The organism is Janthinobacterium sp. Mn2066 (genome assembly GCF_049319705.1).
In the GTDB taxonomy this organism is placed as follows: Bacteria; Pseudomonadota; Gammaproteobacteria; order Burkholderiales; family Burkholderiaceae_D; genus Janthinobacterium.
The window spans coordinates 1-57,671 of sequence record NZ_JBMOUF010000021.1; the positions used below are offsets into that span (position 1 = coordinate 1).

General features: G+C 61.9%; 46 protein-coding genes and 3 tRNA genes (1 of these 49 running past the window's edge). 28 read left to right on the plus strand and 21 right to left on the minus strand.

Annotated elements, in window-relative coordinates:
* The first annotated feature begins 6 nt into the window (after positions 1-6).
* The 3 genes from ACL9RI_RS27055 (at position 7) to ACL9RI_RS27065 (ending at position 2,066) form a co-directional block, all read left to right on the plus strand.
* Positions 7-82 (plus strand) — tRNA-Glu (locus ACL9RI_RS27055).
* 96 nt (positions 83-178) lie between these two features.
* Positions 179-1,354: an elongation factor P maturation arginine rhamnosyltransferase EarP gene (gene earP / locus ACL9RI_RS27060; RefSeq protein WP_422729549.1), complete on the plus strand. Its 1,176-nt coding sequence runs from the start codon at positions 179-181 to the stop codon at positions 1,352-1,354.
* A gap of 136 nt (positions 1,355-1,490) precedes the next feature.
* Positions 1,491-2,066, plus strand: coding sequence for an elongation factor P (locus ACL9RI_RS27065; RefSeq protein WP_183677015.1), 576 nt, complete (start codon positions 1,491-1,493; stop codon positions 2,064-2,066).
* 80 nt (positions 2,067-2,146) lie between these two features.
* Here the strand turns inward: ACL9RI_RS27065 and ACL9RI_RS27070 are convergent, their stop codons facing one another.
* Positions 2,147-3,115, minus strand: a complete 969-nt coding sequence (locus ACL9RI_RS27070) for an IS1595 family transposase (RefSeq protein WP_422729550.1) — start codon at positions 3,113-3,115, stop codon at positions 2,147-2,149.
* 192 nt (positions 3,116-3,307) lie between these two features.
* On the opposite strand from ACL9RI_RS27070, the gene ACL9RI_RS27075 reads away from it, so the two are divergent.
* The 3 genes from ACL9RI_RS27075 to aqpZ all read left to right on the plus strand — a co-directional run bounded on the left by ACL9RI_RS27075 (position 3,308) and on the right by aqpZ (position 5,871).
* A complete protein-coding gene (locus ACL9RI_RS27075) occupies positions 3,308-4,447 on the plus strand; it encodes an amidase family protein (RefSeq protein ID WP_422729551.1) in 1,140 nt (379 codons plus the stop codon).
* A 40-nt stretch (positions 4,448-4,487) separates the two neighbouring features.
* Positions 4,488-4,898 (plus strand): hypothetical protein, encoded by a 411-nt coding sequence (locus ACL9RI_RS27080; RefSeq protein ID WP_422729552.1) that lies wholly within the window; start codon positions 4,488-4,490, stop codon positions 4,896-4,898.
* A gap of 271 nt (positions 4,899-5,169) precedes the next feature.
* Entirely contained in the window at positions 5,170-5,871 is a 702-nt protein-coding gene (gene aqpZ, locus ACL9RI_RS27085) for an aquaporin Z (RefSeq protein ID WP_422729593.1), read from the plus strand.
* 27 nt (positions 5,872-5,898) lie between these two features.
* Here aqpZ and ACL9RI_RS27090 read toward each other — a convergent pair whose 3' ends face one another.
* Both ACL9RI_RS27090 and ACL9RI_RS27095 read right to left on the minus strand, forming a co-directional pair.
* Positions 5,899-7,614 (minus strand): DUF4157 domain-containing protein, encoded by a 1,716-nt coding sequence (locus ACL9RI_RS27090; protein ID WP_422729553.1) that lies wholly within the window; start codon positions 7,612-7,614, stop codon positions 5,899-5,901.
* A 101-nt stretch (positions 7,615-7,715) separates the two neighbouring features.
* Positions 7,716-8,540 (minus strand): AraC family transcriptional regulator, encoded by an 825-nt coding sequence (locus ACL9RI_RS27095; protein ID WP_422729554.1) that lies wholly within the window; start codon positions 8,538-8,540, stop codon positions 7,716-7,718.
* Between the two features lie 209 nt (positions 8,541-8,749).
* Here ACL9RI_RS27095 and ACL9RI_RS27100 point away from each other — a divergent pair, with 209 nt between their 5' ends.
* Positions 8,750-9,904 carry an MFS transporter gene (locus ACL9RI_RS27100; protein ID WP_422729594.1) on the plus strand — a complete coding sequence of 385 codons (1,155 nt, stop codon included), beginning with the start codon at positions 8,750-8,752 and terminating at the stop codon, positions 9,902-9,904.
* Positions 9,905-10,152: 248 nt separating this feature from the next.
* Positions 10,153-11,532 carry a cysteine--tRNA ligase gene (gene cysS / locus ACL9RI_RS27105; protein ID WP_422729555.1) on the plus strand — a complete coding sequence of 460 codons (1,380 nt, stop codon included), beginning with the start codon at positions 10,153-10,155 and terminating at the stop codon, positions 11,530-11,532.
* Positions 11,533-11,625: 93 nt separating this feature from the next.
* Here the strand turns inward: cysS and dbpA are convergent, their stop codons facing one another.
* The 6 genes from dbpA to ACL9RI_RS27135 form a co-directional block, all read right to left on the minus strand.
* A complete protein-coding gene (dbpA, locus tag ACL9RI_RS27110; protein ID WP_422729556.1) occupies positions 11,626-13,041 on the minus strand; it encodes an ATP-dependent RNA helicase DbpA in 1,416 nt (471 codons plus the stop codon).
* Between the two features lie 118 nt (positions 13,042-13,159).
* Complete coding sequence (locus ACL9RI_RS27115; RefSeq protein WP_422729557.1) at positions 13,160-13,399, minus strand: hypothetical protein; 240 nt, start codon at positions 13,397-13,399, stop codon at positions 13,160-13,162.
* Positions 13,400-13,621: 222 nt separating this feature from the next.
* Positions 13,622-15,286, minus strand: coding sequence for an acid phosphatase (locus ACL9RI_RS27120; RefSeq protein WP_422729558.1), 1,665 nt, complete (start codon positions 15,284-15,286; stop codon positions 13,622-13,624).
* Between the two features lie 132 nt (positions 15,287-15,418).
* Positions 15,419-17,908 carry a TonB-dependent siderophore receptor gene (locus tag ACL9RI_RS27125; protein WP_422729559.1) on the minus strand — a complete coding sequence of 830 codons (2,490 nt, stop codon included), beginning with the start codon at positions 17,906-17,908 and terminating at the stop codon, positions 15,419-15,421.
* 77 nt (positions 17,909-17,985) lie between these two features.
* Positions 17,986-19,008 (minus strand): FecR domain-containing protein, encoded by a 1,023-nt coding sequence (locus ACL9RI_RS27130; RefSeq protein ID WP_422729560.1) that lies wholly within the window; start codon positions 19,006-19,008, stop codon positions 17,986-17,988.
* A gap of 4 nt (positions 19,009-19,012) precedes the next feature.
* The gene (locus ACL9RI_RS27135) at positions 19,013-19,531 is read right to left on the minus strand and encodes a sigma-70 family RNA polymerase sigma factor (protein WP_422729561.1); all 519 of its coding nucleotides are present in this window, start codon (positions 19,529-19,531) and stop codon (positions 19,013-19,015) included.
* Between the two features lie 187 nt (positions 19,532-19,718).
* Here ACL9RI_RS27135 and ACL9RI_RS27140 point away from each other — a divergent pair, with 187 nt between their 5' ends.
* Both ACL9RI_RS27140 and ACL9RI_RS27145 read left to right on the plus strand, forming a co-directional pair.
* Complete coding sequence (locus tag ACL9RI_RS27140; protein WP_422729562.1) at positions 19,719-20,402, plus strand: hypothetical protein; 684 nt, start codon at positions 19,719-19,721, stop codon at positions 20,400-20,402.
* A gap of 45 nt (positions 20,403-20,447) precedes the next feature.
* Entirely contained in the window at positions 20,448-20,909 is a 462-nt protein-coding gene (locus ACL9RI_RS27145; RefSeq protein ID WP_422729563.1) for a hypothetical protein, read from the plus strand.
* 247 nt (positions 20,910-21,156) lie between these two features.
* Here the strand turns inward: ACL9RI_RS27145 and ACL9RI_RS27150 are convergent.
* The 6 genes from ACL9RI_RS27150 to ACL9RI_RS27175 form a co-directional block, all read right to left on the minus strand.
* Positions 21,157-21,233: transfer RNA gene (locus ACL9RI_RS27150), tRNA-Met, on the minus strand.
* A 63-nt stretch (positions 21,234-21,296) separates the two neighbouring features.
* Positions 21,297-21,788, minus strand: coding sequence for a hypothetical protein (locus tag ACL9RI_RS27155; protein ID WP_422729564.1), 492 nt, complete (start codon positions 21,786-21,788; stop codon positions 21,297-21,299).
* Between the two features lie 108 nt (positions 21,789-21,896).
* Positions 21,897-21,973 (minus strand) — tRNA-Met (locus tag ACL9RI_RS27160).
* Positions 21,974-22,036: 63 nt separating this feature from the next.
* A complete protein-coding gene (locus ACL9RI_RS27165; protein WP_422729565.1) occupies positions 22,037-23,215 on the minus strand; it encodes a methyltransferase in 1,179 nt (392 codons plus the stop codon).
* Positions 23,216-23,298: 83 nt separating this feature from the next.
* On the minus strand, positions 23,299-24,156 hold the full coding sequence (locus ACL9RI_RS27170; RefSeq protein ID WP_422729566.1) for a hypothetical protein: 858 nt from the start codon (positions 24,154-24,156) through the stop codon (positions 23,299-23,301).
* A 60-nt stretch (positions 24,157-24,216) separates the two neighbouring features.
* On the minus strand, positions 24,217-24,429 hold the full coding sequence (locus ACL9RI_RS27175; protein WP_183677032.1) for a hypothetical protein: 213 nt from the start codon (positions 24,427-24,429) through the stop codon (positions 24,217-24,219).
* Positions 24,430-24,619: 190 nt separating this feature from the next.
* Between ACL9RI_RS27175 and ACL9RI_RS27180 the strand changes: the two genes are divergently transcribed.
* Positions 24,620-24,772 (plus strand): hypothetical protein, encoded by a 153-nt coding sequence (locus tag ACL9RI_RS27180; RefSeq protein ID WP_183677033.1) that lies wholly within the window; start codon positions 24,620-24,622, stop codon positions 24,770-24,772.
* 33 nt (positions 24,773-24,805) lie between these two features.
* On the opposite strand, the gene ACL9RI_RS27185 is transcribed toward ACL9RI_RS27180, so the two are convergent.
* The 3 genes from ACL9RI_RS27185 to ACL9RI_RS27195 form a co-directional block, all read right to left on the minus strand.
* Positions 24,806-28,564, minus strand: a complete 3,759-nt coding sequence (locus tag ACL9RI_RS27185; RefSeq protein ID WP_422729567.1) for an AAA family ATPase — start codon at positions 28,562-28,564, stop codon at positions 24,806-24,808.
* 25 nt (positions 28,565-28,589) lie between these two features.
* A complete protein-coding gene (locus ACL9RI_RS27190) occupies positions 28,590-29,816 on the minus strand; it encodes an exonuclease SbcCD subunit D C-terminal domain-containing protein (protein ID WP_422729568.1) in 1,227 nt (408 codons plus the stop codon).
* A gap of 67 nt (positions 29,817-29,883) precedes the next feature.
* Positions 29,884-32,904, minus strand: a complete 3,021-nt coding sequence (locus ACL9RI_RS27195) for a PAS domain S-box protein (protein WP_422729569.1) — start codon at positions 32,902-32,904, stop codon at positions 29,884-29,886.
* A 262-nt stretch (positions 32,905-33,166) separates the two neighbouring features.
* Between ACL9RI_RS27195 and ACL9RI_RS27200 the strand changes: the two genes are divergently transcribed.
* The 9 genes from ACL9RI_RS27200 (at position 33,167) to ACL9RI_RS27240 (ending at position 46,654) form a co-directional block, all read left to right on the plus strand.
* Positions 33,167-33,538: a YajD family HNH nuclease gene (locus ACL9RI_RS27200; protein ID WP_183677038.1), complete on the plus strand. Its 372-nt coding sequence runs from the start codon at positions 33,167-33,169 to the stop codon at positions 33,536-33,538.
* A gap of 73 nt (positions 33,539-33,611) precedes the next feature.
* Positions 33,612-34,898, plus strand: coding sequence for a winged helix-turn-helix domain-containing protein (locus ACL9RI_RS27205; RefSeq protein WP_422729570.1), 1,287 nt, complete (start codon positions 33,612-33,614; stop codon positions 34,896-34,898).
* Positions 34,895-35,887 (plus strand): DUF2804 domain-containing protein, encoded by a 993-nt coding sequence (locus tag ACL9RI_RS27210; protein WP_422729571.1) that lies wholly within the window; start codon positions 34,895-34,897, stop codon positions 35,885-35,887. Before ACL9RI_RS27205 ends, ACL9RI_RS27210 begins: the two co-directional genes overlap by 4 nt.
* A 120-nt stretch (positions 35,888-36,007) precedes the next feature.
* On the plus strand, positions 36,008-38,677 hold the full coding sequence (locus tag ACL9RI_RS27215) for a GNAT family N-acetyltransferase (RefSeq protein ID WP_422729572.1): 2,670 nt from the start codon (positions 36,008-36,010) through the stop codon (positions 38,675-38,677).
* A gap of 112 nt (positions 38,678-38,789) precedes the next feature.
* Entirely contained in the window at positions 38,790-39,422 is a 633-nt protein-coding gene (locus ACL9RI_RS27220) for a hypothetical protein (protein WP_422729573.1), read from the plus strand.
* 141 nt (positions 39,423-39,563) lie between these two features.
* Positions 39,564-42,131 (plus strand): DUF349 domain-containing protein, encoded by a 2,568-nt coding sequence (locus ACL9RI_RS27225; RefSeq protein WP_422729574.1) that lies wholly within the window; start codon positions 39,564-39,566, stop codon positions 42,129-42,131.
* On the plus strand, positions 42,128-42,607 hold the full coding sequence (locus ACL9RI_RS27230) for a molybdenum cofactor biosynthesis protein MoaE (RefSeq protein ID WP_422729575.1): 480 nt from the start codon (positions 42,128-42,130) through the stop codon (positions 42,605-42,607). Before ACL9RI_RS27225 ends, ACL9RI_RS27230 begins: the two co-directional genes overlap by 4 nt.
* Positions 42,608-42,735: 128 nt before the next feature.
* Positions 42,736-45,342 (plus strand): ATP-dependent chaperone ClpB, encoded by a 2,607-nt coding sequence (gene clpB / locus ACL9RI_RS27235; protein ID WP_422729576.1) that lies wholly within the window; start codon positions 42,736-42,738, stop codon positions 45,340-45,342.
* A 184-nt stretch (positions 45,343-45,526) separates the two neighbouring features.
* Complete coding sequence (locus ACL9RI_RS27240) at positions 45,527-46,654, plus strand: polyamine ABC transporter substrate-binding protein (protein ID WP_422729577.1); 1,128 nt, start codon at positions 45,527-45,529, stop codon at positions 46,652-46,654.
* A gap of 227 nt (positions 46,655-46,881) precedes the next feature.
* On the opposite strand, the gene ACL9RI_RS27245 is transcribed toward ACL9RI_RS27240, so the two are convergent.
* The 3 genes from ACL9RI_RS27245 to ppk1 all read right to left on the minus strand — a co-directional run bounded on the left by ACL9RI_RS27245 (position 46,882) and on the right by ppk1 (position 50,035).
* Positions 46,882-47,013, minus strand: a complete 132-nt coding sequence (locus tag ACL9RI_RS27245; RefSeq protein WP_260174053.1) for a hypothetical protein — start codon at positions 47,011-47,013, stop codon at positions 46,882-46,884.
* Between the two features lie 439 nt (positions 47,014-47,452).
* Positions 47,453-47,911: a phosphohistidine phosphatase SixA gene (gene sixA, locus ACL9RI_RS27250; protein WP_422729578.1), complete on the minus strand. Its 459-nt coding sequence runs from the start codon at positions 47,909-47,911 to the stop codon at positions 47,453-47,455.
* 30 nt (positions 47,912-47,941) lie between these two features.
* A complete protein-coding gene (gene ppk1, locus ACL9RI_RS27255) occupies positions 47,942-50,035 on the minus strand; it encodes a polyphosphate kinase 1 (protein WP_422729579.1) in 2,094 nt (697 codons plus the stop codon).
* Positions 50,036-50,306: 271 nt separating this feature from the next.
* On the opposite strand from ppk1, the gene pstS reads away from it, so the two are divergent.
* From pstS to senA, 8 genes are all read left to right on the plus strand, one after another.
* Positions 50,307-51,356, plus strand: a complete 1,050-nt coding sequence (gene pstS / locus ACL9RI_RS27260; protein ID WP_422729580.1) for a phosphate ABC transporter substrate-binding protein PstS — start codon at positions 50,307-50,309, stop codon at positions 51,354-51,356.
* 242 nt (positions 51,357-51,598) lie between these two features.
* Positions 51,599-52,570, plus strand: coding sequence for a phosphate ABC transporter permease subunit PstC (gene pstC, locus ACL9RI_RS27265; RefSeq protein ID WP_422729595.1), 972 nt, complete (start codon positions 51,599-51,601; stop codon positions 52,568-52,570).
* Entirely contained in the window at positions 52,567-53,454 is an 888-nt protein-coding gene (gene pstA / locus ACL9RI_RS27270) for a phosphate ABC transporter permease PstA (RefSeq protein ID WP_422729581.1), read from the plus strand. The genes pstC and pstA overlap by 4 nt, the downstream gene beginning before the upstream one ends.
* A 52-nt stretch (positions 53,455-53,506) precedes the next feature.
* On the plus strand, positions 53,507-54,301 hold the full coding sequence (gene pstB / locus ACL9RI_RS27275; protein WP_422729582.1) for a phosphate ABC transporter ATP-binding protein PstB: 795 nt from the start codon (positions 53,507-53,509) through the stop codon (positions 54,299-54,301).
* Positions 54,302-54,346: 45 nt separating this feature from the next.
* On the plus strand, positions 54,347-55,057 hold the full coding sequence (phoU, locus tag ACL9RI_RS27280; RefSeq protein ID WP_422729583.1) for a phosphate signaling complex protein PhoU: 711 nt from the start codon (positions 54,347-54,349) through the stop codon (positions 55,055-55,057).
* A gap of 5 nt (positions 55,058-55,062) precedes the next feature.
* Positions 55,063-55,752 (plus strand): response regulator, encoded by a 690-nt coding sequence (locus tag ACL9RI_RS27285; protein ID WP_183677053.1) that lies wholly within the window; start codon positions 55,063-55,065, stop codon positions 55,750-55,752.
* A gap of 25 nt (positions 55,753-55,777) precedes the next feature.
* Positions 55,778-57,097, plus strand: coding sequence for a phosphate regulon sensor histidine kinase PhoR (gene phoR, locus ACL9RI_RS27290; RefSeq protein WP_422729584.1), 1,320 nt, complete (start codon positions 55,778-55,780; stop codon positions 57,095-57,097).
* 70 nt (positions 57,098-57,167) lie between these two features.
* Positions 57,168-57,671 carry the beginning of a selenoneine synthase SenA gene (gene senA, locus ACL9RI_RS27295; protein ID WP_422729585.1) on the plus strand. 693 nt of this gene lie beyond the right edge of the window, so 504 of the gene's 1,197 nt are visible here — the first part of the coding sequence; its start codon is at positions 57,168-57,170; its stop codon lies off the right edge, out of view.

The following is a 57,671-nucleotide window of genomic DNA, read 5'->3' on the forward strand; positions in this document are numbered from 1 at the left end:
TTTTCTGTCCCCATCGTCTAGAGGCCTAGGACATCACCCTTTCACGGTGAGTACAGGGGTTCGAATCCCCTTGGGGACGCCAGACCGGCTGATTCAGCCAACAAAAAAGCCGCCTGGTCACAGTGCGGCTTTTTTGTTATTTGCCGTCTCATAACGCTTATCCTTTGGTACTTCACCCATGTCGCTATCCGTCCAACATCCGCCATCCCTGGCTATCTTTTGCAAAGTCGTCGATAACTACGGCGATATCGGCATTTGCTGGCGTCTGGCGCGGCAGTTGCAGCGCGAGCATGGCGTCGCTGTCACCCTGTGGGTCGATGATTTGGTCAGTTTTCGGCGTATTTGCCCGGAGATCGATGTGGCGCTGGAATCGCAGCAAGCCGCCGGCGTCACCGTGCGCCATTGGTGCGACCAGGACGGCGTGTTTGCGCCGGAAGAGATTGCCGATATCGTCATCGAGTTTTTCGCCTGCGACATTCCGCCCGGCTATATTGCTGCCATGGCCCAGTGCGCGCCGCATCCCGTCTGGCTGAACCTGGAAGGCTTGACGGCGGAAGAGTGGGTGGAGGGCTGCCATACCTTGCCCTCGTCGCGCCACGGGATGCAAAAGCATTTCTTTTTCCCCGGTTTTACAGGCAAGACGGGTGGCTTGCTGCGCGAGGCGGCGCTGGAGCAGCGGCGTGCTGCCTTCCAGGGCGGCCCGGCTGCGGTGTCCGCATTTTTGAGCCAGCTTGGTGTCACGCCAGCGGAAATGGCGGCGGTCAAAGTGTCGCTGTTCTGCTACCCGCACGCACCGGTAGCGGAACTCCTTGCCGCATGGGAAGAGGGTAGCGGGCCCGTCACCTGTTTGGTGCCGGAAGGCGTGGCGTTCGATGCCGTTCAGGCCTTTATCGGCGACGATGCCGCTGCAGGAGCGTCGCGCAAGCGGGGGAATCTGACCTTGCGCGTGCTGCCTTTCGTGCCGCAAGACGATTACGACCGGCTGCTGTGGGCTTGCGATGTGAACTTTGTGCGCGGCGAAGATTCGTTTGTGCGCGCGCAATGGGCGGGCAAGCCATTTATCTGGCATATCTATCCGCAGGATGAAAACCTGCATCACGTCAAGCTGCGCGCTTTCCTGCAGCGTTACGCGGTCGATGCCGATGGGACTATCGATAGCGTAGGCGCGGCCAGTGAACACTGGAATGGCGGGCTGTCGTTTGAACCGGGCTGGGCAGGGCTGTGGCCCGCATTGCAGGCCGATATGCCGAGAATTGCCGCGCGCGCCAGCGCCTGGCAGGTCCAGATGCTGGAGAATGGTGATCTGGCAAGTAATTTGTTGGCCTTTGCACGCTCGGCAAGCAGGACAGAATAGGCGCTTGCCAGAAAATAAGGTAAAATGCCCGGTTATTTTCTAACGTATTTTTAACCGATCAAACGCAAGTCCATGGCGCTGTTGGCGCCCGGACGGCAGATGATCTTCATGCAACCCACTTTTTACGTACACTTCTATGAAACCCGCAAAAGAAATTCGTGTTGGCAACATCATTATGGTCGACAGCAAGCCAATGATCGTGTTGCGTTCTGATGTCAACGGTTCGAGCCGCACGGGCTTCACCTACAAATGGAAGATGAAAAATCTTCTGACGAACAGCCCACTGGAAAACGTTTTCCGTGGCGACGACAAGTTCGACGTCGTGGTTCTGGACAAAAAGCCAGTGACCTACTCGTACTTCGCTGACCCACTGTTCGTGTTCATGGACACCGAATACAACCAGTACGAAATCGAAGAAGAAAACCTGGGCGATGCACTGCATTACCTGAAAGACGGCATGGAATGCGAAGCTGTTTTCTATGATGGCAAAGCGATCTCGGTCGAACTGCCTACCACCATCGCCCGTCAAGTGGTGTACTCTGAACCTGCAGTCAAGGGCAATACGTCGGGCAACGTCCTGAAAGAAGCCAAAATCGAAAACGCCATCGAAGCGCACCGCCACATCGTGCAAGTGCCACTGTTCGTGGCACAAGACGACGTGATCGAAATCGACACCCGCACCAACGAATACAAGCGCGTAGTACGCAACTAATTGTTGATGATGTGCCCCTGTTGCTGTCTTCATTTGGCGACAAGACAAAAAACGCTACCTTAGGGTAGCGTTTTTTTTGGCTATGTCACCGTCAGATGTGGGAACTCTCCCAAAGTTGCCTTCAATAATGTTTCAGCAGACAGGATGCGCCTGGCATCGAGTATCCAGCGCCAGCCCAGGTAGTTGGGCAGATAACGCGTGGCCACGCCATGAAAGATGCGCAGCCATCCCCGCAAGCGGCTGTGATATGCGTTCACGTTCTGCACGTGGACCGCGCCGCGTACGCGGATGCCTGCCCGCAAGTTGACGGCTTGATGGCTGATGCCCGTTTCCCGGGCAAACGCGGCATACGCCGCATGACCATCGGTCACCAGCAAAATATCCTTGTCGATCACGGGCGGCAAGCAATGCAGGAGTTGCTTCTTCGTCAGTTGGCCCTTGCCGGTGACGAAGTCGACGGTTTGCCCGGTGCGGTCGCGCGCCACCAGGATGCAGACCTGTTCGCTGGAAATGCCGCGTTGGCGGGCGTGGCCACCACGCCGGCGTGCCGGACGCAACAAATGCCGCGCCCCTTTCTCCGATTCCAGCAGATACAGCTCATCAGCCTCGGTGATGCCATGCAGGCAGTGCGGCCGGTCGGTTTTCGCCAGCGATAAAAAACGATGGCGCCAGCGAAAGCTGGTATTGCGGTGGATGCCCAGTTGCTGTGCAGCCTTGCGCACTGAATCCGAGTTCAGCAGGCAATCGGCATACTGCAGCCACAAGGCTTTGTGACGCAGATGCGCCAGGGGCGTGCCCGTCAGCGCATTGAATGTCTTGTCGCAAGGAACACAGCGATAACGCTGCAGATCGTTGGCGCGGCCGTGCCGGTGCAGATGCCGTGAGTGGCACGCCGGGCAACATAGCCGCGCCTGGGCCGTGCGTTCGATCAGCGCGACAGCCGCTTGCTCGGGCGGCGTACCGCTCAACATTACTACGCTGTCCAGGCGTTGGCGCCGGGACAGCATAGCGAACTGCATGATGAACGCCTGCCATTGAACCTGTTGCATGGCCATCTCCCTGTTTGGCTGGTCTGATCAGTCAGACCTCAGTTTTGCAGGCAGGTTCCCCTATTTAATGAGGACAGAGCCTTTTTTTTTTGCTTAAAAAATAATTCCTTGTAACAACAATTATGTTGCAAGCGCTGCTATGCTATGGCTTGATCACTGTTGCGCCAAAAACATTGAACTTCCGGAGATAGCATGCAGCGCAGTCAATTTGTTCGAAATGGTACAGCCCGCGGCATCACGCCTGCGCTGTCCGCTTCGCCGACGCGCACCTCCCGTCCCGTGCTGGCGCGCGCCACGGCGCCTGCCAGTCCCATGGCCCATTTGCTCGATGCGGGCGTCTTGCCCCAGCAGCAGATGATGCAGGCAGGAAAGCTGAGCTCCCACGCACTGACCTCGCAGTACCTGGCGCGCATCCGTTCCTTGTGCAGCCTGGGTGCGCGGCAATATCCGGGCATCGCCATTAATCCTGACGCATTGAAAATCGCCCTGGAAATGGACCGCGAGCGCAGCCTGCACAAGGTGCGCGGGCCCTTGCACGGGATTCCCGTCGTGTTGCGCGACGATATCGCGACCGCCGACCGCATGACAACCGATGTACAGGGGACGGCCTTGTACGCCAGTTGCGACGCCTTTATCGTGGCCCGGCTGCGCGCTGCCGGCGCCGTCATCATCGGCAAGAGCAATCTGCGCCAGTGGGCCGCCGTCAGCGTGCCGCAAGCGACTGCCAGCTGGGCTGGCTTGACGATATTGGCTGTCGGCAGTGAAACAGAGGACTCCATCGTGGTGCCGGCGTCGGCGTGCGGCCTGGTGGCCATCAAGCCGACGGGACTGGCCAACGGGCCTGTCGCTTCGAGCGTGCGCGAGGCGGCATGGTTGCTGGAAGCCATTTCTGGCGAGACCAGCTTTTGCTTGCAAGCGGCCGCTTTGCCGTCTTGCCGCATCGGTGTCGTGCGCAGTCTGCTTGGCCGCTGTGCCGAGACCGACGCCGCGATGGAGCACGCCTTGCTGGCTCTGCGTGCATTGGGCGCCGAGTTGCCCGATTCGCCGCCGCTCCCCGCAGCCAGTGATGGCGCGGCCGAACAACTGCTGCAGTCGCAAGGATGGGCTGCGCTGGTCGCGCCCACATGCGAAGATATGCCGCGCCTGCTGCCAGGGTTGCCGCATATCACTGTGCCTGCTGGCGCGGCCGGTGGCGTGCCGGTGGGGCTGTCCTTCATCGGCCCCAGACACGGTGAAGCGCGCCTGCTTGCCATCGCGTATGCATATGAGCAGGCAACCATGCACCGGCGCACGCCATCCCTGCCATCGAGCATTACCGTGGCGCTGCGCTGATGCCGGTATTTTTCTTTTCCTCTAGCCAAGTCCGATACCTATGCTCGCTACCTTGCTGTTAAGTGCGGCCGTGAATGCCGCCCCTATCCCTTTCGATGCCGCGCAGCTCTCCGGCAGTTGGTCCGAAAGCGTCAATACCAGCAGCGTTTGTGAAGAGGCGCGGCATTTTTCGCGCATGCAGTTATCGGATGACCGCCAGCGCCTGGCCATCTTCAACGACCGCACCTGGAAAAGCAGCTTGGGCACGACCAACCGCTTTGCCGCGACGGTGCTGGGGGAAACGGAGCATAGCCTGACCATACGCTATGACAATGAAACCCGCCGCGATCCCAGCGGCAAACTGGTCGAATGGCAATTGGTCATCGTCGCGCCGGGCGTCTACCGCTGGCGCGAAGCAGATTGGCCGGAAGGCAAGGTCAATGGGGTGGTGGGCATCCGCTGCTCGCCTTGAATCGGCGGCCCGGCCATGCATGGAAAATGGCCACAAAGAAATAGTCAACATCGCATCTATTTTTGTTGAGAAATTATTTCTATTTTTCCAGAGTGACTATTATCATAGTTGCATAAAATGATGTTGTATTAATAATCTCCTCATGTCATTATCCGCCAGCTGCGTTTTCCTGCCGCTGGCGGCTTTCCTGTTCCGGCGTCAGGCCGGAGGCGGGGCGGCTCAGCGGCGTTGCCGCAGTACGTCTTCTCGTCCACCTTGGAAGGAAATCATGATGAAACAATACGGGGCTGAATTTCTGGGAACCTTTTGGCTGGTGCTGGGCGGCTGTGGCAGCGCGGTGCTGGCCGCCGCGTTTCCCGGCCTGGGCATCGGTTTTGCCGGCGTGGCGCTGGCGTTTGGCTTGACGGTGCTGACCATGGCGTATGCCATCGGCCATATCTCGGGCTGCCATTTGAATCCCGCCGTGTCGATCGGCTTATGGGCGGGCGGCCGCTTTCCCGCCAAACAACTATTGCCCTATATCGTGGCCCAGGTGCTGGGCGCCATCGTGGCCGGCGGCGTGCTGTACGTGGTGGCCAGCGGCCAGGCCGGTTTCGATGTCAGCAAGGGTTTCGCCTCGAACGGCTACGGCGCCCATTCGCCGGGAGGCTACTCGATGCTGTCGGCGCTGGTGATTGAAATCGTGCTGACCATGTTCTTCCTGATCGTCATCCTGGGCGCCACCGACAAGCGCGCCCCGGCCGGTTTCGCTCCCTTGTCGATCGGCCTGGCGCTGACCCTGATCCATCTGATCAGCATTCCCGTGACGAATACTTCCGTCAACCCGGCCCGCAGCACGGGCGTGGCCTTGTACGTGGGCGACTGGGCCACCAGCCAGCTGTGGTTATTCTGGCTGGCGCCCATTATTGGCGCCTTGCTGGGCGCACTCGCGTATCGTTTGATTGGCGTCGAACAGCACAAAGCCGGCACCTAGGGTGCCCGTCGCGTACGGGCCTCGGGCTTACTCGATGACGAGCTCGCCAAGCCCCAGGTCCGGGTTATCGAAGGCGGCCTGCAATGCGTCTTTGCCGCCCTCGCTCCATACCTTCACATTCCAGCTCCTGCCATTGCTGCCAACGGTGGCATAGCTCTTGACCTCGGCGATGGTATTGAGGGCGGTATCGAGCTTGGACTGGATCGCCAGTTTATGGGTTTTGTTGGGATTCTTGGAATGTTTGTCAATCACCCGCAGCGTGATAAGGTCCTTGCAGTCTTCCGCCACGGCTGGCGCCCCGGTTGTCAGGTTGTAATCGCGCCCTGTGGTGAGGTTGGTCGCGGATCCTGCGCCCCTGGGCACTGCCTCGACGCCTACGCCGCCTACGCCGATCTTGCGCAGCGCATTGCTTTCCAGCTTGGCGCTAACTTGCTTATCGGTAATGCCGAAAGTCTTGTTGAAAGTGGCAGACCAGGTTAGCCACAAGGTGTCGAATGTTACCCACACAACTTTGGCGTCCTCGAGGCGGATGAAAAACTTGCTGCTGTCGGCAAGCGCTCCCTGATGCTGCAGGACGCACCTGAAACGCGCGCCTTCGCCGGCCAGCTTGGTGGTCGAGTCGAAGGCCTGTTCGCTGGAAAGCACGGTGGCGCCCAGGGTGCTGGAGCTGGTCATCAGTCTGGCGTCGGCCAGCGCGTGGTGCCGGTTGCTGTAGCTGGGCGAGACGCCTGCCTGCGTGCCGATCTGGCCGCTGCGGTGGCCACGATTTTCCATCGCGGCAGCGGCGCCATGATCGCGGACCTTGACGACGTAGCCCATGTTAAAGCCGCCGAAATGATAATCGAGTTCCAGCGTCGCCGGGTCGGGCGCAGCGTTGTAAGTGCCACCCAGGCGGATGCGGAATGGGTCGGTCGCAGCCACGGTAGATTTGTCATAATCCGACGTCTTTTTGTTCCACTCTACTGCAGTGTGGCTATGGCCAACCGTTTCGCCTTCCTTGCTCAGCTGCTGCAGCAGCGTGGCGCGGTCAGCAGCCTGCGGCAGTGTCTTGCTGAACAAATGCCCTTTTCGGGTCAAGATATCCGATAGCCAGACATCTTCGCTCGTCATGTCCACATAAGTGGCCCCATCCGGTTGGGCTCTCTTGCGCTGAACGCGATGCGCGCCGCTTGTCGGCTGCAATACGGCTTGTACCGGAGCGCCGTGTGCAGTGAGTGCGCGCTGTCCCATGATGTCGGCTTCGTGCTCCAGGTGCTGCTCGTCGTTCAGCGGCACGCCTTTCGCCTGTGCCGTGGCATGCACGCGGCCCTGCTTTTGTTGAACGACATGCCAGGCCTCATGCGGCAAGTGGGATTCCTGCCCCGGCGCCACGTGAATCTCGTTGCCTTGGGCGTAAGCCAGGGCTTGCAGCTGCGCCGGCCTGCTGGAGTTGTAATGGACGCGGACATCGTCCAGCGCCATGCCGGACAGATTTTCGATGCCACTTTTCAGGCGATCGGGCAAGCCCGTGCGGTTGGCGCCCGGAGCGGGAGCGGCCTGCGCTTGTGCCGGCGGGCCGGACATCATGGCGCCGTGTCTCTTTTGTTGAGTCACTATCGGGCTGTCCGCCATCAATTGCGCGAGCTTGTGCAGGGCGAGCGTGGAGGCGCGCAGATCGGCAAAGGGCGCACCCGCATCGCGGGCCTGGCGGCGCGGTGATGTTAGCTGAGCCGTATCCTGCGGTGCTTGCGTGGCTTGTCTCATGCTGCGATCCTTCACACTGTTGTGTCGGGAGCGGGGAATACGTCACCGCCAAACATGCCTGGTGCAGCATGTGCTGGATTATTTTATAACATATTGCAGTCTTATAAACGCCACTCGCTCAGATAATGCTGCGGCGTGCGCCCCAGGATGCGGCGAAACATGGCGCTGAAGGCGCTGGGGCTGGCGTAGCCCAGCGCGCTGGCGATGGCGCCCACGCTTTCGCCACGGTTCAGGCGGCAAAAGGCGTCGGCCAGGTGCACTTGCTGCAGCCATTGCCGGTAGTGCATGCCGGTTTCCCGGGGGAATAAGCGGATCAGGGTGCGCGCGCTGGCGCCTGCATCGTGGGCCAGTTCTTCGATGCTGCGCCGGTTGCCGGGCGCCGCCATGATGGCCGAGCAGACGGCCAGCAGGCGCCGGTCGCGCGGCCAGGGTATCGAGATCGGCACGGTTTCGGCTGACGCCAGTTCCGACAGGATCAGGTGCGCCAGCCAGTCGCCGCGTCCGCCAAGTTCATATTCCAGCGGCTCGGTCAGCAGCGCCAGGATCAGCTCGCGCAGCAGGGTGCTCACTTCCAGTACCTTGCAATCGGGGCCGAACGCGGCCGCCGCCTGCGCCTCGATATACAGGGTGCGCATGCTCAGGTCGTTGAGCGTATGCAACTCATGCGGCATGCCCACGGGCATCAGCAGGGCGCGCCGCGGCGGCAGGATCCACACGCCGTGCTCGGTAGCGACACGCATCACGCCCTGGGTGGCATACAGCAATTGCGCCCGCACGTGGCTATGCATGGGCGTGTGGGCGCCTGCCGCATATTGCTTGGACATCGCCGCCACGGGGCGCGGCAGGTGCTGGTAATCCTGCGAATTGGTGCTGCGGCTGAAGGGCATGCCATCAGTACCGAACAGGGTGGGGGCGATCGTGTTCATGAGCGGGCGGCGAAGTTGTCACTTGGGCGACGATTATTGGAAGTTATCAATTCAACGCCCATACTATACTGCTTATCTTGCCGGGCCAGTTGTGTGGCCCGATTTCTGCGGATACAACCAAGATGATCACCTCCACTCCCGATAGCCTGACCGCGCCCATGGCGCCGTCCAAGCCGATTTCCACTTCGCAGCACCAGTCCGGCCTGGCCATGCACATCCTGGGCGCTGTTGCCTTCGTGCATATGCTCAATGACCTGGTGCAAGCCATGCTGCCATCGATTTATCCGATGCTGAAAGCCGAGTTTGCCCTGAGCTTTACCCAGGTCGGCCTGATCACGCTCACCTTCCAGTGCACGGCCTCGCTGCTGCAACCGTGGATCGGCCTGTACACGGACCGCCGTCCCTTGCCCTTCCTGCTGCCGATAGGCATGTGCTTTACCCTGGCCGGCGTGCTGATGCTGGCTGTGGTGTCGAGCTTTTCCACGCTCCTGATTGCATCGGGCCTGATCGGCGTGGGCTCCTCGACCTTCCACCCGGAAGCCTCGCGCGTGGCGCGCATGGCCTCGGGCGGCCGCTACGGCTTTGCCCAGTCGCTATTCCAGGTGGGCGGCAACGTGGGCTCGGCGCTGGGGCCGCTGCTGGCGGCCGCCGTCATCGTCGGCCGTGGACAGGGCAACATCGCCTGGTTCAGCCTGATGACCTTGCTGGCGATCGGCGTACTGTACAGCGTCAGCCGCTGGTATAGCAGCCACCTGGCCAATTTCAAGCCGAAAGCGGGCGGCCACGGCGGCCCGAATTTGTCGCGCAACAAAGTGCTGGGTGCACTGGGCGTGCTGGCCTTGCTGGTGTTTTCCAAGTACATCTACATGTCCAGCCTGTCGAGCTACTACACCTTTTACCTGATCGATAAATTCCACCTGTCGATCGGTGCGGCGCAAATGTACCTGTTCCTGTTCCTCGCCTCCGTGGCGGCCGGCACCTTCATGGGTGGCCCGATCGGCGACCGCATCGGCCGCAAGCGCGTGATCTGGATCTCGATCCTGGGCGCGGCGCCCTTTACCTTGCTGCTGCCGTATGTGGACCTGTTCTGGACGGCCGTGCTGACGGTGATCATCGGCTTCGTGATCTCGTCCGCGTTTTCCGCCATCGTCGTCTTCGCCCAGGAACTGGTGCCGGGCAAGGTGGGCATGATCGCCGGGATCTTCTTTGGCCTGATGTTTGGCGTGTCCGGCATCGCCGCCGCCGCCATCGGCCACCTGGCCGACATCTCCGGCATCGGCTATGTGTACAAACTGTGCTCCTATCTGCCGCTGCTGGGTATTTTGACGGTGCTGCTGCCGCATATCGAGCAAACGAAGAAGTAATCAAACCGCGCCAATGGGCTTGACGGCCCGTTGGCGCGCATGCGATAGTTAATCATGCTTATCGATATCCTCCATCCAGTCACTGCTTCCGGCGCTTCTGCAGCGTTGTGTCCGTGCGCCTGGCCCTGTGAGGATGCGGCCGCGCGCTGCTAAGTTTTTTTCCTCATTTCGATGGCCACAGTGTTGAAAAACCTGTGGCCATTTTCTTTTGCCGCATCGTTTTTCTCTGATCACCCTGAAAGGCCCGCATGACCCTTCATCTGTACGATACGTATGAGCGCAGCCTGCGTCCGTTTGAGCCGATACAAGCCGGAATGGCGGGCCTGTATGCCTGCGGCCCCACCGTCTACGATTACGCCCACATCGGCAACCTGCGCACCTACTTGTTTGTCGATGGCTTGCGCCGCGTGCTCGAATTTAATGGCTTGCAGGTGCGCCACGTGATGAATATCACGGACGTGGGCCACCTGACGTCCGATGCGGACAGCGGCGACGACAAGGTCGAAGCAAAGAGCGCCCGCAGCGGCAAGTCGGCCTGGGACATCGCCGCCGAATTCACTGCAGCCTTTGAAAGCGATCTGCGCCAGCTCAATATCCTGCCGCCCACCGTCTGGTGCCGCGCCACCGGCCATATCGCGGAACAGATCGCCTTTATCCGCGACCTGGAGGGCAAGGGCTATACCTACCGCACGGCAGACGGCATCTATTTCGACACCACCCGCCAGGACAGTTACGGCCGGCTGGCGCGCCTGAACCGCGACGGCCTGCAGGCGGGAAAACGGGTGGACCTGGGCGACAAGCGCGACATCTGCGACTTCGCGCTATGGAAGTTCAGCGGCCTGCCGGGCCAGCGGCAAATGGAGTGGGACAGCCCCTGGGGCCTGGGTTTTCCCGGCTGGCATATCGAATGCTCGGCCATGGCGGAAAAGCATCTGGGTGCGTATTTCGATATCCATTGCGGCGGCGAAGACCACGTGGCCGTCCACCACAGCAACGAGATCGCGCAAACGGAGGCGCGCCACGGCACGCGGCTGGCCAACTTCTGGCTGCACGGGGCTTTCCTGAAAACGCAGGACGCGAAGATGTCGAAATCGTCGGGCGACTTCCTGCGCCTGCAAAGCCTGGTCGGGCAGGGCGTCGATCCGCTGGCTTACCGCTACCTGTGCCTGGGCGCCCACTACCGCAGCAGCCTCAATTTCAGCGACCAGGCCTTGCTGGCGGCGGCCAGCGGTCTGGCGCGCCTGCGCGCCAGCGTGCATGGATTGGGCGAGGCAGGCGATGAGCCCGACGCGGCCTGGCTGGCCAGGTTTGCAGCGCAGATCAATGACGACCTGAATTTCCCGCGCGCGCTGGCCGTGGCCTGGGAACTGCTGAAAAGCGCGCTGCCCGACGGCGTAAAAAAGGCCACCATGCTGCGCTTTGATACGGCGCTGGGGCTGGATTTGCTGAATTGGCAGCCACTAGCCGTGGCAGTGCCGCAGCAAGTGCTGGCCTGGATGGAAGAGCGGGCGATTGCCCGTGCGCAGCGCCGCTGGTCCGATGCGGATGGCTTGCGTGCGCAGGCGCGCGAGGCGGGTTACGAAATCGAGGATACGCCGCAGGGGCAGCAAGCGCGTCCCATATCGTAAATCCAGGGTCAGTTCCCCTCCAGCATGTAGCGCTGATATTCATCGCGCTACCTGCCGCGGGGCCTGACCCCAGCTCTTGCTTTTGGGTTGTGCTTAAGCCTCGATAAACCGCATCTTGAAGCTGCGGCCCTTGATATTGCCAAAGTCGCGGCCCAGCGGGTTGCCCTTGTTCAGGCGGCGGAAGGCGGCGTCGGCCACCGTGCGGTCGATGGCCACGTAGGTCATGAATTCGAACACGTTGATCTTGCCCACCTGGTCCTTGGTCAGGCCGGCGTCGCCTGTCAGCGCGCCCAGCAGGTCGCCGGGACGCAGCTTGTCCTTTTTGCCGCCCATGATGCACAGGGTCAGCATCGGCGCCGGCAAGGCGGCGGCGCCGTCGTCTTCGGCGATTTCCTTGAGGTCGTGCCATTCCACGGCGCTGTTCTGGTATTGCTCGATCAGCTTGACCCATTTTTTCTCGTTCGGTGCGCACAGCGACAGGGCCAGGCCCTTCTTGCTGCCACGGCCAGTGCGGCCGATGCGGTGGATATGCACTTCCGTGTCTTTCGAGACGTCGACGTTGATCACGGCGCCCAGGTCCGAGATATCGAGGCCGCGCGCGGCCACGTCGGTGGCCACCAGCACGGAGCAGCTGCGGTTGGCGAACAGCACCAGGATTTCATCGCGCTCGCGCTGTTCCAGCTCGCCGTACAGGGCCAGCGCGGAAAAGCCTTGCTGGCGCAATTCCTCGGCCAGTTCGCGGCAGTGCACCTTGGTATTGCAGAAGGCCAGCGTCGATTCCGGCTTGAAGTGTTTCAGCAGCTTGCCGACGGCGGCATTGCGCTCGTCGAAGCCGATTTCATAGAAACGCTGCTCGATCTTTTCATTGTCGTGCTGCGCTTCGACCGTCACTTCCAGCGGGTTGACCAGGAAGGACGCGGTGGCGCGGCGGATGTCTTCCGGGTAGGTGGCCGAAAACAGCAGGGTCTGGCGGCGCGCCGGGCAGGCGCTTACGATGCCGGCGATTTCCTCGTAAAAGCCCATGTCCGTCATGCGGTCCGCTTCATCGAGCACCAGCGTCTGCACGTGGTTCAGGTTAATCGTGCCACGGCCGATATGGTCGCGCAGACGGCCTGGCGTGCCGACCACGATGTGCGCGCCGTGTTCCAGCGACGCGATTTGCGGACGCATCGGCGCGCCGCCCGTGAGGGTCAGGATCTTGATATTGCCGGCCGCGCGCGCCAGGCGGCGCAACTCATTGGCCACCTGGTCGGCCAGTTCGCGCGTCGGGCACAGCACCAGGCCCTGCACGGCAAACCAGGCCGGATTGAGCTTGTGCAGGATGCCGATGCCGAAGGCAGCCGTCTTGCCGCTGCCGGTCTTGGCTTGCGCGATCAGGTCGCGGCCATCGAGCACCGCCGGCAGGCTTTGCGCCTGGATGGTGGTCATCTCGTGGTAGCCGAGCGAATCCAGGTTGGCCAAGAAGGCAGGTGTCAGCGGCAGGCTGGAAAAAGCGGTGGTGTTGGTCATAAGAGCGCGGGTCCGGTCGAGTGGATGGGCACAGTCTACAGGCGTTCTACGCCCTTGTGCGGATGGTGGTGTGGAAGCTGGCGGCAAACGGCCGCCGGCATGGACTGATATTATTTGCTTACTTTTCAGGCGCCCAGATGGGCAGGCCGGTCAGATCGAGGCCGGCGTCGCGCGTCCAGACGGGCAAGCCGGTGGCGTCGGTCGGTTCCAGCAGTTCGAGCTGCACCTGCTTCAGCGCCACCTTGCGCGTGCGCACCCGGCGCTTCGGCTCGGGTTCTTGCTCAGGCATGACCGGCGCCGGTGGCGGCGGGCCGAAACCGGGCAAGTCGATGGTGGCGTTGTCTTTTTTATCTCTCATTTCTGACCTCTGGTCCCCGGCTGGTGTCGACCGGGGAGCGGGCAGAAATCTGTCCGCTATGTACTGGTGAATATGCTGCAATTCTGGTCCACAAAACAAAAGCCCGGCTACTGGAGTCGGGCTCATTGTGAATGTCATCGGCAGGAAAAGCGACCTGCGGATTAAAGTGCGGCACGCAGTGTATCACAGGCGTGCCGCATTGTGGGAAGCTAAACGCCTGACTTAACGGAAGCTCAGTGCGCCGGTCAGGTCGCCAGGCGGCAGTGCGCCGCGCGCCGCGAACGCTTCGTTGCGCACTTTCAGGCCTTCCAGCAGCGGCAAGTCGTGCAGGCGCGTGATCAGGCGCAGGATCGATGTCGTGTCGTAGAAGCTGTGGTCGACCGCGCCTTTTTTCGCATACGGCGAAACGACGATAGCGGGGATGCGCGTGCCCGGGCCCCAGCGATCACCTTTTGGCGGCGCCACGTGATCCCACCAGCCACCGTTTTCATCGAAGGTGATCACGATGATCATGTCTTTCCACTGCGGCGATTCCTTCAGGTGCTGGATGATATTGGCCACGTGCTGGTCGCCCGACTCGATGTCCGAGTAGCCGGCATGCAGGTTCAGGTTACCCTGCGGCTTGTAGAAGGTCACGGCCGGCAGCTTGCCCGCGACGGCAGCGGCGAGGAATTTGTTCGAGATCGGGCTGTCGCCGGTGCCGCCATCGCGCAGGTGTTCCGCGCGCGCTGCGGTGCCGGGCGCAAACTGCTTGAAGTAGTTCAGCGGCTGGTGGTGGAACTGGAAGTTCGGCTTGTTGCCGCCGCCCTTGTGGTCGAGCGCTGCTTGCCAGCCGCCGCCGTACCACGCCCAGCTGACGCCTTTGCGCGACAGCAGGTCGCCGATGGTGTCATAGGTTTGCGGCGGCAGGGTATTGCCATCGGCCGGGTCGGCGTGCAGCGGGTCGCCATCGTAGGCCGGGCGGACATAGCTGGGCTGGTAGGGCGGGGCCATGGTATTGACGGCATAGCCGTCCGGCGTCAGGGCGCCGTCGTTGACGTATTTCGGCTTGCCTTCCAGCGCCGATTTCGGCGAGTTTTCGGCGATCGCCAGGCGCACGCCTTGCGGGCCGTCGGACAGCACCGAGAGTTTTTTCTTGGCCGCCGTCTCATGCGCGTTAAAGTATTCGTTCGGCCGGCCCGTGACGAGGAACTGGTGGTTCATGTACGAGCCGCCGAAGGCCGCCATGAAGAAGTTGTCGCACAGGGTGTACTGTTCGGCGATCTGCCACATGTTCAGGTTTTTCGACGTTTCGCCGTAGTGGCCCATGACCAGGCCGCCGCTGTCGGCCCAGGCGGCGAACTGGTTGTTCTTGCCGCCGTTGATCTGCATCTGGTTGTTGTAGAAACGGTGCACCAGGTCGCGCGTGATGATGCTCTCTGGCAGGGGCTTGCCGGCAGCATCGCTCAATTTGTAGGGGGCGTTCGGCAAGCCCTGGATCTGGTCTTCCTTGATCAGGTAATCGATGCCGCCGATATTTTGCTGGTCGGGCACCAGGCCGCCCCAGATTTTCGGCAAGGTGGCCAGCGGCGTGCCGTCGCGGTCCAGCTGCTGCGCCTGTTCTGCCGTGACGGCCGACAGCGGTGCGCTGGTACCGGGGAAGTTGGCGAACAGATTATTGAAGCTGCGGTTTTCCAGGTAGATCACCACCACGTTCTTGACGTGGGCTTTCAGCTTTTCATCGAGCGAGCCCTTGACCACGGTTTTCTTGGCGGGCGCGGCGTCGGCCAGCGCCGGCAGGCTGGCGGCCAGGCCGACTGCGGAAGCAGCCTGGAAAATGCGCCGGCGCGAGGGGTTGGCTGGTTGATCGGCCGTATCGGCTGGCAGGGCGGGGGCGAGGTCCTTCACACATTCTCCTTGGGTGTCTCTATCGGCGCGGACGGCACGCCGCCCGTTTGGCGGAAGTGTATCACCAGCCTCCCTTGATGTGAACTCATGCCAAATACCTAAGGCAGCCCCCCGCCTGATCCCGGGCTACCGTCAGAACTGATACTTGACGGTCAGCGCCGCCTTGCGTGCCGGGCCATACATGCCCGAGTACCACCAGTCCGACACGGACGCCGTGTACTTCTTGTCGAACAGGTTGCTGACGTTGAGCGTGGCCGACAGCTTGTCGCTGATGTCGTAGCGCGCCATCAGGCTGGCCACCGAATAGGCCTTCTGCTCCCAATGCAGGGTGCGGTCGATTTGCCACGCATCGATATCGGAATACACGCGGCTTTGCCAGTTCACGCCGCCGCCCACCGTCAGGCGGTGCAGCTCGCCCGGCAGGCGGTAGGTGGTCCACAGTTTCACCAGGTGGCGCGGGAAGGTGGTCTGGATCGCCTTGCCATCATTGTTTTCCGTCTGGCTGTACGACCAGGCGGCCGACACGTTCCAGGCCGGCGTGACAGCGCCCGACGCTTCCACATCCAGGCCCTGTGTTTTTGCGCCCTTGATCACGCGGTAGGCGGGCAGGTCCGAGCCAGGCAGGGTGTAGCCGGGATCGGAGTCGGCCAGGTTGCTCTGGCGGATCTGGTACAGCGCGACGGTGGTGTTCAGGCGGTCATCGAGCCAGGCGCTCTTGAGACCTGCTTCATAGTTCTTGCCCGAACGGGGCGGCAGCAGCTTGCCATAACGGTCTTGTGCAGATTGCGGCTGGTAGATGGTGGAATAGCTGGCGTACAGATTATGCTGCGCGGTCAAGTTGTAGAGCAGGCCCGCGTACGGTGTAAACACGCGGCTCTCGTTTGCGTGCGACTGGCCATAGAAGTTGACTGCGGGCGCGTCCGAGATATAGTTTTCGTCATAGCGCATCACTTTTGCGCCCACGATCAGCTTCAATGGCTCGGCCAGGGTAAAGCGGCTGGCCGCATAGAGGCTGGACTGGCGGCGCGTGCTGTCATAAGTGACATAGGTGTTGCCGTAGACGGGCATCTTGCTGCCCACCGGTTGATACAGATTGACGGGAGTGCCCTGGATATTCCAGTCAAAACGGCCATCGGTGGTGCTGTTGAACTGGCTGTAGTCGGCGCCGACCACCAGTTCGTGCTGCTGGCCGAACAGCGTGAAGGGGCCGCGCACGTTGACGTCCACGCTGCTCACGCGCAGGTCATAGTCGCGATAGTTCGCTTCCAGGTCCAGTCCGTCGCCGCTGGCCTTGTCGGGAAAGCCGGCACTGACTCCCATGAACACGGAACGCTCCTGCTGCGATGATTGCAAATGCGTGGCCGAGACTTTCAGCTTCCAGTCACCAAACAGCGCCTGGTCCAGGGTGGCGAACACTTCGGTCGAGTTGCTGTTGAAGCGGTTCGATGGCGCGGCCGGGCTGAACGAGCGTGGCAGGTCGGTCATTTCGCCATTGCTGTAGAACAGGGGGAAACCCAGGTAGGACAGCGAACCTTTCGAGCGGTTGCGCTGGTAGGTGACGCCCGCCGTCAGCTTGCTGCCGGCGGCCAGGTCGGCTTCGAGCACGCCATACAGCACTTGCTTGTTGTGGTTGTAGTCGTGGATGATGCTGTCGCTGTCGTCGGCCACCGCGATGACGCGGCCGCGCACGCTGCGCGTTTCGTTCAGCGCGCCCGATACATCGACCGCGCCGCGCCGTTCATTGCGCGAGCCCAGCGCGCCTTCGGCCGATGCCTGGAAGTCTGCGGTCGGCTTCTTGCGCACCATGTTGATGGCGCCCGACGGATCGCCCGCGCCCGTCATCAGTCCCGAGGCGCCGCGCAGCACTTCGATGCGGTCGTACAGCGCCATGTCGGCCAGGCTTTGCGATGGCACAGCATTGAGGCCCAGGTTTTCCGAGTGCGTGCTGACGCCGTCGAGCTGGTAATTGGTGATGGCATAGCCGCGCGAGCTGAAGCCCACGCGCTCGCTGCCGAGGGTAAACAGGGTGATGCCCGGCGTTTGCGCCATGACCTGGCCGATGGTCGTCAAGTCCTGGTCCTGCATGCGCTGGCTGGTGATGACGCTGACCGTTTGCGGGGTCTCGCGGATGCGCAGGCCCAGCGGCGTGGCGGTGGTGATCGCCACCGGCGAGATATACGACCCCGTGCCTTCGGTGGCGTCCTGCTGCGCCATCACCGTCACGCCGGGCATGACGGACAGCGCTTCTGCATCGGCCGCGCGCAGCACATAGCTGCCGTTGGCGCTGCGCTCGGCCTTCAGGCCGGTGCCGCGCAAGACGCCGTTCAGGGCGGCCAGCACGCCCAGGCGGCCATTCAGGCCTGCTGTCGTTTTGCCGCGCGTTTGCTCGGGCGTGAAGCTGAGGATGACGCTGGACTGGCTGGCGACCTGGCGCAGTGCGGTGGCCAGGTCGCCAGCGGGCACCTGGAAGTCATAGACGGCTTGCTGGACGGTGCTGGTGTTGTCTTGCGCCTGGGCGCTGGCGTTGAGGAGCAGCGCGGAGCCGATAAAGACCAGTTGTATGGCGCGCGCCATGGTCGTCGGCCTGGTGCGCGGGCGGGTAGCAGAAATGGATGCAGACATGGTTACCTTGTGTTGAAGTCGTAGAAGAGCGTTTCAACCATGGGTCACGCGGCAAGCGAAAACGGCTACTCTTTTTTTTAATTTTTTTTGTGCGCCTCTATCTGCACCCAGTAGCGCGTGCGCAGCCGCAGCTGGACCGGCAAGGTATCGGGCAGCGACAGCAGCACGGTCTCCAGGTCGTTCAGCGGGAAGACGCCCGAGATGCGCAGGTCGGCCACGCCGTCGTCGCAACCGAGGAAGCCGTGGCGGTAGCGGCTCAGTTCATGCAGGAAGTCGCGCAAGGGCATGTCGTCGGCCAGCAGCAAGCCGCGGCGCCAGCCCCATACATCGGGTGATACGGCCTGCGCTGGCGCCACGCTTGCTGCCGTCATGCTGCTGGCCTGGCCCGCGTGGATCACGACACTGTCGCCGCCATGGTGCGGCGTGAACCGGACAGCGCCTTGTTCCACCGCCACGCTGGTGCGTTCGTCGTCCTGGCGTACCGAGTAGCGCGTGCCCAGCGCCAGCGCCTGGCCATGTGCGGTGTCGACCAGGAAGGGGCGATAGGGCCGGTCAGCTTCCTGGGCCGTGCTGATGAATATTTCTCCCTGCACCAGTTGCAGCAGGCGCTGCGTGCCGGAATAACGGATATTGACGGCGCTGCCGCTGTTGAGCGTGAGCTGGGTGCCGTCCGGCAGGGTGATATCGCGGCGCTGGCCAGTGCTTGTGACTGCATCGGCCAGCAGGGTTTGCGCCGGCTGCGAGCGCGCGCCCAGCCAGCCGGTCAGGCCAACGGCGGCCAGCCACGACAGCGCTTTCAAACTGCCGCGCCGGGAAATCGGCAAGGCGCTCGTCTTCATATTGCGCGAACGGCGCGCCAGCGCCTGGCGGCTGGCTGGTCCATCGAGTCCCTGGAAGCCGCCGCTGACTTTTTCGATATGCCGCCATGCGCGTTCGTGGTCAGGGTGCGATTGCCGCCAGTCGCTCCACGCCATTTTTTCCGACGGCGTGGCCTGCCCGCTCATCAGGGTGGTCAGCCATTCGGCGGCCTGCATGGCAATCGCCATATCGATGGGCAGGCCTTCGGCATACACCATATTGGGCGCTGCGGACGGGCGCATGTGATCAGAGCGCGGCAAAATCGGGTACGGCAAAAAAGCATAGCAGGTTGGCCTGGCTCAGATACTTCTTGATCGAATGGCTGCTCACCTGCAGTTCGGCGGCGATCTCGGCATACGTCATGCCATCAAGGTGGGCCATCAAAAAGGCGTTCCTGGCCTTGTCCGACAATTTGCCGAGCGCATGGTCGATCAGTTGCAGCGATTCGACCAGGATGGACAGCGTTTCCGGCGACGGCGCCAGCGCTGGCGGCAAGTGCGTCAACGCGTCGGTATAAGCATGTTCCAGCTCTTCGCGCCGGCAGTGGTTGGCAATCAGGCGCTTGGCGATGGTCGCCAGGAAGGGGCGCGGCGCGATGATGTCGTTGCTATTGCGGGCGACCAGTATCTTGATAAAGGTATCTTGCGCCAGATCACCGGCCAGCCCCGCATCGTGCAGGCGACGTTTCAGCCAGCCCAGCAGCCAGCTGTGGTGCTGGCTGTAAAGCGACTGGAAGTCTGGCGATGGTGGGTGGGCGGCAAGCACAAGGTCAATAATCTAAATGAGAATTGTTCTCATTGTATCGTAGTCATGTCTCGCAGACAATCCGCGTTGATCAGGCGTTGTGGAAATGCGACTGACGGGCAGGTCTCATCGACGTTTAAAGTTTCTGAAATGCAAGCATCCATGTGCGAAAATGGGCGCTGTCGATGTGGAATGCGCGGAGCGAAAAATGATGTGGATGGTTGGCGGTGCCCTGATTCTCTTGATCGCCAGATTTTTATGGATGGCTTACTTTCATCGTGTGAATGCCATGTCGCGCCAGGCCGAGCTGATGAACTGGGTCAAGATTGGCCGCATGTCCAATCCCAACGGCGGCCAGGATATTTTGCTGGCGAGAAACGAACGAGGCACCAGGATCGACTGGCGTACGGGCGAAGTGTGGCTGATTAATCCCAAGGTGGCCGACCCGTTCGAAGATTACCTGGCGGTCGAGCGCTGGCTGACCCTGAGCGAGTTGTCGGTGGCCAAAGCGCTTCCTGCCATGGATAGTGCGAAACCAGCCGGGGAAGCCGAAGCTACGGCTGAGCCTGTACTTGAGCCGGTGGTTGACCCCCTGCCAGCCTTCCAGCAAAAAGTCGATGACAGCCTGGCCAGGGCCGACGGCGGCCAGGAATTGCTCGACACCAAGCAAGCGTTTGAGGCTGGCAGCGAGGCTTATCTTGACGCCTCGACAGACTTGAGCCGTGCCGCGATCGAGAGCAGCTTGTCGCCGATGATGGTGGCCACCTTCCACATCAGCGCGTTTGCAGCCCTGTCCGACGCGGCCGGCCCCGACCGGCTGGAACGCGCGGCGGCCAGCTTGCGCGCGGCAGCCAGGCAGATACGGGCGGCGGTAAATGTGGATTGCGAATGATCAATAGCCTGAGGCAGGCTGGCTTGTCGACATATGGGAGGTACAGTGACATCGGAAGAAATGCTGCTGCTTGAGAGGCGGAAAAAGAACTTTGCGCAATTTTATGAGGAATTGTCTGCGGCGTTGGTTGATTTTATTGGAAGGCTGGGGATACAGCCGTCACACGCCGTGTTGACGCACGCTCCCCAGTTTGCGCATCATGTCTCGCAGGCCACGCAGGATTTTCAGGTCGAAAGCGAAGGCGACCGGACCTGGCTGGCTGCACGCATGAGCTACTACATAGGCGAATATTTCGTGCAAAAATATTCGGGTTGCTGGTATGTGAATGACATTCCCGATTCCCGCTATTTCGCCCGGTTTGTCGTCGGCAAGTTCAATATTGCTGATCGGGGCGAATTGATGGTCGACCCATTTCAAGTAGCTGATGCCTACATTGCAGAACCGCCGCCTCGCGCGCTCGGGAAGTTGCTGGCGGAAGTAGAGCAGGGACTGCTTCACTTGCGTTAAGGGCGGCAGGATAAAATCGATACACTTGCATGCGCGATCCTGTTCGCCACCAATTATATGGACCAGCGAACTGGCGATGATCCGGATGGTGATGTCGCGGTAATTGAAAAATTCTGCTGCTAAAATGGCTGCGCTTGATTGCTTGTCCATGTATCAATGGCTAAGGATCGGCGCAGGCATATGACTTTGAGAACGCCATTTCCAATGCAAAAAGGCTTATCGCGAACGATAAGCCTTTTCAGTATTCTGGTTGCGGGGACAGGATTTGAACCTGTGACCTTCGGGTTATGAGCCCGACGAGCTGCCAGACTGCTCCACCCCGCAGGCGAATTATATACCAGATCACCGTGTCGCGGGAATGATTTTTGCTAAGCCTGCTTGGGGCGGCTATTTTTGCTTGAAAACCGAGGCTGTGCCCTGGCGCGTAAAGGGTGTGCCCATATGGACTTGCTTGCCGCGCAGTTCGTAGGGCAGGAAGGTAATCACGGAATAGCCATCGCGATGGTCGAGCGCGACGGCGATCGCATCTGACAGTTTTCCGGACGAGGGCAGGGGCACAGTGGCGTCGTACACGAGGGCGGTGGTTTTGTAGACGCCATCCGCAGCGCCTTGTATTAGCGCGTCCTGCATCAGTTCGATGAGTTCTTTCGGTAGCATCGATACTGCGGTTTTGTGTACGGGCATCAGGACAAAATCATCGTTGGATTTCAGGGCTGCACCTATCGGGGGAAATGCTCCACGCCGTTCAAGCTGCAGTCTGGCGAAGGGAACGACGAACTCTTGCAGATATTCGGCATCTCGTTGTGCCTGGGATTGGGCTTGCGCTGTGGCAGAAAAGAACAGGCAGGCCAGTAGTATGGCAGTGAAGAAAGCTTTCAAGGAGTGGCCCAGGCATGATAAAAGTGGCAATTTAACATGCTTGCACGAAATGAGCCAGAATGAAAAAGCCGCTGATTCCTTTGCAAGAATCAGCGGCTTTCATGTATCTGGTTGCGGGGACAGGATTTGAACCTGTGACCTTCGGGTTATGAGCCCGACGAGCTGCCAGACTGCTCCACCCCGCGTCTGAGACCAGGATTATAGTGCAGTTTGCTGCATTGCGCAATGGCTGCGCATGGCCGTATCGATCAGGCCGCTGCCAGACGCCACAATGAGGTCACTTCTTTCGAGCGCGCCGCATGCAGGCTGTCGCTGGCGTCCTGTGCGCGCGGGTGCGTGGGTTTGACGTCGTGGCGGTCGACGACTTTCAGGCCGGCTGCCGTGATCCACTCCAGCAATTGCGCGCGCGGGCGCAGGCCCAGGTGCTCGGCCAGGTCGGACAAAATCAGCCAGCCTTCGCCTGCAGGCTCCAGGTGCCCGGCCAGGCCGGCCAGGAAACCGCGCAGCATGCGGCTGTCCGGATCGTAGACGGCATATTCGATGGGCGAGCTGGGGCGGGCTGGCAGCCACGGTGGATTACACACCACCAGCGGCGCGCGGCCAGCGGGGAACAAATCGGCCTGGATCACGTCGACCTGGTGGCTCAAGTCCAGGCGGGCCAGGTTTTCGCGGGCGCAGGACAGGGCGCGGGCGTCCTGGTCGGTGGCGATGATGCGGTCGACGCCGCGCTGCGCAAGCACGGCGGCCAGCACGCCGGTGCCGGTGCCGATATCGAAGGCCAGCTTGGTGCGCGGGGGCAGCGGCGTATCGGCCACCAGGGCCACGTATTCGCCGCGGATCGGTGCGAACACGCCGTAGTGCGGATGGATGCGCTGGCCCAGGGCCGGCAATTCCACGCCCGTGCGGCGCCATTCGTGGGCGCCGATCAGGCCCAGCAATTCGCGCAGCGAGGCGATGAACGGTTCCGTGCCACGGCCATACGCTTCATTGCAAGCCAGTTTCACGTCGGGCGCGCGGCGCAGCGGCACCGTGTAATCGGCATCGAAAGGCAACAGCAGCATGGCCAGGGTGCGGGCGCGCTGCGACTGGGCCTGGCGGTGCAGATGGAACGCTTCGGTCGCGGTCGGTTCAGGCTTGGCCAGCTTGGCGGCCTTGGCCTTCTTGCTGGGCTTGTCATTCTTGTGGTCGGCGCGCCGCGCCAGCGCCTGCAGCAATTGGCGCGCATTCTGGAAGTCGCCGCGCCACAGCATGGCCGTGCCTTCGCAAGCCAGGCGATAGGCCTGGTCGGCCGTCGTGCGGTCGTCGGCGATGACGACGCGCTTCGGTGGCGGCATGCCGCTTTCCGAGCGCCAGCGGGCCGTGTGTTCGGCGCCGTTTTCGCTCCATTGGATCTGCGGATGGGCGGTATTTGAAGAAGTGTCGGACATGGGATTCAATCGAAAGAAGAGGGCGCGCGGCATGGTCGCCTGCGCAGGCCGTCTTCTATTATACGTGGCAGCTACGTGGCGACCTACGCCTGGGCCTGTGAGATCGCTGGCGGTGCTGGCTTGTCGTCTGCGCCATAGGCAGCCGCTACCGCGCGGGCCTGGGCATCGGATTTGGCATCGGTTTTGTTCGCCTCGGCTGTTTTGGGCGGTTGCACCAGGTTCAGCAGGCGCAGGGTCAGGCTGCCGGCCTGGTCGCCATCCTTGCTGCTGGCGCTGGCACTATCTTGATTGCCATGGAAAATATTGCTTTGCAATTGCTGGCCCAGCAGCTTGAACAGGTCGTTCAGATTGCCCGCGAAATTGGTGGCGGGCAATTGCTTGGTAGGTAAGTCGGCGTCATCAGGCTTGTCTGTGGGCGTATCAGCCGGCGTCTGCTGCAAGGCGCCCGCGCTGATATTGGACTGGTATTGCACTTCCACTTCAAAATCGAAGGTCTGGCCATCGGCCGTGGTGATCTTGCCCTTGCCGATGAAGTGGGCGTTCTCATCCAGGCTGAAGGCGGCCGCCTGGCTGGTCCCTTTGGCGTTCGACACGCTGGCCGCGCCGCTGGAAAAACCCGAGGCGGCCTGCAGGTCGACGCTGTCAAACGCAATGCTGGCGCCATCGCCAAACATCTTTTGCGTCATATTCTTGAGAAAGTCTTGCGCCGCATCCACGGTGGCATTGCCCAGCGCATCGGTGCGCTGCGCGAGTCCCTTGGCCGACAAGTCCAGGCCATTCTTCGACAGGGCCACCACATCCTGCGCGGTGCGCTGCATCAGCGGCGAACCGGCAAAATTCGCCAGATCGCTGCCCGCCTTGGGCGCCTGCTGGCCCTGGTTCGCCACGGTATTGGCGGCGTTCTGGCGTGTACCGGTGACGAGGGCGGGAAGCTGGGACATGGTTTTATGTGGAATGAGCTATGCACTGATTAACGGCGCGTTTCTCGCATTCTTTAACCATTAGTGGTGATGATGTGTCCAGCTACCGTCTGCTGACTCCAGGTAAGCCTTGACGGTTTCAGCCTGGCCCGTGGCGTGGCGCTTGACTTCGCCGCACTGGCAAATGCCCTGGTAGGGCTGGATATGCGAGCAGGCGGATACTTTTTGCAGGTAAACCTGCATGGATTTGTGACATTTTACGCACTTGAAGGTGAGGCTGCGGGCGGCTTTCATGGGCTTCCTAAAGACGATTGCGGGGCGTGCCGTGGGCACGCGCGAAGGCCGGGATTTTACCGCACTTGCCGTATCGTTACATGCTGTTGCATCTTCGCTACGCTCCCGTCAACTGAATGATGGCTGTTACGTTATGGATACAGAGATGCCGTTTGGCATCGCGATTGGTCTCAATGATTGAGGTAACACCATGGAACAGCGTCAGAAACCTGGCAAGGAAATGGTCAGGAAATGGTTGAAAGCCGAGCTCGAACAGCGCCGCCCGCCGCCCGATCCGGAACAGATCCGGCGCGAGCTGGGCTGGGATATGCTCAGGCTGCAAACGGGCTCCGTACCGCGCTAGACTCGCCAGGCTAGTCTCCAGGGCGCTGCCCCGCTATTGCACCGTCACCACGCTCTTGCCGCCCGAACCGGGCCGCACCAGGATCTTGGTGGCGATGCGTTCCGTCATTTCCTGCACGTGCGAAATGACGCCGACCTTGCGGCCCATCGCTTGCAAGCCGTCGAGCGCATCCATCGCCACGCGCAGGGTTTCCGTGTCCAGGCTGCCGAAACCTTCGTCGATGAACAGCGATTCCACGCGTACCCGGTTCGATGACAGGGAAGCGAGGCCCAGCGCCAGGGCCAGCGAGACGAGGAACGATTCGCCGCCCGACAAGGAATGCACGGAGCGCAGCTCGCCGCCCATGTCCTGGTCGCGCACCATCAGGCCCAGCGAGGGATTATTCGGATTGTCGATGCGTTCGAGCTGGTAGCGCCGCGCCAGGTGGTTCAAATGGGCGTTGGCGTAGCCGAGCAGCACTTCCAGCGTGAATTGCTGGGCGTAGTTGCGGAACTTCTTGCCATCGGCCGAGCCGATCAATTCGTTGAGGCTGGCCCAGCGCCGCTCGATACTGGCCTGTTCTTCGATTTGCGCCAGCATGGCTTGTGCGCTGTGGCGCTTGGCGTCGTCCTGGGCAATCGCCAGGCGCAGCTGGGTCGCCTGCTGATTGGCTTGCTGGCGTTCGCTGCCCAGAGCCTCCAGCGCTGCCTGCAACACAGCGATATCCGCTTCCAGTTCGGGCGGCGGCAGCGCTTCGTGGCTGGCCAGTTGCTGGCGGCGTTCGGCCAGCACCGAGACGGCCGCCGTATGCCGGTGTTCGATCGCCTGCAAGGCTGCGCGTTCGGCCCGCATGGCGTCCGGTGAAATCGACAGGCGCTCATGCAGGCTGCTGATATCGCCCGGCGCGTTGCCCGGATTGGCTTGCTGGAATTGCTGCAGCCAGTCCTGTAGCGCAGCGGCGGCGGCAAGTTCCTGCTGGCGCAGGTCTGCCAGCCGTTGTTCGGCCTGCGCACAGGCTTCAGCCAGACGCGTTTTTTCCTGGCTGGCCGCTTGCGCCGCCGTTTGCCGCTGTGCCAGCGCCGTTTTGGCAGTGTCGATGGCGGCGGCCAGCTTTTGTTCAACCTCGGTCACGGCCTGGCCATGCCACAGCGCGTTGCGCTCGGCCTGCAGCGCCTTGAGCTGCGTATCGATGGTCGTCAATGCGGCATGCGCATCCTTGGCAAGCTGCTGCGCCTGGTTTGCGGCCGCCTGCGCTCCGGCCAGCTGCGCGGCCAGGGTAGCCAAGGTTTGGGTGCGGGTTTCCTGCGCAGTTTGCTGCTTTTGCCACTGCGCGCTTTCCATTTCGCGCGCCGCGCGGAACGCGGCAGGGCCTTGCCGCCAGTTGTCCTGCCAGTCTTCGGCGCCTTCGGTATCCGTAAAAGCACGGTCGAGTTGGGCCAGCAAACCATCGAGTGCGCTGCGCGCCGTTTCATTCTTGTCCTTGCCGGCTGTCTGCTGCGCCTGCAGTTGCGCCAGTTTTGTTTGTGCCGACGAGAGGGCGGCCGTCAGCCTGACGTGTTCGGCCGCCGCCTGTTCATGGGCGGCTTGCGCCTGGTCGCGCTGCATTTGCGCCTGGCGCAGCGCCACGTCTTGCTGGGCCAGCGCTTGCAGGCCTGCCGTATTGGCGGCCAGTTGTTCTGCAAACCAGCTTGCGCGCGCTTCTTCCGCCGGCAGCAGCAGGGTGGCGGAATGGGATTGCCACTGCGTCGTCAGTTGGGCAATGGCTTCCGGCAGCGTTGCCAATGCCAGCGCGGCGGGCGTTTGCTCGCGCACGTAGCCTTCCAGCGCCGCCTTGTGCGTGGCCAGTTGGGCGATATTGGCGTGCGATAACACGCGGCATGCCTGCACATCGTCCCGCAGGCTGGCCAGCATCGCCTGCAAGGTGTGATCCTGATGGCTGTACGGGTGTTCCAGCGCGCCGCAGACGGGGCACGGTGTGTCAATTTGCAGATTGGCGCGTAATTGCTCGACGCTGGCGGCGCAGGCCGCTTCAGCGTTTTTTAGGGACTTTTCCGCCTGGACCAGGGCGGCTTCGATGGCGGGCGTCCTGGCCGTTTCCATCGCCAGTGCGGCCTGTTCCGCCTGCACGGCGTGCGCCAGCTGCGCGACTTTGGCCTGCCACTGGGCCAGTTCCTGCTGCTTGCGTGCCAGCTCGCTCCAGGTTTTTTCTGCCATGCCCAGGGTGCGGGCATGGGCTTGCAACTGCGTGCTTTGTTCCTGCAACGCTACACTATCGATGCTGCGCAAGGCGGCCAGCGCCGTTTGCCTTTGCTCTTCGCGCGCGGCCAGCGTGGTGGTGGCCAGCGTCAGCGCGGCTTGCGCCGTCGTGGCTTCTGCATCGGCCTGAGCCAGCAGCCGCGTCGCCTGCGCCAGGCTGGTCTCGGCCGCATCGGCTTGCGCGGCAGCCTGGCCCGCTTGCGTGAATAGCTGGTCCCACAAGGGCCAGGATGTGGCCAGCGCAGCCCAATGTTGGTGGTTGTCCAGCCATTGATTGCCGGCCTCCTGTTCCTTGTTCAGGCTGCGCCGCTGTTCCTGCTGCGCCAGCAATCCCGCCTGGGCCGCATCGTTGGCCTGGTCGGCCGCCTTGGCCGCAGCCTGGGCCTGGCCATGCGCGGGCAGTCGGGCAGCGATGCCTGCATCGAGCGCCTTGGCCTGATCCAGCAGCGGGGCCGCCTCGCGCTGTGCCGTTTCCTGGGCTTGCAGGCTTGTGCTGGCTTGCTGCACCTGATCGGCCGATTGCTGCTCGATAGCCAATGCCTGCGCCGCCTGCTGGCGCGAGGTTTCCAACACCAGGCTGGCACTTGTGATGTTGGTGGTTATCCTGCTCACATCGTCGATCAGGGGCCGGGCCGGTTGCAGCAATTCCCATTGGGCCAGCGCAGCATGCCTGTCCTGCGCCGCCCCGCGCTCGGCCGTCGAATTTTCCAGCGCCTGCTGCGCGGCGACGACCTGGTCCTGCAGTTTCTGCGTCTCCTGGTGCCAGCGCTGCTGCTGTTCCAGCACAGTTTTACGCAAGTCCAGGGTGTGCAGGGCGGTTTCGGCGGCCGCGGCTTGCGTTTCTGTTTCTGCCCGTTCTTCCGGCGGCAAGGGCCGTTGGTCGGCCAGCTTGTCCGCCAGCCGTTCCAGCACCAGTTTTTCCTTCTTCGCCCGCTCGAAGGCGCGCATGGAGATATCGGAATAGATGGTGCTGCCCGTCAGCGTTTCGAGCAGCTCGCCCCGTTCATTGTCTTCCGTTTTCAAAAAGGTGGAAAACTCGTTTTGCGCCAGCAGCACGGCGCGCGTAAACTGTTCAAACGACAGGCCGATGCGCTTTTCGATCTCTTCCTTGACCTCGGTCTTGGTGCCGCCGACTGCTTGCATTTCTGGCAGCCTGTGCAAGCTCATGGCCGTTGCCTGCAGCGCGCCTTCGGCCTTGCTGCGCGAACGGCGCACGCTCCAGCGGGCGCGGTAATGGGCGCCATCGTTGCCGACGAAATCGACTTGCGCATAGCCTTCGGGCGTACCCCGGCGCAGCAGGGTGCGCGTATCCTGGGCATTGACGGTTTCCTTGCCCACGTCGGGCAGGGCGCTGCTGCGGCCCGCCACTTTCAGCAGGCGCGGCGTGGCGTCATACAGGGCCAGGCACAGCGCGTCGAGCAAGGTGCTCTTGCCGGCGCCTGTGGGGCCGCTGATGGCGAACAGGCCGCTGGACGCCAGCGGCTCCTGTTCGAAGTCCACTTCAAATTCGCCGGCCAGCGAAGCCAGGTTCTTGCCGCTGATTTTCAGGATTTTCATGCAGGTGTGTTTGGTGTGGGATGCATCAGGCGGACGGCAGCAGCAATTCAGCCAGCGCCGACAGCTGTTCGCTCGGGGCTTCCTTGCCGTATTTTTGCTGGTACAGGCGGCGGAAGATTTCGTCCGGCTGCAGCTGGTTCAACTGGTCCAGGGTCATGTTTTCCGGCGCGCTGCTACGCGCGGCGCTCGATGTTTCGATCTTCGCCAGGCGCACGGCCTTGCCGTCGAGCGCGTTTTCGATGCGCGTGCGCAGGCCCGGTTCGGGCGCGTCCAGGCGCACGCGCACTTCCAGGAAGGGGCGCGCTTCGGCTGCGGTTTCGGGGACATCGAGCGCCGCCAGCTGGGCCAGCACTTCGTCGATGGGCGCCGGCCTGGCCGGCACGCGCAGCAGGGGCACGGCGCGCGGAATGTCGATGGCCCGTACTTCGCGCAGCGCCTCGCCATCGAGGTCGATGCACAGCACCTGGTGGCGGTAGCCGACTTCGGCAAAGGACAATGGAATCGGGCTGCCGCTGTAGCGGACATGCTCCTGCTTGCCGACGCTTTGCGCCAGGTGCAGATGGCCCAGCGCGGCATACGCGATGGATGCATCAAATATCCCGGACGGCAGCATTTCCGTGCCACCGATGACGATGCGGCGTTCGGAATCGTTGGACATCTCGCCGCCCACCATATGGCAGTGGCCCATGGCGATAATCGCCTGGCCAGGCTGGCGCCGCGCCAGCGCCAGGTCCGTCAACTGGCGGTAGAGCAGGGCGATGCCGCCGAGGTAGGGGTCTTGTCCACTGTCGCTGGCGATCTTCGGCACATCGCCGGGGCGTAAAAAAGGCACGGCCAGGCACCAGGCCTGCACGGCGCCATCGCTGCCGGTGAGCGGCAGCAGCAAGCGTTCCAGGTCGATATCGCCGGCCTCGTCGCGCAGGATATGGCCGATCACGTGCGTGCCATGCGCCGCCAGCAGCGGGCCCGGTGCTTCCAGCCGGCCGGCCGAATCGTGGTTGCCGGCGATGATCACCAGCTGCAGCGCCGGCAGGCGCACGCGCGCCTGCTGCAGGAAAACGTAAAGCTGCTTTTGCGACGCCGAGGACGGGTTGGCGTTGTCGAAGACATCGCCCGCCACCAGCAGCACATCGATCTGTTCAGCCACGAGGGTATCGAGCAGCCAGTCCAGGAAGCGCTGGTGCTCGTAGCCCCGCTCGTAGTTATGCAGGGTCTGGCCCAGATGCCAGTCGGAAGTGTGCAGCAGGCGCATGGTGAGGGCATTGCAAGAGAGGAAACAGGCGTCAATATAGCAGGAATATCTGGTGTGACAAGGCTGCTTATCCGTCGACCGTGCTCCCGGCCCGGTAGGTATTGCGCCCATCCTGCTTGGCCTGGTACAGCAGCACGTCGGCCCGCTGCAGCAGCACGGCGGGGCTGATGTCTTCATCGCGGTAGAAGGCCAGGCCGATGCTGGCCGAGATGTGGACGACGACGCCGTCGAGATCGAAAGGCTGGCGCATGGCCGCGACGATTTTTTCAGCCAGCATGGCGGCGTCGTGGGGCCGGTTGATGTGCTCCATGATGATGGTGAATTCGTCGCCGCCCAGGCGGGCGATGAAGTCGGTGGCGCGCATGGTGTGGGTCAGGCGCTGGGCGAAGGCGCGCAGCAGGGCGTCGCCCGTGCCATGGCCGTGGGTATCGTTGACGGGCTTGAAGCGGTCGATGTCCATGTACATGACGGCCATCAAACGGCCTTGCTGGCGGCTTTCGTGCATGGCGTCGCTGAGCTTTTGCGTAAAACCGGCGCGGTTGGACAGGCCCGTCAGGGTGTCGACCTGGGCCAGTTTCAGCAAGCGCTGTTTTTCGCGTTTTTGCACGGTGATATCCTGGCGCATCACGTGAAACCCCACTACATGCAGGTTGTCTTCGCCAATCTGCGGGATATAGATCACTTCCATGCAGCGCTCCAGGCCGTCCTTCAGGTCTTCTTCCTCGAAACTGAGGGTTTCGCCGCGCAGCACGCGCTCGATATACGGCAGCACGATGCGGTAGCGTACCGGGCCGATGGTGTCGACCACGCTCCTGCCCAGCACCTGCACGCCGCCCAGGTCGAACTCGCGTTCATAGGCGATGTTCAGGAAGCGGTAGATCTGGTCGGCGTCGACGTAGGCGATCATGGCCGGCAGGGTATCGGCGATGGTGCGCAGGCGCGATTCGCTTTCCAGCAGCGCCACTTCCGATTCGCGCAAGGTGGTGATGTCGTCCAGGCTGCCCACATAGCCTTCGATCTGGCCATCGATGAGGATGGGGGCGATTTTTACCGAGACCCAGACCAGCTTGCCGTCGCGGTGCAGGCAGCGCAGGGTCGACTGGAACGGCGCGTGGTCGTGGCGCAGCCGCTCCAGCGCCACGTGCATCTGCGGATAGTCGTCCGGATGCAGCGCGCTGGTCCAGCCGGCGCCCAGGGCGGCGGCGCGCGGCAGGCCGGTAATCGCCTCGAAAGTGCGGTTGACATAGGTGCAGCGGCGCTGGCGGTCCAGGCGCACCAGGCCCAGTGGCGACGCATCGGTGACGGCGGCCAGTTCGGCCTGGTTCTGGCGCAGCTCCACTTCCTGCTGGCGGCGCTGCGAGATATCTTCGGCGATGCACAGGATGTATTCGATTTGCTGGCGCTCGTCAAACACGGGCACGGAGACCACGTGCAGATGGCGCAGGCTGCCGTCAGCCAGGCGCAGCGGCTTTTCCGGATGGTCGATGACTTTACGTTCGGCCAGGATGGTGAGATCGTCCTGGCCGTCATGCAAGCCGAAATCGGGCGGGAAGGCGGCGCAGTCGGTCTTGCCGATCACGTCGTCGGCCAGGTAGCCGGTAACCTGTTCGGCGGCCTTGTTCCATACCACCATCTGGCCGAAATTTTCGGGGCGGGCGCTTTTTACGTAGACCAGCACCGGCAAGTGCTCGATCAGCGATTGCAGGAAGCTGCGCTTGCCTTGCACTTCCAGTTCGTCGTGCTTGCGTTCGCTGATGTCGCGCGAGGTGACGGCCACGCCGTCGCTGATCGGCACGATCTGGTGGCGCAGCCAGCGCGTGCCGCCCGCTTGCTGCGTCAGTTCGAACTCGTCTTCCAATGGCTGGCCGGTTTCCATCACCAGCACGAAGCGCCGGAAAAAGCGCTCGCCGCGCAGCAGCGGCACCAGGCGCAGTGCGCGCTGCCCCAGCAGTTCCGAGCGCGGCTGGCCCAGCATCCCGGCGGCGCTCTCATTGACATCGGCAAAGATGAAGTCTTCCACCGGTTTGCCCGGCGCCGGACGCCAGGCTTTCAGCAGCAGCACGGCGTCGAGGCTGCCCTGGTGCGCCGCCCGCAGCAAGGCCTGCGCTTCCTTCGCCTGGCGGATGCTGCGCCGCAGGCGCTCGCTCTGCCGGTTCAGCAAGAAGGTAAAGATGGCGATCAGCAGGCTGGCGCCGACCAGGATGCCGAAATACACGCGCCGGCGATGTTCAAAATGGCTGAGGGCAGCGGCGCGGCTGACGCCCACCACGGCCAGCAGCGGGTAGCGCGGCAGTTCGCGGTAGCTGTAGATGCGCTGCGTCTTGTCGATGGCGGGGGTAATCAATAGTTCGTCGGGCGCGTGCGTGGGCGGTCCCGGCATGCGGAAATCGATGCGGTCGCTGACCACCATCTGGTCGCCCACGCGGCCCACCGTCAGGCCGTTGTCGCGCGCCACCAGCATCAGGGCGCCATTTTCATCGAGATCGAGGCGGTCATAATCATCGACGAAATACGTGGGATCGACCAGGATGATGATGGCGCCGGCAAAATGGCCCTGCCCGTCGTTCAGGCGGCGCCCCAGGCGTATCGTCCATTTTTTGGTCGCCACGTCGAGCGTGGGCGTATCGACCAGCGCCGTGTCGACCGGGTTAGCTATCAGCGCCTTGAAGAAGGCATGCCCTGCCAGGTGTTCCGGCATATACGCATGCACGCTGTCGATCACGGCGCCGTTGGCGTCGACCAGGGCGATCGGCAGTTCCAGTTTCGATGGCAGCACGCTGTCGAGCAGGCCCAGGCGGCGCGTGAATTCGTTCAGGCGCAGGGTGGCGCCCGATTCCTCATATTTAAGCTTGAACAACTGCGTGGCGTGGTCGGCCTGGCGCAGGATATAGCCTGTATGGTCGGCCAGGGTGCGCGCCAGCGACTGGCTGCTGGCCACGGCGTCCTTGACGGCGCCGGTGCGCTCCTGGCCCACCTGGTAAATGACGGCGCTCCAGATCACGATCAGCAAACTCAGCGCGAACAGGGGCAGGCTGATCCGATACAGGCGGTGGGCAAGGCGTTGCAGGGGTCTCGTGGTCGATATCACGTGCGCTTAGGCAAGAGTCGTTGAAAGGGGCGGCGTGGCGCGGATTATAGAGCCTGCAGCCTGGAATCGCTTGTGCGGCTGTGGTCTTTGTTATTGACTTTATTTTGCGTTAAATCAAACATGGATGGCGCTGCGTACGTAAAAAAAACCGTCTGGCCCCATATTCTGGCCTATCAGAGGCAGGGAGCGTGGCAAAAATAGTACAACGGCAGCGCCATCGTCATTAAAATGACAGCTTCTTCCTCCCATATCGAAAGTTGTCATGCAGAGCAAAAAACCCGACGCAGCCAGACTGGACAAGATCGTTGCCGAAGCGCGCCGCGCCGCCGACCAGCGCGAGAACGGCTACCGTGAACGCTCGCTGAAAATGTATCCGTGGGTGTGCGGCCGCTGCACGCGTGAATTCACGCACGCCAACGTGCAGCAACTGACCGTGCATCACCGCGACCATAATCACGATAACAATCCGCCCGATGGCAGCAACTGGGAACTGCTGTGCCTGTATTGCCACGACAATGAGCACTCGCGCTACCTGGAAGCGGACCGTGGCGCCGGCCTGCTGTCGGCCGAAGTGGCGCCCGCCACGCATAATCCGTTTGCGGCGCTGGCTGGCTTGATCAAAAAGAAAGACTGAACCGGCCGGTCGTTATGGCCGGGGCTGCTTAAAAAAACCGCCGGCCGCTTCATGAATGCGGTATCTTTGTGGCATGAAGAATCTGCATGACGAAACAACCGCCAGCTTGCCTGCGTCATTGACGTTGACCCTGGCCGGCGCCCGCGCGCTGCACCTGGCGGCGCAGGGCTTGCTGCAAGCGCGCCGCAAGAAGGCGGCCAAGGCCGACGTACTGGCGGCCATCCGGCAAATGGGCGTGCTGCAGATCGATACCATCCACGTGGTGGCGCGCAGCCCGTACCTGGTGCTGTGGAGCCGGCTGGGCGACTATCCGCAAGCCTGGCTCGAACAATTGCTGGCCGAGGGCGCGCTGTTCGAATACTGGGCCCACGAAGCCTGTTTCGTGCCGATCGAAGACTATGGCCTGTACCGGCCGCGCATGCTCGATCCGGCCGCGATGGGTTGGAAATATTCGGTCAAATGGATGGCCGAGCAGGCCCCCGCCGTGGCCGCCGTTCTGGAGCATATCCGCATCCACGGCGCGGTGCGCTCTGCCGACTTCGAACGCACCGATGGCAAGGCGGGCGGCTGGTGGAGCTGGAAGCCTGAAAAACGCTCGCTGGAAGTATTATTTACCTCGGGCGTGCTGATGATCGCCAAACGCCACCAGTTCCAGCGCTACTACGACCTGGCCGAACGCGTGTTGCCCGGCTGGGACGATGCGCAGCTGCCATCCGGACCGCAAGTGCGCCGCAGCCTGCTGCTGGCCAGCGTGAAGGCGCTGGGCCTGGCCCGCATCAGCTGGATCAGCGATTATTTCCGCACCAAACAGAGCAGGGCCAGCCTGCAACACGATATACAGGCGCTGGTGGCGGAAGGCGCCTTGCTGCGCTGCCAGGTCGCCGGCTGGGATGATCCTGTGTATGTGCATGCGGACCATGCGGCGCTGGCGCGCACGGCGGCCGAGGGCGGCTTGACGCCGACCCTGACGACGGTCTTGTCGCCGTTCGACCCGGTCGTATGGGACCGCCGGCGCGCGCTGGAACTGTTCGGCTTTGACTACCGCCTTGAATGCTATACGCCGGCCGAAAAGCGCCAGTACGGCTACTTTACTTTGCCGATCCTGCGCCGTGGCGCGCTGGTGGGGCGCATCGACGCCAAGGCCCATCGTGCGCAAGGCCGCTTTGAAATCAAGTCGCTGGCGCTGGAAGACGGCGTGCGTGTGAGTGCACGCTTTGTACAGGACGTGGCCGGCGCCGTGCAGCGCCTGGCCAACTGGCACGGTTGCCCGCAGGTCGATATGACGCAGTCGCGGCCGGCCGCATTCGGCGCGCTGCTGGCCGCCGCGCTGGCGATACCAGCGGACAGGCTGGCCGCATGATCTTGCCACCGTCTCCGCCGGCGCTGCTCGATGGGGACGGTGTGCCCCGCTTTGGCCGCTATGCGGGGCTGGTGGACAAGTTCGACTGGGCTGCGCTGGCCGCGCCCCATGCGCGCAGTGCGTGGTGGCGCTTGTTCCACCGCAAGCGCTGGCATTATGTGGCGCTGTCGACTCCGGCGCTGTTTTGCGGCGTCGCCATCGTCGACCTGGGCTGGGCCAGCACCGCTTTCTCCTACGCTTTCGACCGCCACAAGGGCAAGGTCGTGGCCGCATTTTCACAAAACGGCGTGCCTGGCATGGGCTGCCGGGTGGCGCCGCATGCGGGTGGCAGCAGCCGTTTCCGCTTCCTGTCGAACAGGATCGTGATCGAAGCGGCCAGCCAGCAGCGCCACCGCTTGCTGCTCGATTGCGGCCACTTTGCCATCGATGCCGAATTCGGTCCGCCCGTGTCCCCAGCCTTGCTGGCCTTCGGTCCCGTGGGGGAAGGCGGCTGCGTGCATGCGACGCAAAAGTCGGGCGGCTTGCCGCTGTGGGGCACCGTGCGCTGCGGCGCCATGGGCTACAGCCTCGATGACGGCGTGGCCAGCTTTGATTATTCGAATGGCTTGCTGGCGCGCGAGACGGAATGGCGCTGGGCGTCGGCGCACAGCCTGGACCTGGGTTTCAATTTGCAGGCCGGATACTTTGGCGGACAGGAAAACGCGCTGTGGCTCGATGGCCAGCTGTTTGCGCTGGGCCGCGCCCACTTCGACTTCAATCCCGACAATCCGCTGGCGCCATGGCATGTGTGGACCGACGACGATTTACTGGACCTGCATTTCAGGGCCGAAGGGGCGCGCCGCGAAGATAAAAACCTGTGGCTTGCGTCCAGCCGCTACATCCAGCCGATCGGCACCTTCAGCGGCTGGGTGCGGGCGAGCAGTGCCTCGCCCAAGCGCATCGTGGCGCAGCTGGCCGGCGTGACGGAAAACCACCGCTCGCGCTGGTAGGCAGCTTGATGCGCACACGGTTTTTTTGTGAAAACTGCCACAAGGTCAAGTGTTTTTGGCTGTGCATCCTATACACTGCCCCTGACATTATTCCAGGCGCCATACGCCCATGAGGCCACTATGAGTATCCGTAATCTCGACAAGCTGTTCAAGCCAGCCTCGGTGGCCCTGGTCGGCGCTTCTGCGCGCGAGCACAGCCTGGGCGCCATCACCCTGGCCAACCTGCTGGGCGGCGGTTTCCAGGGCGAAGTCTGGCCCGTCAACCCGAAGTATGATGAATTGCAGGGCCGCCAGTGCTACCGCAAGCTGGCGCAGTTGCCGAAGGCGCCGGACCTGGCGATACTCTGCACGCCGCCGGCCACCATCCCTGGCCTGATCCGCGAGCTGGGCGCGCTGGGCACGCGCGCGGCCATCGTCATGACGGCCGGCCTCGATGGCGGCGCGGAGCATGGCAAGCTGGGACTGGCCATGCTGAAGGCAGCCAAGCCGCATCTGCTGCGCATCCTGGGGCCGGGCAGCATGGGCTTGCTGGTGCCCAAGCTGGGCTTGAACGCCAGTTTTGCGCACGTGGCGGCCACGCCGGGCAAGATCGCGTTTATCTCGCAATCGGGGGCGCTGGTGTCGGGCGTGCTCGATTGGGCCCATGCACATGGGGTGGGTTTTTCCAGGTTCATTTCGCTCGGCGGCAGTGCCGACGTCGATTTTGGCGACCTGCTCGACTACCTGGCGGGCGACGCCGATACGGCCGCCATTTTGCTGTACATGGAGGATATCCAGGCGGCGCGCAAATTCATGTCGGCCGCAAGGGCGGCGGCGCGCAGCAAGCCCGTGATCGTCTTGAAGGCGGGGCGCGAGGCGGCCGGCGCGGCGATGGCGGCCTGGCATACGGGCGCGCTGGCCGGCTCCGACGCCGTCTATGATGCCGCCATCCGGCGCGCCGGCATGCTGCGCGTGTATTCGGCCGAGGAATTGTTCGATGCGGTCGAAACGCTCACGCATATCCGCGCCCAGCGCGGCGAACGGCTGGCGATCCTGTGCAATGGCGGCGGCCTGGGCGTGATGGCCACCGATGCGCTGGTGGGCAGCGGGGGCACCCTGGCCGAACTGTCGCCCGATACCGTGATTGCGCTGGAAAAAGCGCTGCCGCGTGGCTGGTCGCACGATAACCCGGTGGGGCTGGCCGGCGACGCGCCCGTACAGCGCTACGTGGGCGCGATCAAGCCGCTGCTCGACGAACCGCAGGCCGACGCCTTGCTGCTGCTGCATGCGCCCACGGCCATGGTGTCGTCGGTGGACATCGCCGAGGCCGTCACGCCGCTGATCAAGGCCACTTCGCGCACGGTGCTCACTTGCCTGCTGGGCGGCAGCGTGGTGTCGCCCGCGCGGCAGGTCTTCAACCGGGCCGGCATCCCCACCTACGACACGCCGGAAAAGGCCGTGCATGGCTTCATGCAGATCGTGCAGTACCGGCGCAACCAGGAAACCCTGATGCAGGTGCCGGCGCAGCTGCCCATGTCGGCCACGCCGCGCCGCGCCCGCGTGCGCGAGATTGTCGCCGCCGCGCTGGCGGCCGGCCAGACGGTGCTCGGCGAATGCCGCTCGAAGGAAATCCTGGCGGCTTACGGCATCCCCGTGGCGCGCACGCGCATGGCGGCCGACGTGGAAGAGGCGCTGGCGGTGGCGGCAGACATCGGCTACCCGGTGGCGCTGAAGATCCACTCGCCCGACATCGCTCATAAATCGGACGTGGGCGGCGTGGCGCTCGATCTCGATACGCCGGATATCCTGCGCACGGCCGCCGCCGCGATGCTCAAACGCGTGCGGCGCATGCGTCCCGATGCACAGATCGATGGCTTTACGGTGCAGCAGATGGCGCGCCGGCCGCAGTCGCATGAATTGATTATCGGCGTGACCACCGACGCCGCCTTCGGTCCCGTGATCCTGGTGGGGCAGGGCGGATTATCGGTGGAAGTGACGGCCGACCATGCGATCGGCCTGCCACCGCTGAACATGGCCCTGGCGCGCGACATGCTGGCGCGCACCCGCGTGTCGAAACTGCTGGCCGGCTACCGCAGCCAGCCGGCCGCCAATCTCGACGCCATCTGCCATGCGCTGATCCAGGTGGCCGAGCTGGTGGCCGATATCGGCGAACTGGCCGAGCTCGACATCAACCCGCTGGTGGCCGATGCGCATGGCGTGATCGCGCTCGACGCGCGCATCCGGCTGCAGCCGGGGCAGAAAAGCGACCGCCTGGCGATCCGTCCGTATCCGCAGGAACTGGAACAGTGGGTGACGTGGATGGACCATCCCATCCTGCTGCGCCCGATCCGGCCCGAAGACGCGCCGCAGCACCTGGCCATGTTCCACGCGCTGGACCCGGACGATGTGCGCCTGCGCTTTTTCACGTCCATGCGCGAGCTGCCGCTATCGCAGCTGGCGCGCTTGACGCAGATCGATTACGACCGCGCCATGGCATTCATCGCCACCCACACGGGGCCGGACGGCCAGCCGGAAACCCTGGGCGTGGTGCGCGCCGTGGCCGATCCGGACAATATTACGGCCGACTTCGCCATCGCCGTGCGCTCGGCGCTGAAGGGCAAGGGGCTGGGCCATATCCTGTTTGAAAAGCTGGTCGAGTATTTCCGCAGCCGCGGCACGGAAGCGCTGGTGGGCGAGGCGATGGCGCGCAACAAGGGCATGCAGCGGCTGGTAAAAAGTTTTGGCGGCGAGGTCAGCCCGTCGGAAGAGCCTGGCGTGGTCAATTTGCACATCGGCTTGCGCCGTACTTGAAGCTTGCTGCGGGTTTGCGCAGGATCAAACCCGCCCTTAACGCCAGTCTTTACACTTTCACTTTCAGATTGCGATATCAATCGTATTTCGGGCGCATTTTGGGAGTGAGTGCATGCTAACGGCAACATATGCTTTGGTTTCCTTATCGGTTGAACAGGCGAGCATCCGCGTGAGCCTGCTGGCGTTTCAAAAATACATGCATACGCAGTTGCATACCCAATTGCGCCATCAAAACCAGCTGACTTTGGTCCAGTGGCAATACGCGGCCGACTGGCTGAACCGGCTTTATCAAAGCGGCTACTGGCGCAAGGTCGAGTTATATCTGATTCCTGCGATCCGCCAGGCCACGCCACACGCCGATGGCTTGATCGCCGAACTCAACCACTTGCAGCATGCGGCGCTGGAAAGCGTCAATACCGTGCAGCAGGGTGCCGGCGCCGCCATCAACATGTCGCAGCAGATGGAAGCGCAGATCGAAGCGCAGGTTGAGGTGTTATGGGCCAGCATCGATGCCTTTTGCCAGGCGTTGCTGGCGCGGCTGGAAAAAGAAGAGCGCGAATTGTTCGCGCTGGCGCGCAAGGTGATCGTCGGCGAAGCCTGGTTTGCCATCGCCTACCAGTTCCTGGTCCACGATGCGCGCGCCGAGGAAGACCGCCGCAGCAAGGCGCAAGTCTTGCCCTTTGCCGCACCCAAGCCTGTTGTGCCCGAAGTGGGCACTGGCTTGGCATGCAGGGCGCGGGCCTGAAGCAGGGGCGAGGGCTACCCATCGTGCAATCTCTCATAGGGAAAATATTGATCATGCCTGTTTGATAACGACTGTGGTGCTGTCCGATGCAATGCCCCCGGCTTTGTTATGATGTTGGTTTTGATCCACGCGAAACCCGTCATGTTCGAATTCCTTTTCAAGCGCACTGCCAGCAAGTCTTCCGAACCGGATCCAGTAGTGGCAGAGCAAGTCGCCGCCACGGCGCAGAGCGCATCGCGCCGCGCCGAACAAGTGGCGCGCGCCCAGGCCGTGGCTGGCAATGAAGCCGCCGCCGCCGAGTTCATCATTTCCAGCGAATTTGCCGACGCCCGTTTGATCGCGGCCGAACACATCCATGCCTTGCCCCTGCTGGAAAAAGTCCATGCAGCCATGCGCAACACGGACCGCCGCGTCGCCAAGCTGATGCAGGGCCGCATCGACCTGATCCGCCACCTGACGGCGGAAACCCAGCGCGCCCAGGCCAGCATCGACACGGCGCAGCGTTTGCTGCACGACGAAAAACTCAGTCCCAACCAGGTGGCCGAACTGGACCGCCTGTGGCAAGTGATCCAGTCCACGCCGGAACTGGCGGCTGCGTTCGACACCGCGCGCGCCGCGCTGGCGGCCCGCCTGGAAGCGCAAGTAGCCCTGCAGCGCGCCGTGATCGATGCGGTGGCCGCCGCGCGCCGCCTGGCGGCGGCCGGCGGTACTGCTGCCGAGCTGGCGCAGGCGCTGGAGCGTCTCGATGCCGAGCATGGACAGCACGCCTTGTCGCCCGAGCGCGCGTCGCTGCCGAAGCACCTGTTGACCGATTTCGCCGAAGCCCGGACCCAGGCGCAGGCCGCTCTGCAAGGCTTGCAGCAACACCAGGCCGCGTTCGATGCGCGCCAGTCTGCGCTGCAGGAATGGCAGGCGCAAGACAGCGCCACCCTCGATGCCGGCGCCTTGCGCCGGGCATGGCAAGCGCTGCCGCATTTGCCTGAATCGCCGTTGTCGGACAGCTTGCAGCAGCAATTTGCAGCGCTGCTGGCCAGCGCGCCTGCGCCCGCAGCAGCGCCTGCGCCAGCGGCAGAAGCGGCGCCGCGCAAAGTGAAAGAAGAGCGTGCCTTGCCGCCGAAAGAAGCCAGCGAACAATTCTTCAAGGCCCTCGATGGCATGGAAGCCGCGTTGCAGGATGGTTTGCTGCATGTGGCGTCCGAGCATGACAAGACTTTGCGCGACAGCAAACATGGCCGTTTGACGCCGGCCCAGGCCGACCGCCTGGCCCATGTGCGTGCCGAATTCAAGCGCCTGGCCGACTGGGCGCGCTGGGGCGGCAACGTCTCGCGCGAAGAACTGGTCAAGGCCGGCGAGGAATTGCCGTCGCAAGGCTTGGCCATGAGCGAACTGGCCAAGAAAGTGGGCAGCTTGCGCGAGCGCTGGAAGTCGCTCGACACCTTGTCCGGCCCGGCGCCGAAATCCTTGTGGGAACGTTTTGACGCCGCCTGCAGCGTGGCGTATGCGCCTGCCGCCCAGCATTTCAAGCAACTGGCCGAAGAGCGCCAGGGCAATGCCGCCAAGGCGCAGGAATTGATCAATGAAACGGCGGCCCTGGCCGCGCAGCAAAGCACGGACTGGAAACAGGTCGCTGCCGCCTCGCAGCGCGTGCGCCAGGCCTGGACCCGTCTGGGCACCATCGACCGCAAGGAAAAGAAACGCCTGGATGGCGAATTTGGCGCGGCCCTGGACGCCTTGTCGAAACCGCTGGAAACCCAGCGCCAGATCGAAACGGCGCGCCGCGAACAATTGATCGTCGAAGTGGGCTTGCTGAAACCGTCCGAGCGCAATACGGTCGACATGCTGCGCGCGCTGCAGGACAAATGGCAGGAACTGGCCAAGGCCTTGCCGCTGGAACGCCGCGCCGAGCAGGCGCTGTGGCAGCGTTTCCGCGCCGCGTGCGACGATATCTTTGCCAAGCGCAAGGAAACCGCGCATGCGGCCGACCATGAGCGCCGTGAACACCTGCATGCACGCGAAGCGCTGTGTGCCAGCCTGGAAACGGCCGTGATTCCGGACGGCGACGATAAATCGCGCACGGCCGCCATCCATCAATTGCTGCGCGATACACGCGCCGCCTGGAACGCCACCGGCCCCGTGCCGCGCGCCAGCGAAGGCAAGATCGAGCAGCGCTACCAGGCTGCCGTTGCTGCTGTGCAAGCCCAGGCAGACGCCATCGCCGAGCGCGCCGGCGCTGCACAAGCCAATGCCCTGCGCGACAAGCTGCGTCTGTGCCAGGCGCTGGAAGCGGCGCTCAGCGATGGCGGCGAGCAGGCGCAAGCGCAGGCCTGGGGCGAGCGCTGGAGCGCCTTGCCGCCGCTGGACGCCCACTACGAACGCAGCCTGCATCAGCGTTTTGCCGCTGCGCAAGCTGCACTCGATAGCGATGGTCGCGCCGCCTACGCCCGTCAATTGCAGGAAAACCTGCCCCGTTTGCAGGAAGAAGTGTTGCGTCTGGAAATCGTGGCCGGTGTCGATAGCGGCGCCGAATATGCGCGTGACCGTCTGAAAATGCAGGTGGAAGTACTGCAATCGTCGCTGAAATCGGGCCAGAAGCCACTCACGCAAGTATCGCAGCTGATGCAACTGTGCGCGATTCCTGCATTGAGCGACGTGCGCACGGCCAGCCGCATCGAAGCCTTGCTGCGCCGCATCGGTGGTGGCGCAAAATGAGTGCCAGCGCTCCCTTCAGTGTCCGCATACAGCAAGCCGATTTTGACTTGAGTCAAGAAATCGCAAACTTGCGTGCGGGCAATCCGAAGGTGGGCGCGGTGGTCGGTTTTGTCGGCACCGTGCGCGACTTGAACGATGGCCTGGACGTGGCCGCCATGGAGCTGGAGCATTATCCGGGCATGACGGAAAAGGCCATCGAAGCCATCCTGGCCCAGGCCAGCGTCCGCTGGCCGCTGGCTGGTGGGCTGGTGATCCACCGGGTCGGTCCGCTCAAGCCGCAGGAGCAGATCGTGCTGGTAGCGGTTTCGGCCGCGCATCGGGGCGAGGCCTTCGCCGCCTGCGAATTCATCATCGACTACCTGAAGACGGAAGCGCCGTTCTGGAAGAAGGAAGACACGCCGGCCGGTGCGCGCTGGGTTGACGCCCGTGTTAGCGATGAGAACGCCTTGTCCAAATGGTCGAAAAAGGCAAACTGAATCGTATCAAATCACTGCCGCACAACTGAAAGTTGTGTCAGCGCAGTAATGAGTTTGTTTGTGTATGCTTGAAAAGTGCCGCCTTACCCCAATTTGTTACATAACTAATTAATTCGGGAGCGCTTTACATGCGACAAGATAAACTAACCACCAAACTGCAAGAAGCCCTGGCCGACGCGCAAAGCTTGGCCGTGGGTAACGACAATCCCTATATCGAACCCGTGCACCTGCTGACGGCCCTGTTGAACCAGGACGACGGCGGCGCCCGTTCGCTGCTGCAGCGCGCCGGCGTCAACGTGGGCGGCCTGTCCAAGGCGCTGACGGCATCGATGGAGCGCTTGCCCAAGGTGTCGGGCACGGGCGGCGACGTGCAGGTCAGCCGCGAATTCGTGGCCCTGCTGAACCTGGCCGACAAGGAAGCGCAAAAAGCGGGCGACCAGTTCGTTTCCAGCGAAATGGTCTTGCTGGCCATGACGGAAGACAAGTCTGACGGCGGCAAGCTGGCGCGCGAAAACGGCTTGACCCGCAAGGCGCTGGCCTCGGCCATCGAGGCCGTGCGCGGCGGCAATAAAGTGGATTCGCAAGAGGCCGAAGGCCAGCGCGAATCGCTGAAAAAATACACGCTGGACCTGACGGAACGGGCGCGCAAGGGCAAGCTGGATCCGGTGATCGGCCGCGACGATGAAATCCGCCGCACCATCCAGATCCTGCAGCGCCGCACCAAGAACAATCCCGTGCTGATCGGCGAACCGGGCGTCGGCAAGACGGCCATCGTCGAAGGCCTGGCGCAGCGCATCGTCAATGGCGAAGTGCCAGAGTCATTGAAAGGCAAGCGCGTACTGTCGCTGGACATGGCGGCCTTGCTGGCCGGCGCCAAGTACCGCGGCGAATTCGAAGAGCGCCTGAAAGCCGTGCTGAAGGAACTGGCCATGGATGAAGGGCAAACCATCGTCTTCATCGATGAAATGCACACCATGGTGGGCGCGGGCAAGTCCGAAGGCGCGATGGACGCCGGCAATATGCTCAAACCCGCGCTGGCGCGTGGCGAGCTGCATTGCGTGGGCGCCACCACCCTGGACGAATACCGCAAATATATCGAGAAAGATCCGGCGCTCGAACGCCGTTTCCAGAAAGTACTGGTTGACGAGCCCACCGTCGAGGCGACGATTGCCATCCTGCGCGGCTTGCAAGACAAATATGCGCTGCACCACAAGGTGGAAATCACGGATGCGGCGATTATCGCGGCGGCCGAATTGTCGCACCGCTACATCACCGACCGTTTCCTGCCGGACAAGGCGATCGATCTGATCGACGAAGCGGCGGCCAAGATCAAGATCGAGATCGATTCCAAGCCGGAAGTGATGGACAAGCTGGAACGCCGTCTGATCCAGCTGAAGATCGAGAAAGAGGCCGTCAAGAAGGAAAAGGACGAGGCGTCCCTGCGCCGCCTGGGGCTGATCGACGAGGAAATCGTCAAGCTGCAGCGCGAGTACAACGATTACGAGGAAATCCTCAAGGCCGAAAAAGCCGTGGTGCAGGGCAGCACGCACATCAAGGAAGAAATCGAGCAGATCAAGCTGCAGATGGAGCAGGCCACGCGCGAAAGCAACTGGCAGAGGGTGTCTGAGTTACAGTACGGCAAGCTGCCGCAGCTGGAAGCACAGCTCAAGCAAGCCGACAGCGGCCTGCCCAAGGTCGATGCCGGCCACCCGAAGCTGCTGCGCACGCAGGTGGGCGCCGAGGAAATCGCCGAAGTGGTGTCGCGCGCCACGGGCATTCCCGTCTCGCGCATGATGCAGGGCGAACGCGACAAGCTCTTGCATATCGAAGAGAAGCTGCATGAGCGCGTGGTCGGCCAGGACGAGGCGATCAATGCGGTGGCCGACGCCATCCGCCGTTCGCGCGCGGGCCTGTCCGATCCGAACCGCCCGTATGGCTCCTTCATGTTCCTGGGGCCGACCGGTGTCGGTAAAACCGAGCTGAGCAAGGCGCTGGCGACTTTCCTGTTCGATACGGAAGAATCGATGATACGCATCGACATGAGCGAGTTCATGGAGAAACATTCCGTGGCCCGTCTGATCGGCGCGCCGCCCGGCTACGTGGGCTATGACGAAGGCGGTTACCTGACGGAAGCGGTGCGCCGCAAGCCATACAGCGTGATCCTGCTGGACGAAGTGGAAAAAGCCCACGCCGACGTCTTCAACGTGCTGCTGCAAGTGCTCGACGATGGCCGCATGACGGACGGGCAGGGCCGCACGGTCGATTTCAAGAATACCGTCATCATCATGACCTCGAACCTGGGTTCGCATAAAATCCAGGCGATGGAAAGCGATGATCCCGGTGTCGTCAAGCTGGCCGTGATGGCCGAGGTGCGCTCGCACTTCCGTCCCGAATTCATCAACCGCATCGATGAAATCGTGGTGTTCCATGGCCTGGACGAGAAAAATATCGGCGCGATCGCCAAGATCCAGCTGAAAATCCTCGAAGAGCGCCTGGCCCGCATGGACATGCAGTTGAGCATCACGGACGCCGCGCTGCAAAAGATCGCCGAAGCCGGCTACGACCCCGTGTACGGTGCACGGCCGTTGAAACGGGCGATCCAGCAGCAGATCGAAAATCCGCTGTCGCGGCTGATATTGGAAGGCAAGTTTGGTCCGAAAGACGAGATCCGCATCGATGCGCAGAACGGCGCGCTGACGTTTGGTTCGGCGACGGTGGGGTTGGAGAAGGTGTAATTTTTACCCCAGCGGCCAATGCCGGGGTCAGACCCGTCGGGTCTGACCCCAGTTTTACGCTGTCTTGTGTTGGCGTAAGCTAACGTCGTGATAATGTAAAGCAAGGGCGCAATCAGGCTGGACCTGATTGCGCCCTTGTTGCTATCATGCGCAGTATTTTCTGAATTTACCTGGAGGTTGGGATATGGCAAGCACATGGCAAGTTGGACGGCGCGTAGCACTGGGAATGAGCACGGCCCTGGCCTTGGCGGCGGCCGTGCTGGCCTTGCCTGCCCACGCCCAGGAAGAAAAAGTCTTGAACATCTATAACTGGTCGGACTATATCGGCGACGATACGATCAAGAATTTCGAGAAGGAAACCGGCATCAAGGTGCGCTATGATGTTTTCGATAACAATGAAATCCTCAATGCAAAATTGGTGGCGGGCAAGTCCGGTTATGACATCGTCGTGCCGACGGCCCAGTGGGCGCGTTTGCAGATCGATGCCGGCCTGTTGCGCAAGCTCGACAAGAGCAAGCTGAGCAACCTGGGCAACCTCGACCCTGCGCTGCAAGCCAAGCTGTCGAAGATCGACCCGAACAATGACTACCTGGTCGACTGGCTGTGGGGATACACCACGGTCGGCATCAACGTCAACAAGGTCAAGGCAGCGCTGGGCAATTTACCCATGCCCGACAATGCCTGGGACCTGGTCTTCGATCCGAAATATGCCTCGAAGCTGAAGTCCTGCGGCGTGTCTTTCCTCGATTCGCCGTCCGAAGTGTTGCCGGCCGCGTTGCAATACCTGAACAAGCCAGCCTATTCAAAGTCGGCTGCCGACTACCAGGAAGCGGGCAAGGTGCTGCAGGCCATCCGTCCTTACGTGACCCTGTTCAGCTCGTCTGGATACATCAATGACATGGCCAATGGCGCCGTGTGCGTGGCGCTGGGCTGGTCCGGCGACATCAATATCGCCCGCCAGCGCGCCATCGATGCCAAGAATGGCAATGTGATCCAGGTGCTGGTGCCGAAGACGGCCGCGCTGATGTTCGACACCATGGCCATTCCTGCCGATGCGCCGCATCCGAACAATGCGCACCTGTTCATCAACTACATCCTGCGTCCGCAAGTGCATGCCAGCCTGAGCAACAAGGTGTTTTACGCCAATCCGAATCCATCGAGCATCAAGTATGTGCGCAAGGATATTGGCGAGAACAAGGCCATCTTCCTGCCCGATGCCGACAAGCAGCGCATGGCGGCACCGGAAGCGACCACGGCCGATATCCGCCGCCTGATGACGCGGATCTATACGAAGTTCAAAACCGGGGTGTAAGAGCCTTTCCCAGTAGTGAGCGTCTTCTGCGGGCAGCGCATCGGGAGCGCGGACAAGGCGTGAGGGGGATGGATGGCTGGCCATGCGACGACGAGCAACACCGCCCCCGCTTCTGAGGGGCGCCTGCAGGGGGTGTATTCATCTAATGGGATAGGCTCTAAATACAAGGATGGCGCGAGAGACGGTGATGCCGTCGCTGGCGCCATTCGATATTGCCGATGTGTGCGCTACTCGTGGTAGCGGTCGACCAGTTTGTGACGACTGCCGCGCATTTCCTCGATCAGTTCAAAGGCGATGAAGCCGATGATGGCGGCGAAGATGGCGATAAACAGAAACACTAGCAAGATGGACATGGACATGATGTTTCAGCCGCTGTTGGGCGGCCGCCCGCTGGGTTGCTCAAGGTGTCAGAGCAGCGCTCCAACACGTAGTTGACGCAATTAAACTCTAGCAGATCGTTAGTACTTTACAAGCCCAGCTTGTTGTAAATCCCGCCAGTATTTGTCCCAGCGCATTTTTGCGCATTTCCCTGTTTGAATATGCCTTACTTGACCACCAGGTCATGCGCCATCACCGCTTTCAGGTAGACACTGAGAGCGTCGCCCGGCTCGCGTTGTGAAAACCTGTCCATGCTTGCGCTGGCCTTGGGCATTTCCCTGTTTGAATATGCATTACTTGACCACCAGGTCATGTGCCATCACGGCTTTCAGATAAACGCTGAGCGCGTCGCCCGGCTCGCGTTGTAAAAACCTGTCCATGCTTGCGCTGGCCTTGGGCATTTCCCTGTTTGAATATGCCTTACTTGACCACCAGGTCATGCGCCATCACGGCTTTCAGATAAACGCTGAGCGCGTCGCCCGGCTCGCGTTGTGAAAACCACCACGCGCTGGCCTTGCGCATTTCCCAGTCCTGCACTTCGCCCGTCAAGAGCAGGGCGGCGGCCTGGCCCAGGGTGGGCTGGTGGCCGACGATGAGCACGGTTTCCTTGTTGCCCGGCCAGTTGGCGGCCTTGAGGATGTCTTCCGCTTCTGCGCCGGGCGCCAGTTCGGGCACCAGCTTGAACTTGCGGCCCAGCGGCTCGGCCGTCTGCAGTGTGCGCAGGGCCGGGCTGACGAGGATACGGCAATTGTCGGGCAGCTGCGAATTGAGCCAGTCGGCCATGCGGCGCGCCTGCTTTTGCCCCTTGGCCGTCAAGGCGCGCTCCAGGTCGGGCATGCCCGGTTCGGCTTCTGCATGTCGCCACAAGATCAGATCCATGCTGTACTCCTCTGTGTTAAAAGTCGCGCTCTATTCTCCCACCTCCGCGCCCGGCGTGCCCAGTGTTTGCATCAGGTATTGCTGGGCGCTGAACAGGGTTTGCTTGGCGCGTGGCTTGCGGCGCACGTACTGGCCACTCGGTTCCAGTTCCCACGCATTCGTATTATCCTTCAAATACGGGTTTAGGCCTTCGGCGATCACGCGCCGTTTCAAGGCGCGGTCCTGCACCGGGAAGGCCACTTCCACGCGGCGGAACAGGTTGCGGCTCATCCAGTCGGCGCTGGCCAGGTACACATCGTGCGCCAGGTCGTTGCGGAAGTAATAGATGCGGCTGTGTTCCAGGAAACGGCCGATCACGGAGCGCACCTTGATGTTTTCCGACAAGCCCGGCACGCCCGGCTTCAGGGTGCAGGCGCCGCGCACGATCAGGTCGATCTTCACGCCATCGCTGGACGCCGCATACAGGGCACGGATCACCGATTCGTCGACCAGCGCATTGATCTTGACGATGATGCGGCCGCGCCGGCCCGAACGGGCGATCTTGGCTTCGTTGCGGATAGCCTTGATGATCTCGCTTTGCAGGCCGAACGGCGCCAGCCACAGCAAGCTCAGGTTATGCGGCTTGGTCAGGCTGGTCAGGTGGATGAAGACTTCGTTCACTTCCACCGCCAGGTCCTGCTTGGCCGTCAACAGGCCAAAGTCCGTGTACAGCTTGGTGGTGGTCGGGTGATAGTTGCCGGTACCCAAGTGCGCATAAAAGCGCAGTGCGCCTTCTTCGCGGCGGATGACGAGCGCTACCTTGGCATGGGTTTTCAAGCCGACCACGCCGTACACCACTTGCGCGCCAGCCTGCTCCAGCTTGTCGGCCCAGTTGATATTGGCTTCTTCGTCGAAGCGCGCCATCAATTCCACGATGACGGTGACTTCCTTGCCCAGCTTGGCGGCCGTGATCAGGGACTCCATCAAGTCCGAGTTCATGCCGGTACGGTAGATGGTTTGCTTGATGGCCACCACGGCCGGATCGTAGGCGGCGCTGCGGATGAAATCGATGACCGTCTGGAACGACTGGTAAGGATGGTGCAGCAGGATGTCGTGCTTGTTGAGCGTGGCAAAGATATCGTTGCCGACGGCCTTGTGCGCCAGGCCCGGGAAGAAGGGCGGAAAGCGCAGCGAAGGCTGCTTCACGTGGTCGATCATTTCCGCCAGGCGCACCAGGTTGACGGGTCCGTTCACGCGGTACAGGCGGCTCTGGTCCAGGCTGAACTGGTCGAGCAGGAATTGCGACAGTTCTGGCGGACAGTTGCGCGCCACTTCCAGGCGCACCGAAGTACCGAACTGGCGGCCGACCAGCTCGCCTTTCAGGGCCTGGCGCAAGTTCTTGACCTCATCTTCATCGACCCACAGGTCGCTGTCGCGCGTGACGCGGAACTGCGAATAGGCAATTACTTCGCGGCCGGCGAACAAATCGGAAATATGCGCGTGGATGATGGACGACAGCAGGCAGAACGAGACGCCGTCGCCGGAGATGTCGTCCGGCAGTTTAATTACCCTTGGCAGCACGCGCGGCGCCTTGACGATGGCGATCGCCGTGCCGCGGCCAAACGCATCCTTGCCGCTCAGCGAGACGATGAAATTGAGACTCTTGTTGACGACCTGTGGAAATGGGTGGGCCGGGTCGAGGCCGATCGGCGTCAGCAGCGGGCGCACCTCGCGGTCGAAATATTCCTTGACCCAGGCGCGCTGCGCATCGTTGCGGTCATTATCGCGCAGCAAGTGCACGCCCGCTTCGCGCAGCGCCGGCAGGACGTCGCTATTTAATATCTCGTATTGGCGTTCGACCAGCGCATGGCATTCCTTGCCGATGCGTTCCAGGTTGGCGATCAGGGCAGGGTGGCCGGCCAGCGAGCCACCGATGCTGCCGGCCGCCAGCAGGCTGGCCACGCGCACTTCAAAGAACTCATCCATGTTACTGCTGACGATGCACAGGTAGCGCAGCCGTTCAAGCAGGGGGATGCTGGAATCTTCCGCCTGCGCCATCACGCGTTTATTAAAAGTCAATTGCGACAACTCGCGGTCAAGCAGGATGCCCGATTTGGTCACTTCCGTGTGCAGGTCAGGTTTCATATTCTTTTGTCTTTGCAGATAGTTAATTCTAGCGATATTTCCACTTGTGTGACGCGCAATAAGTGTAATGATGTAATGTGACACCTACATGACATTGCTTGTAATAATTGGTGAGATTTCTTGTCATGATGGCCCTGAAAAAGGGCTGTTTCCGGGGCGTAGGCAAATATTTCAAGAAATTTCAGCCATGTCATAAAGCTGTCATATTCGCTTGCTAGACTGCGCAGCATTCAACCGGGGCTTTCCGCCCTAACAACCCTGAGGACTTGATATGCAAATGAAGCAAATGTTCAAATTTATCGTCGTGGGTGCTTCGGCAGCGATGGCATTTTCTTCCGCTTCCGTCATGGCGGCAGATATGACAGGTGCTGGTGCAACCTTCCCGTACCCAATCTACGCCAAATGGGCTGAATCCTACAAAGCCGCTACCGGCAACGGCCTGAACTACCAATCCGTCGGTTCCGGCGCTGGCATCAAGCAAATCAAGGCAAAGACCGTTGAATTCGGCGCGTCGGACATGCCTTTGAAGGCAGAAGAACTCGATGAATCGGGCCTGACCCAATTCCCGGCCATCATGGGCGGCGTGGTGACCATTGTCAACCTGGACGGTGTCGCTCCTGGTCAACTGAAAATGACCGGCAAAGTCGTCGGCGACATCTACCTGGGCAAGATCACCAAGTGGAATGCGCCTGAAATCGTTGCCCTGAACGCCGGCGTGAAGCTGCCAGACGCAGACATCACCGTGGTGCACCGCGCTGACGGTTCGGGTACCTCGTTCCTGTTCACCGACTTCCTGTCGAAAACCGACGCTGAATTCAAATCGAAAATCGGCGCTGGCACGGCGGTGAAATGGATCGTCGGCGTCGGCGGTAAAGGCAACGAAGGCGTTGCTGCCAACGTACAGCGCATCAAGGGTTCGATCGGTTATGTTGAGTGGGCTTACGCCAAGAAAAACAAGATGACCCACACCCAGCTGCAAAACAAGGAAGGCACCTTCCTGCAGCCTAGCGACGACGCTTTCAAAGCCGCTGCTGCCAGCGCTGAATGGAGCAAAACGCCAGGTTTCGGCGTGGTGCTGACCGACCAGGCTGGTAAAGGTAGCTGGCCTATCACTGGCGCATCGTTCATCTTGATGCACAAAGCGCAAGCTGACGCCGCCAAAGGCAAAGAAGTCCTGAAGTTCTTCGACTGGGCCTTCAAAAACGGTGGCGCTGCTGCTGCTGACCTGGACTACGTTCCACTGCCAGCATCGGTTGTGAAACTGGTGCAAGACTCGTGGAAAGCCAACCTGAAAGATGCTTCCGGTAAGGCAATCTACTAATCCGATACGCTGAGTAGAGTGATCATCCTTGCCCTGCGCCAGCAACCCGGCAGCAGGGCAGGGAGTTAGCCAGGACCGCCCGCAACAACTTGCAGGCGCTCCCGGCTAAACGAACAAGAGCAACATGAAAAAGCAGCAATGAAAAACAGTAGTAAAAATCGCAATACCGGCAGTATCACCACACATGGCAGAATATGAGCGCACAATCCACTTCCTCCACGATCCCCATGCCCGGCGGCACCATGACCGACTCCATCAGTCACGCGCAGATGCTTTCCACCATGCGCAAGCAGCGTATCCAGGATTTCCTGTTCCACAAGGTGACGATGCTGTTCGCCATGTCGGTGCTGCTGGTGCTGGTGGGCATCATCATTTCGCTGATCATGGAATCGGTGCCGACCTTCAAGACCTTTGGCATGGGGTTTATCTTTTCGGCCGAGTGGGATCCCGTCAATGACCAGTTCGGTGCACTGATTCCCATCGTCGGCACCCTGATCACCTCCGTGATTGCCCTGCTGATCGCGTTTCCGGTCAGCTTCGGCATCGCCCTGTTCCTGACCGAAATCTGCCCGGCCTGGCTGCGCCGCCCGCTGGGTACGGCTGTCGAGCTGCTGGCCGGCGTGCCTAGCATCATCTACGGTATCTGGGGCCTGTTCGTGTTCGCGCCCCTGTTTGCCGATTACGTCCAGCCTGTGCTGAAAAGCACCCTGGGCAAGCTGCCTGTCATCGGCCAGCTGTTCAGCGGCCCGATGATGGGCATCGGCATCCTGACGGCCGGCCTGGTGCTGGCCATCATGATCATCCCTTTCATCGCTTCGGTGATGCGCGACGTGTTTGAAATCGTCCCGGCCGTACTGAAAGAATCCGCTTACGGCCTGGGCTGCACGCGCTGGGAAGTGGTGCGCAAGATCGTATTGCCTTACACCAAGACCGGCGTGGTCGGCGGCGTCATGCTGGGCCTGGGCCGCGCGCTGGGCGAAACCATGGCCGTGACCTTCGTGATCGGTAACACCAACAAGCTGTCGTGGTCGTTGTTTGCGCCAGGTAACAGCATCACCTCCTTGCTGGCCAATGAATTCGGCGAAGCGCAATCGGCGCTGCACGTGTCGTCGCTGTTCTCGCTGGCGCTGATCCTGTTTGTCATCACCCTCATCGTTTTATCCGCCGCCAAGCTGATGCTGGCTGGCATGTCTCGCAAGGAAGGCACGAAATGAGCCAAGTCTCCGCCATGAACGCACCGGCCACGCCGGCCATGAATCCTGTCTACCGCAAGCGTTTGCTGATGCACCGCATCGGTATTGCGCTGTCGGTGGCCGCCATGACCCTGGGGCTGGCCGTGCTGGCCTGGATCCTGTTCACCCTGATCGTCAAGGGTTTCGGCGCCGTCTCGGTCGACATGTTCACGCAAACCACGCCGGCGCCGGGTAGCGACGGTGGCGGTCTGATCAATGCGATCGTCGGCAGCACCATGATGGTGGGCCTGGCGACCCTGGTCAGCACCCCGATCGGCGTGCTGGCTGGTGTCTACCTGGCCGAATACGGCGAAGAGAACAAGCTGGCGCAAGTCACGCGTTTTGTGACCGACATCATGCTGTCGGCGCCATCGATCGTGATCGGCCTGTTCGTCTACGCCCTGTACGTGGCGCACGTCAAGCATTTCTCCGGTTATGCCGGTTCGATCGCGCTGTCGCTGATCGCCGTGCCGGTGGTGGTGCGCACCACGGACAATATGCTGCGCCTGGTGCCGAACAGTCTGCTGGAAGCCGCGTTTGCCCTCGGCGCGCCGCGCTGGAAGGTGGCGACCCTGGTGCGTTTGCGCGCCGTCAAGGCCGGCGTGATCACGGGCGTGCTGCTGGCCCTGGCCCGTATCGCCGGCGAAACGGCGCCGCTGCTGTTCACCGCATTGAATAACCAGTTCCAAAGCTTTAACATGAACGCGCCATTGGCCAACTTGCCGTCCGTCATTTCTTCGTTCGCGCTGAGCCCGTACGACAACTGGCGTTCGCTGGCCTGGGGTGGCGCTCTGCTGATCACTTTCAGCGTGCTGGCCCTGAACATCCTGTCGCGTACCATGTTCAGCCAAAAAGTCCCTAACTAATTCAAATAAGCGCAAACCAGCTCATACCAGCTCACTAAAGCGAAGCGAACCTATGAATACCCAAATCCATACCAGCCCCGACTTGGCACCAAAGAAAAAAACCATCGAGATCTCGGGCTTGAACTTTTTTTATGGCAAGACCCAGAGCCTGCACAACGTCAACCTCGATATCCACGAGAAAAAAGTCACGGCGTTCATCGGCCCATCCGGTTGCGGCAAGTCAACCCTGCTGCGCACCCTGAACCGCATGTATGACCTGTATCCGGGCCAGCGCGCGGAAGGCTCGATCATGTATCGCGGCCGCAACGTGCTCGACGCCGACCAGGACGTCAACATGCTGCGCGCCAAGGTCGGCATGGTGTTCCAGAAGCCGACCCCGTTCCCGATGTCGGTCTACGACAATATCGCGTTCGGCGTGCGCCTGTATGAAGACCTGTCGAAGGGCGAGATGGACGAGCGCGTGGAATGGGCCTTGAAAAAGGCGGCGCTGTGGGGCGAAGTCAAGGATAAGCTGAGCAAGAGCGGCCTGTCGCTGTCGGGCGGCCAGCAACAGCGCTTGTGCATCGCGCGCGGCGTGGCCGTGAAACCGGACGTGCTGCTGCTCGACGAGCCGACCTCGGCGCTGGACCCGATCTCGACCTCGAAAGTGGAAGAGCTGATCAGCGAACTGAAACAGGATTACACGATCGCCATCGTGACGCATAACATGCAGCAGGCGGCCCGTTGCTCGGACTACACGGCATACATGTATTTGGGCGAACTGGTGGAATTCGGCGAAACGGACCAGATTTTCATGAATCCGGCCCGCAAGGAAACCCAGGACTACATTACCGGCCGTTTCGGCTGATCCAGCCCTGCAGCACCACCAGACAACTGAATACGGAGAGACAGCATGATAGGCGAACATTCATCCAAGCAATACGACAACGAACTCGAAGCGATCCGCTCGAAGGTCCTGCTCATGGGCGGCATCGTTGAAACCCAGTTCCTCGATGCGATGACGTGCTTCCGCATCGGCAATTCCGAGCGCGCCGACCGCGTGATGCGCGAGGACGATGTGGTCAACCAGCTCGAAGTGTCGCTCGACGACGCTTGCAGCCATTTGATCGTGCGCCGCCAGCCGGCCGCCAACGACTTGCGCACCATCATGGCCACCATCAAGGTGATTACCGACCTCGAGCGCGTAGGCGACGAGGCCACCAAGATCGCCCGCGTGGCGAAGAACCTGCACAAGCGCGGCAACGGCGTCGTCAACCATTATGAAATGGTGCGCGGCATCGCCAACACGGCCAGCGACATGCTGCACGATGCGCTCGACTGCTTCGCGCGCAACGATGGCAAGCAAGCACTGCAATTGATCGCGCAAGACGCCGTGATCGACCATGAATTCAAGACCATCATGCGCAACCTGATTACCTTCATGATGGAAGACCCGCGCACGATTTCGGCCGCGCTCGATACCCTGTGGGTGGCCAAGGCCATCGAACGGATCGGCGACCACGCGAAAAACATCGCCGAATACGTGATTTATGTGGTCGAGGGCAAGGATATCCGCCATACCAAGGTGGCTGGTCCTGATGTTTCCGAGGAGCTCCCTGAGTAAGCTTTATGGCATCTGATAAAACCACGGTATTGATTGTTGAAGATGAACCGGCCATCGTTGAACTGGTGACGTATTCATTGCGCGAATCTGGCTGGAATTGCTGTTCTGTACAAAACGTTGCCGACGCCTGGGATTTCATCCAGCATCGCACGCCGCATCTGATCCTGCTGGACTGGATGCTGCCGGATCAGACGGGCCTGCGTTTGCTGTCGCGCATCCGCGCCGACCGCAACTTTGCGGCGATTCCCGTCATCATGCTCACCGCCAAGAGCATGGAAGAAGACAAGCTCGCCGGCCTGAACAGCGGGGCCGACGACTACGTCACCAAGCCATTCTCGCCGCGCGAACTGCTGGCGCGCGCCAAGGCGCTGTTGCGCCGCAAGAGTCCGGAGCATGCGCAGGCGCCCATGCGCGCCGGCAATGTGGCGCTCGATCCGGTCAGCTGCACGGTGACGATGGATGAACAGAAAATCGATATTGGTCATGCCGAGTATAAACTGTTGAAGTTCTTGCTGGCCCATCCCGAGCGCGTGTTTTCGCGCAGCCAGCTGCTCGACAAGGTGTGGGGCGACCATGTGGTGATCGAGGAACGCACGGTCGATGTCCACGTGTTGCGCTTGCGCAAAGCCTTGAAGGAGGCTGAAAGCCTGATCAAGACGGTGCGCAGCGTTGGCTACATGTTGTCTGAAAAATAAAGCCTGTTTATAAAGCCTGTTCCTTATGAATCCGAAATTGCTGTTCTGGGTGCCGGCCGCCTTGCGCATGGTATTGTCCCTGCTGGGCGTGGCCGTGGTGTGGTATCTGTTTGGCGCCACGTATGCACTGGGCATCGCCTTCGTGCTGATGGCCATGATGGTGTTCGTGCAGCTGTCTTACCTGTTCCAGCTCAGTAACTGGCTCGACAATCCGCACAGCGCCAAGCTGCCCGACGGCTGGGGCGCCTGGACCAGCATTTTTGCGCGCCTGTACCGCATGCGCCGCGACGATGAAAAAAACCAGGCCGAACTGACCGAATGGCTGGCACGTTTCCGCCAGGCCATGCATCTGCTGCCCGATGGCGTCGTCATCATGGATGACGTGCTGTTCCTGGAATGGTGCAACCCGGCCGCTGAAAAGCACCTGGGCCTCACGCATGAACGCGACAAGGGCATGCGCGTGACCAACCTGATCCGCAGCCCCGAGTTCATGGATTACATCATCCTGGGCCGCTACGACCAGCCGCTGACGATCACTTTCCGCAACCGCAAGCTGATCGTGCAAATCATTCCATTCGAGAACCGCCGCCAGATTTTGGTGACGCACGACGTGACGGAAACGGAGCGCATCGAAATGATGCGGCGCGACTTCATCGCCAACGCTTCGCACGAATTGCGCACGCCGCTGACGGTGATTGTCGGTTTCCTGGAAATCGCGTCCACCGAGCTGGACCTGGACGCCGCCACGCGCGCCGCCCACATCAAGCTGATGACGGAGCAGGGCCACCGCATGCAGCACCTGATCGAAGACATGCTGACCCTGTCGCGCCTGGAATCGGTCGATTATCCGCTGCGCCCCGAGCCGGTCGATGTGCGCAAGCTGATGGCGCAGGTCTTGCGCGACGCCAAGGCGTTGTCGGCCGGCAAGCACGACGTCAAGATGGAGTGCAATGGCCCTGACGTGCTGGGCAGTTACGACGAGCTCTACAGCGCGTTCGGCAACCTGGCCTCGAACGCCGTGCGCTACACGCCGGCTGGCGGCAGCATCAGCCTGCGCTGGCAAGATGGCCCGGCCGGCCCGCAATTCATTGCCCAGGATACGGGCATCGGCATCAGCCCCGAGCATATTTCGCGCCTGACGGAACGTTTTTACCGCGTCGACAAGAGCCGTTCGCGTGAAACGCAAGGCACGGGCCTGGGCCTGGCGATCGTCAAGCACGTATTGCTGCGCCATGGCGGCACCCTGGCGATCCAGTCCGTGGCGGACAAGGGCAGCAGCTTTATCGTCAGCATGCCGAAGTCGGTGATTTCACCGGTGCACCATGCTGAATTGCTGGTGAAATAGATCACCCGGTCCGGTGATCGCTTTTGCGGCTGGCTGGTGCAATGCTTGCAAAAGTCGTTACAATCGGACCATGACCCTGATCAATACCAATTTCCGCCACGCGGGTGCGCAGCAACTGGCGCAATCGCTGCTGGCGGCGCGCCAGAAAACCATGGCGCTGTTCGACTGCTACGCGGCGGCCGGCTACGAGCTGGCCAGCCGCGTACCGCAACTCCCGCATCTGAATCCGCCATTGTGGCAGCTAGGCAATATCGCCTGGTTTGCCGAGTGGTTCATCTTGCGTGAAGCTGCATCGAGCCATCCGGCAGACGCCCTCTATAATTCCTTGCTGACGCGCGGCGACGACTTGTTCGACGCCAATCTGGTGACCCACCGCGCGCGCTGGAGCCTGGACTTGCCCAGTCCGGGCGCCGTCAAAACCTATTGCCATGAAGTGCTGGACCGGGTGCTCGACAAACTGTCGCGCGAAGCCAATCTCGACAGCGCCCTGTATCCGTACCGGCTGGCGCTGGCCCATGAAGACCTGTGCGGCGAGGCCATGCTGGCCGGCTTGCAGCGGCTGGAATTGCCGGCC

What these genes read in the sequence shown, in the direction of transcription:
- earP (WP_422729549.1), top strand. Translation starts at nt 179, where the DNA reads ATGTCGCTATCCGTCCAACATCCGCCATCCCTGGCTATCTTTTGCAAA.
- ACL9RI_RS27065 (WP_183677015.1), top strand. Translation starts at nt 1,491, where the DNA reads ATGAAACCCGCAAAAGAAATTCGTGTTGGCAACATCATTATGGTCGAC.
- ACL9RI_RS27070 (WP_422729550.1), bottom strand. Translation starts at nt 3,115, where the DNA reads ATGCAACAGGTTCAATGGCAGGCGTTCATCATGCAGTTCGCTATGCTG.
- ACL9RI_RS27075 (WP_422729551.1), top strand. Translation starts at nt 3,308, where the DNA reads ATGCAGCGCAGTCAATTTGTTCGAAATGGTACAGCCCGCGGCATCACG.
- ACL9RI_RS27080 (WP_422729552.1), top strand. Translation starts at nt 4,488, where the DNA reads ATGCTCGCTACCTTGCTGTTAAGTGCGGCCGTGAATGCCGCCCCTATC.
- aqpZ (WP_422729593.1), top strand. Translation starts at nt 5,170, where the DNA reads ATGAAACAATACGGGGCTGAATTTCTGGGAACCTTTTGGCTGGTGCTG.
- ACL9RI_RS27090 (WP_422729553.1), bottom strand. Translation starts at nt 7,614, where the DNA reads ATGAGACAAGCCACGCAAGCACCGCAGGATACGGCTCAGCTAACATCA.
- ACL9RI_RS27095 (WP_422729554.1), bottom strand. Translation starts at nt 8,540, where the DNA reads ATGAACACGATCGCCCCCACCCTGTTCGGTACTGATGGCATGCCCTTC.
- ACL9RI_RS27100 (WP_422729594.1), top strand. Translation starts at nt 8,750, where the DNA reads ATGCACATCCTGGGCGCTGTTGCCTTCGTGCATATGCTCAATGACCTG.
- cysS (WP_422729555.1), top strand. Translation starts at nt 10,153, where the DNA reads ATGACCCTTCATCTGTACGATACGTATGAGCGCAGCCTGCGTCCGTTT.
- dbpA (WP_422729556.1), bottom strand. Translation starts at nt 13,041, where the DNA reads ATGACCAACACCACCGCTTTTTCCAGCCTGCCGCTGACACCTGCCTTC.
- ACL9RI_RS27115 (WP_422729557.1), bottom strand. Translation starts at nt 13,399, where the DNA reads ATGAGAGATAAAAAAGACAACGCCACCATCGACTTGCCCGGTTTCGGC.
- ACL9RI_RS27125 (WP_422729559.1), bottom strand. Translation starts at nt 17,908, where the DNA reads ATGTCTGCATCCATTTCTGCTACCCGCCCGCGCACCAGGCCGACGACC.
- ACL9RI_RS27130 (WP_422729560.1), bottom strand. Translation starts at nt 19,008, where the DNA reads ATGCGCCCGTCCGCAGCGCCCAATATGGTGTATGCCGAAGGCCTGCCC.
- ACL9RI_RS27140 (WP_422729562.1), top strand. Translation starts at nt 19,719, where the DNA reads ATGATGTGGATGGTTGGCGGTGCCCTGATTCTCTTGATCGCCAGATTT.
- ACL9RI_RS27165 (WP_422729565.1), bottom strand. Translation starts at nt 23,215, where the DNA reads ATGTCCGACACTTCTTCAAATACCGCCCATCCGCAGATCCAATGGAGC.
- ACL9RI_RS27170 (WP_422729566.1), bottom strand. Translation starts at nt 24,156, where the DNA reads ATGTCCCAGCTTCCCGCCCTCGTCACCGGTACACGCCAGAACGCCGCC.
- ACL9RI_RS27175 (WP_183677032.1), bottom strand. Translation starts at nt 24,429, where the DNA reads ATGAAAGCCGCCCGCAGCCTCACCTTCAAGTGCGTAAAATGTCACAAA.
- ACL9RI_RS27180 (WP_183677033.1), top strand. Translation starts at nt 24,620, where the DNA reads ATGGAACAGCGTCAGAAACCTGGCAAGGAAATGGTCAGGAAATGGTTG.
- ACL9RI_RS27185 (WP_422729567.1), bottom strand. Translation starts at nt 28,564, where the DNA reads ATGAAAATCCTGAAAATCAGCGGCAAGAACCTGGCTTCGCTGGCCGGC.
- ACL9RI_RS27190 (WP_422729568.1), bottom strand. Translation starts at nt 29,816, where the DNA reads ATGCGCCTGCTGCACACTTCCGACTGGCATCTGGGCCAGACCCTGCAT.
- ACL9RI_RS27200 (WP_183677038.1), top strand. Translation starts at nt 33,167, where the DNA reads ATGCAGAGCAAAAAACCCGACGCAGCCAGACTGGACAAGATCGTTGCC.
- ACL9RI_RS27205 (WP_422729570.1), top strand. Translation starts at nt 33,612, where the DNA reads ATGAAGAATCTGCATGACGAAACAACCGCCAGCTTGCCTGCGTCATTG.
- ACL9RI_RS27210 (WP_422729571.1), top strand. Translation starts at nt 34,895, where the DNA reads ATGATCTTGCCACCGTCTCCGCCGGCGCTGCTCGATGGGGACGGTGTG.
- ACL9RI_RS27215 (WP_422729572.1), top strand. Translation starts at nt 36,008, where the DNA reads ATGAGTATCCGTAATCTCGACAAGCTGTTCAAGCCAGCCTCGGTGGCC.
- ACL9RI_RS27220 (WP_422729573.1), top strand. Translation starts at nt 38,790, where the DNA reads ATGCTAACGGCAACATATGCTTTGGTTTCCTTATCGGTTGAACAGGCG.
- ACL9RI_RS27225 (WP_422729574.1), top strand. Translation starts at nt 39,564, where the DNA reads ATGTTCGAATTCCTTTTCAAGCGCACTGCCAGCAAGTCTTCCGAACCG.
- ACL9RI_RS27230 (WP_422729575.1), top strand. Translation starts at nt 42,128, where the DNA reads ATGAGTGCCAGCGCTCCCTTCAGTGTCCGCATACAGCAAGCCGATTTT.
- clpB (WP_422729576.1), top strand. Translation starts at nt 42,736, where the DNA reads ATGCGACAAGATAAACTAACCACCAAACTGCAAGAAGCCCTGGCCGAC.
- ACL9RI_RS27240 (WP_422729577.1), top strand. Translation starts at nt 45,527, where the DNA reads ATGGCAAGCACATGGCAAGTTGGACGGCGCGTAGCACTGGGAATGAGC.
- ACL9RI_RS27245 (WP_260174053.1), bottom strand. Translation starts at nt 47,013, where the DNA reads ATGTCCATGTCCATCTTGCTAGTGTTTCTGTTTATCGCCATCTTCGCC.
- sixA (WP_422729578.1), bottom strand. Translation starts at nt 47,911, where the DNA reads ATGGATCTGATCTTGTGGCGACATGCAGAAGCCGAACCGGGCATGCCC.
- ppk1 (WP_422729579.1), bottom strand. Translation starts at nt 50,035, where the DNA reads ATGAAACCTGACCTGCACACGGAAGTGACCAAATCGGGCATCCTGCTT.
- pstS (WP_422729580.1), top strand. Translation starts at nt 50,307, where the DNA reads ATGCAAATGAAGCAAATGTTCAAATTTATCGTCGTGGGTGCTTCGGCA.
- pstC (WP_422729595.1), top strand. Translation starts at nt 51,599, where the DNA reads ATGACCGACTCCATCAGTCACGCGCAGATGCTTTCCACCATGCGCAAG.
- pstA (WP_422729581.1), top strand. Translation starts at nt 52,567, where the DNA reads ATGAGCCAAGTCTCCGCCATGAACGCACCGGCCACGCCGGCCATGAAT.
- pstB (WP_422729582.1), top strand. Translation starts at nt 53,507, where the DNA reads ATGAATACCCAAATCCATACCAGCCCCGACTTGGCACCAAAGAAAAAA.
- phoU (WP_422729583.1), top strand. Translation starts at nt 54,347, where the DNA reads ATGATAGGCGAACATTCATCCAAGCAATACGACAACGAACTCGAAGCG.
- ACL9RI_RS27285 (WP_183677053.1), top strand. Translation starts at nt 55,063, where the DNA reads ATGGCATCTGATAAAACCACGGTATTGATTGTTGAAGATGAACCGGCC.
- phoR (WP_422729584.1), top strand. Translation starts at nt 55,778, where the DNA reads ATGAATCCGAAATTGCTGTTCTGGGTGCCGGCCGCCTTGCGCATGGTA.